Origin of the sequence: Microtetraspora fusca, assembly GCF_001570365.1 — a bacterium.
Lineage (GTDB): Bacteria > Actinomycetota > Actinomycetes > Streptosporangiales > Streptosporangiaceae > Microtetraspora > Microtetraspora fusca.
In genome coordinates this window covers 212780-268196 of record NZ_BBYK01000043.1, presented here as the reverse complement: position 1 = coordinate 268196, position 55417 = coordinate 212780, and the positions used below count along the sequence as shown (strand labels likewise).

Annotated in this window: 54 protein-coding genes, 1 pseudogene and 1 riboswitch (2 of these 56 cut by a window edge); of the genes and pseudogenes, 24 read left to right on the top strand and 31 right to left on the bottom strand. The window is 72.0% G+C overall.

The genetic code is table 11. The features are described from left to right. Both AWQ68_RS12190 and AWQ68_RS12185 read right to left on the bottom strand, forming a co-directional pair. Window positions 1–531: the 5' portion of a neutral zinc metallopeptidase gene (locus tag AWQ68_RS12190; protein ID WP_157545177.1), read on the bottom strand. Its footprint begins 264 nt before the window's first position; 531 of the gene's 795 nt are visible here — the first part of the coding sequence; its start codon is at window positions 529–531; its stop codon lies beyond the left edge, outside the window. A gap of 118 nt (window positions 532–649) precedes the next feature. Continuing rightward, complete coding sequence (locus AWQ68_RS12185; protein ID WP_084463899.1) at window positions 650–1426, bottom strand: neutral zinc metallopeptidase; 777 nt, start codon at window positions 1424–1426, stop codon at window positions 650–652. A 156-nt stretch (window positions 1427–1582) separates the two neighbouring features. Here AWQ68_RS12185 and dxs point away from each other — a divergent pair, with 156 nt between their 5' ends. Continuing rightward, window positions 1583–3484: a 1-deoxy-D-xylulose-5-phosphate synthase gene (dxs, locus tag AWQ68_RS12180; RefSeq protein ID WP_066939269.1), complete on the top strand. Its 1902-nt coding sequence runs from the start codon at window positions 1583–1585 to the stop codon at window positions 3482–3484. A gap of 78 nt (window positions 3485–3562) precedes the next feature. Continuing rightward, window positions 3563–4996, top strand: a pseudogene (locus AWQ68_RS12175) (amino acid permease); the annotation flags it as partial. A gap of 21 nt (window positions 4997–5017) precedes the next feature. On the opposite strand, the gene AWQ68_RS46135 reads toward AWQ68_RS12175, so the two are convergent. From AWQ68_RS46135 to AWQ68_RS12145, 7 genes are all read right to left on the bottom strand, one after another. Beyond that, complete coding sequence (locus AWQ68_RS46135; RefSeq protein WP_373281518.1) at window positions 5018–5557, bottom strand: LysE family translocator; 540 nt, start codon at window positions 5555–5557, stop codon at window positions 5018–5020. 170 nt (window positions 5558–5727) lie between these two features. Beyond that, the gene (locus tag AWQ68_RS12170) at window positions 5728–7830 is read right to left on the bottom strand and encodes a 3-hydroxyacyl-CoA dehydrogenase NAD-binding domain-containing protein (RefSeq protein WP_066939266.1); all 2103 of its coding nucleotides are present in this window, start codon (window positions 7828–7830) and stop codon (window positions 5728–5730) included. After that, on the bottom strand, window positions 7827–9011 hold the full coding sequence (locus AWQ68_RS12165) for a thiolase family protein (RefSeq protein WP_066939263.1): 1185 nt from the start codon (window positions 9009–9011) through the stop codon (window positions 7827–7829). Before AWQ68_RS12165 ends, AWQ68_RS12170 begins: the two co-directional genes overlap by 4 nt. A 54-nt stretch (window positions 9012–9065) precedes the next feature. After that, the gene (locus AWQ68_RS12160) at window positions 9066–9848 is read right to left on the bottom strand and encodes a hypothetical protein (RefSeq protein ID WP_066939260.1); all 783 of its coding nucleotides are present in this window, start codon (window positions 9846–9848) and stop codon (window positions 9066–9068) included. A 94-nt stretch (window positions 9849–9942) separates the two neighbouring features. Further along, window positions 9943–10755, bottom strand: a complete 813-nt coding sequence (locus AWQ68_RS12155; protein ID WP_066939256.1) for a hypothetical protein — start codon at window positions 10753–10755, stop codon at window positions 9943–9945. Beyond that, complete coding sequence (locus AWQ68_RS12150; protein WP_066939253.1) at window positions 10752–11669, bottom strand: ABC transporter ATP-binding protein; 918 nt, start codon at window positions 11667–11669, stop codon at window positions 10752–10754. Before AWQ68_RS12150 ends, AWQ68_RS12155 begins: the two co-directional genes overlap by 4 nt. Next, window positions 11666–12022, bottom strand: coding sequence for a hypothetical protein (locus AWQ68_RS12145; protein WP_066939250.1), 357 nt, complete (start codon window positions 12020–12022; stop codon window positions 11666–11668). Before AWQ68_RS12145 ends, AWQ68_RS12150 begins: the two co-directional genes overlap by 4 nt. 64 nt (window positions 12023–12086) lie before the next feature. Between AWQ68_RS12145 and AWQ68_RS12140 the strand changes: the two genes are divergently transcribed. Both AWQ68_RS12140 and AWQ68_RS12135 read left to right on the top strand, forming a co-directional pair. Then, window positions 12087–12488: a GntR family transcriptional regulator gene (locus AWQ68_RS12140; protein WP_066939247.1), complete on the top strand. Its 402-nt coding sequence runs from the start codon at window positions 12087–12089 to the stop codon at window positions 12486–12488. Beyond that, entirely contained in the window at window positions 12485–13615 is a 1131-nt protein-coding gene (locus AWQ68_RS12135) for a DUF1648 domain-containing protein (RefSeq protein ID WP_066939244.1), read from the top strand. Before AWQ68_RS12140 ends, AWQ68_RS12135 begins: the two co-directional genes overlap by 4 nt. A gap of 71 nt (window positions 13616–13686) precedes the next feature. Here AWQ68_RS12135 and AWQ68_RS12130 read toward each other — a convergent pair whose 3' ends face one another. Both AWQ68_RS12130 and AWQ68_RS12125 read right to left on the bottom strand, forming a co-directional pair. After that, window positions 13687–14910 (bottom strand): ribonuclease D, encoded by a 1224-nt coding sequence (locus tag AWQ68_RS12130; RefSeq protein ID WP_066939241.1) that lies wholly within the window; start codon window positions 14908–14910, stop codon window positions 13687–13689. Between the two features lie 3 nt (window positions 14911–14913). Then, window positions 14914–15510 carry a DUF3000 domain-containing protein gene (locus AWQ68_RS12125; protein WP_066939238.1) on the bottom strand — a complete coding sequence of 199 codons (597 nt, stop codon included), beginning with the start codon at window positions 15508–15510 and terminating at the stop codon, window positions 14914–14916. Between the two features lie 652 nt (window positions 15511–16162). On the opposite strand from AWQ68_RS12125, the gene hemE reads away from it, so the two are divergent. Further along, window positions 16163–17200 (top strand): uroporphyrinogen decarboxylase, encoded by a 1038-nt coding sequence (gene hemE, locus AWQ68_RS12120; RefSeq protein ID WP_066939235.1) that lies wholly within the window; start codon window positions 16163–16165, stop codon window positions 17198–17200. A gap of 81 nt (window positions 17201–17281) precedes the next feature. Here the strand turns inward: hemE and AWQ68_RS12115 are convergent, their stop codons facing one another. After that, window positions 17282–18346, bottom strand: coding sequence for a DUF4349 domain-containing protein (locus AWQ68_RS12115; protein WP_066939234.1), 1065 nt, complete (start codon window positions 18344–18346; stop codon window positions 17282–17284). Between the two features lie 185 nt (window positions 18347–18531). On the opposite strand from AWQ68_RS12115, the gene hemG reads away from it, so the two are divergent. The 3 genes from hemG (at window position 18532) to AWQ68_RS12100 (ending at window position 21555) form a co-directional block, all read left to right on the top strand. Next, window positions 18532–19986 (top strand): protoporphyrinogen oxidase, encoded by a 1455-nt coding sequence (gene hemG, locus AWQ68_RS12110; RefSeq protein ID WP_066939229.1) that lies wholly within the window; start codon window positions 18532–18534, stop codon window positions 19984–19986. 18 nt (window positions 19987–20004) lie between these two features. Next, window positions 20005–20706 (top strand): hydrogen peroxide-dependent heme synthase, encoded by a 702-nt coding sequence (gene hemQ / locus AWQ68_RS12105; RefSeq protein WP_066939226.1) that lies wholly within the window; start codon window positions 20005–20007, stop codon window positions 20704–20706. Window positions 20707–21012: 306 nt separating this feature from the next. Continuing rightward, window positions 21013–21555, top strand: coding sequence for a hypothetical protein (locus AWQ68_RS12100; RefSeq protein WP_066939223.1), 543 nt, complete (start codon window positions 21013–21015; stop codon window positions 21553–21555). Between the two features lie 16 nt (window positions 21556–21571). On the opposite strand, the gene msrB is transcribed toward AWQ68_RS12100, so the two are convergent. Next, window positions 21572–21976 carry a peptide-methionine (R)-S-oxide reductase MsrB gene (gene msrB / locus AWQ68_RS12095; RefSeq protein WP_066939220.1) on the bottom strand — a complete coding sequence of 135 codons (405 nt, stop codon included), beginning with the start codon at window positions 21974–21976 and terminating at the stop codon, window positions 21572–21574. Between the two features lie 364 nt (window positions 21977–22340). Here msrB and ligD point away from each other — a divergent pair, with 364 nt between their 5' ends. Then, entirely contained in the window at window positions 22341–23339 is a 999-nt protein-coding gene (gene ligD / locus AWQ68_RS12090) for a non-homologous end-joining DNA ligase (protein WP_066939217.1), read from the top strand. Window positions 23340–23348: 9 nt separating this feature from the next. On the opposite strand, the gene AWQ68_RS12085 is transcribed toward ligD, so the two are convergent. Continuing rightward, window positions 23349–23753 carry a hypothetical protein gene (locus AWQ68_RS12085; protein WP_066939215.1) on the bottom strand — a complete coding sequence of 135 codons (405 nt, stop codon included), beginning with the start codon at window positions 23751–23753 and terminating at the stop codon, window positions 23349–23351. 138 nt (window positions 23754–23891) lie between these two features. On the opposite strand from AWQ68_RS12085, the gene AWQ68_RS12080 reads away from it, so the two are divergent. Beyond that, a complete protein-coding gene (locus AWQ68_RS12080) occupies window positions 23892–24629 on the top strand; it encodes a pyrimidine reductase family protein (RefSeq protein ID WP_066939212.1) in 738 nt (245 codons plus the stop codon). Further along, window positions 24613–25692, top strand: a complete 1080-nt coding sequence (locus tag AWQ68_RS12075) for an ATP-dependent DNA ligase (RefSeq protein WP_066939209.1) — start codon at window positions 24613–24615, stop codon at window positions 25690–25692. The genes AWQ68_RS12080 and AWQ68_RS12075 overlap by 17 nt, the downstream gene beginning before the upstream one ends. Before the next feature lie 21 nt (window positions 25693–25713). On the opposite strand, the gene AWQ68_RS12070 is transcribed toward AWQ68_RS12075, so the two are convergent. Genes AWQ68_RS12070 through AWQ68_RS12060 form a run of 3 tightly spaced genes read right to left on the bottom strand, consistent with a single transcriptional unit; the run spans window position 25714 to window position 27599 of the window. After that, window positions 25714–26022, bottom strand: coding sequence for an AzlD domain-containing protein (locus AWQ68_RS12070; protein WP_066939206.1), 309 nt, complete (start codon window positions 26020–26022; stop codon window positions 25714–25716). Then, entirely contained in the window at window positions 26019–26735 is a 717-nt protein-coding gene (locus AWQ68_RS12065) for an AzlC family ABC transporter permease (RefSeq protein WP_066939204.1), read from the bottom strand. Before AWQ68_RS12065 ends, AWQ68_RS12070 begins: the two co-directional genes overlap by 4 nt. Window positions 26736–26744: 9 nt before the next feature. Continuing rightward, window positions 26745–27599, bottom strand: a complete 855-nt coding sequence (locus AWQ68_RS12060; protein WP_066939201.1) for an AraC family transcriptional regulator — start codon at window positions 27597–27599, stop codon at window positions 26745–26747. Window positions 27600–27759: 160 nt separating this feature from the next. On the opposite strand from AWQ68_RS12060, the gene AWQ68_RS12055 reads away from it, so the two are divergent. Further along, complete coding sequence (locus AWQ68_RS12055; protein ID WP_066939198.1) at window positions 27760–28554, top strand: Clp protease N-terminal domain-containing protein; 795 nt, start codon at window positions 27760–27762, stop codon at window positions 28552–28554. A 37-nt stretch (window positions 28555–28591) separates the two neighbouring features. Here AWQ68_RS12055 and glgX read toward each other — a convergent pair whose 3' ends face one another. From glgX to AWQ68_RS12040, 3 genes are all read right to left on the bottom strand, one after another. Further along, the gene (gene glgX, locus AWQ68_RS12050; protein WP_066939195.1) at window positions 28592–30721 is read right to left on the bottom strand and encodes a glycogen debranching protein GlgX; all 2130 of its coding nucleotides are present in this window, start codon (window positions 30719–30721) and stop codon (window positions 28592–28594) included. Between the two features lie 216 nt (window positions 30722–30937). Next, window positions 30938–31366: an OsmC family protein gene (locus AWQ68_RS12045; RefSeq protein WP_066939192.1), complete on the bottom strand. Its 429-nt coding sequence runs from the start codon at window positions 31364–31366 to the stop codon at window positions 30938–30940. 119 nt (window positions 31367–31485) lie between these two features. Beyond that, a complete protein-coding gene (locus AWQ68_RS12040; RefSeq protein ID WP_245655880.1) occupies window positions 31486–32961 on the bottom strand; it encodes an ankyrin repeat domain-containing protein in 1476 nt (491 codons plus the stop codon). An 81-nt stretch (window positions 32962–33042) separates the two neighbouring features. Between AWQ68_RS12040 and AWQ68_RS12035 the strand changes: the two genes are divergently transcribed. The 3 genes from AWQ68_RS12035 to AWQ68_RS42295 all read left to right on the top strand — a co-directional run bounded on the left by AWQ68_RS12035 (window position 33043) and on the right by AWQ68_RS42295 (window position 35314). Next, on the top strand, window positions 33043–33924 hold the full coding sequence (locus AWQ68_RS12035; protein ID WP_084463896.1) for a DUF1707 SHOCT-like domain-containing protein: 882 nt from the start codon (window positions 33043–33045) through the stop codon (window positions 33922–33924). Between the two features lie 160 nt (window positions 33925–34084). Continuing rightward, window positions 34085–34585, top strand: coding sequence for a SigE family RNA polymerase sigma factor (locus AWQ68_RS12030; protein ID WP_066939190.1), 501 nt, complete (start codon window positions 34085–34087; stop codon window positions 34583–34585). Beyond that, window positions 34586–35314: a hypothetical protein gene (locus AWQ68_RS42295; protein ID WP_066939187.1), complete on the top strand. Its 729-nt coding sequence runs from the start codon at window positions 34586–34588 to the stop codon at window positions 35312–35314. A 91-nt stretch (window positions 35315–35405) separates the two neighbouring features. Here the strand turns inward: AWQ68_RS42295 and AWQ68_RS12020 are convergent, their stop codons facing one another. After that, window positions 35406–36053: an FMN-binding negative transcriptional regulator gene (locus AWQ68_RS12020; RefSeq protein ID WP_066939184.1), complete on the bottom strand. Its 648-nt coding sequence runs from the start codon at window positions 36051–36053 to the stop codon at window positions 35406–35408. Between the two features lie 123 nt (window positions 36054–36176). Beyond that, window positions 36177–36821 carry a helix-turn-helix domain-containing protein gene (locus AWQ68_RS12015; protein WP_066939181.1) on the bottom strand — a complete coding sequence of 215 codons (645 nt, stop codon included), beginning with the start codon at window positions 36819–36821 and terminating at the stop codon, window positions 36177–36179. Between the two features lie 41 nt (window positions 36822–36862). On the opposite strand from AWQ68_RS12015, the gene AWQ68_RS12010 reads away from it, so the two are divergent. Further along, window positions 36863–37699 (top strand): EamA family transporter, encoded by an 837-nt coding sequence (locus tag AWQ68_RS12010; protein WP_066939178.1) that lies wholly within the window; start codon window positions 36863–36865, stop codon window positions 37697–37699. A 152-nt stretch (window positions 37700–37851) separates the two neighbouring features. Here AWQ68_RS12010 and AWQ68_RS12005 read toward each other — a convergent pair whose 3' ends face one another. The 5 genes from AWQ68_RS12005 to AWQ68_RS45695 form a co-directional block, all read right to left on the bottom strand. Continuing rightward, window positions 37852–38601 carry a sirohydrochlorin chelatase gene (locus AWQ68_RS12005; protein ID WP_245655879.1) on the bottom strand — a complete coding sequence of 250 codons (750 nt, stop codon included), beginning with the start codon at window positions 38599–38601 and terminating at the stop codon, window positions 37852–37854. 52 nt (window positions 38602–38653) lie between these two features. Beyond that, on the bottom strand, window positions 38654–39382 hold the full coding sequence (locus AWQ68_RS12000) for a phosphoadenylyl-sulfate reductase (protein WP_066939176.1): 729 nt from the start codon (window positions 39380–39382) through the stop codon (window positions 38654–38656). A 31-nt stretch (window positions 39383–39413) separates the two neighbouring features. Beyond that, complete coding sequence (locus tag AWQ68_RS11995; protein ID WP_066939173.1) at window positions 39414–39569, bottom strand: Insertion element protein; 156 nt, start codon at window positions 39567–39569, stop codon at window positions 39414–39416. 25 nt (window positions 39570–39594) lie between these two features. Next, window positions 39595–41274 carry a nitrite/sulfite reductase gene (locus tag AWQ68_RS11990; RefSeq protein WP_066939170.1) on the bottom strand — a complete coding sequence of 560 codons (1680 nt, stop codon included), beginning with the start codon at window positions 41272–41274 and terminating at the stop codon, window positions 39595–39597. A gap of 400 nt (window positions 41275–41674) precedes the next feature. Further along, on the bottom strand, window positions 41675–41809 hold the full coding sequence (locus AWQ68_RS45695) for a hypothetical protein (protein ID WP_281217620.1): 135 nt from the start codon (window positions 41807–41809) through the stop codon (window positions 41675–41677). Between the two features lie 58 nt (window positions 41810–41867). Between AWQ68_RS45695 and AWQ68_RS11985 the strand changes: the two genes are divergently transcribed. From AWQ68_RS11985 to rsgA, 5 genes are all read left to right on the top strand, one after another. After that, entirely contained in the window at window positions 41868–42680 is an 813-nt protein-coding gene (locus AWQ68_RS11985; RefSeq protein WP_245655878.1) for a TIGR03084 family metal-binding protein, read from the top strand. 81 nt (window positions 42681–42761) lie between these two features. After that, window positions 42762–43157: a YccF domain-containing protein gene (locus AWQ68_RS11980; protein ID WP_066939167.1), complete on the top strand. Its 396-nt coding sequence runs from the start codon at window positions 42762–42764 to the stop codon at window positions 43155–43157. A gap of 65 nt (window positions 43158–43222) precedes the next feature. Beyond that, a complete protein-coding gene (locus tag AWQ68_RS11975; protein ID WP_084463893.1) occupies window positions 43223–44170 on the top strand; it encodes a YihY/virulence factor BrkB family protein in 948 nt (315 codons plus the stop codon). Window positions 44171–44262: 92 nt separating this feature from the next. Further along, window positions 44263–44359: riboswitch (ZMP/ZTP riboswitch) on the top strand. A gap of 29 nt (window positions 44360–44388) precedes the next feature. Beyond that, complete coding sequence (gene glyA / locus AWQ68_RS11970) at window positions 44389–45648, top strand: serine hydroxymethyltransferase (protein WP_066939160.1); 1260 nt, start codon at window positions 44389–44391, stop codon at window positions 45646–45648. Window positions 45649–45882: 234 nt separating this feature from the next. Continuing rightward, the gene (gene rsgA, locus AWQ68_RS11965; protein WP_245655877.1) at window positions 45883–47028 is read left to right on the top strand and encodes a ribosome small subunit-dependent GTPase A; all 1146 of its coding nucleotides are present in this window, start codon (window positions 45883–45885) and stop codon (window positions 47026–47028) included. Between the two features lie 136 nt (window positions 47029–47164). On the opposite strand, the gene AWQ68_RS11960 is transcribed toward rsgA, so the two are convergent. The 3 genes from AWQ68_RS11960 to AWQ68_RS11950 all read right to left on the bottom strand — a co-directional run bounded on the left by AWQ68_RS11960 (window position 47165) and on the right by AWQ68_RS11950 (window position 50285). Further along, on the bottom strand, window positions 47165–47479 hold the full coding sequence (locus AWQ68_RS11960) for a WhiB family transcriptional regulator (protein WP_076434697.1): 315 nt from the start codon (window positions 47477–47479) through the stop codon (window positions 47165–47167). Between the two features lie 113 nt (window positions 47480–47592). Next, on the bottom strand, window positions 47593–48522 hold the full coding sequence (locus AWQ68_RS11955; RefSeq protein ID WP_245655876.1) for a ferredoxin family protein: 930 nt from the start codon (window positions 48520–48522) through the stop codon (window positions 47593–47595). Window positions 48523–48740: 218 nt separating this feature from the next. Then, a complete protein-coding gene (locus tag AWQ68_RS11950) occupies window positions 48741–50285 on the bottom strand; it encodes a glycerol-3-phosphate dehydrogenase/oxidase (protein ID WP_066939153.1) in 1545 nt (514 codons plus the stop codon). An 85-nt stretch (window positions 50286–50370) separates the two neighbouring features. Here AWQ68_RS11950 and AWQ68_RS11945 point away from each other — a divergent pair, with 85 nt between their 5' ends. The 3 genes from AWQ68_RS11945 to AWQ68_RS11935 are packed head-to-tail and all read left to right on the top strand — an operon-like array spanning window position 50371 to window position 55239. After that, window positions 50371–51939, top strand: coding sequence for an FAD-binding oxidoreductase (locus AWQ68_RS11945; RefSeq protein WP_066939150.1), 1569 nt, complete (start codon window positions 50371–50373; stop codon window positions 51937–51939). A gap of 33 nt (window positions 51940–51972) precedes the next feature. Then, on the top strand, window positions 51973–53550 hold the full coding sequence (locus tag AWQ68_RS11940; protein WP_066939148.1) for a metallophosphoesterase family protein: 1578 nt from the start codon (window positions 51973–51975) through the stop codon (window positions 53548–53550). Window positions 53551–53607: 57 nt separating this feature from the next. After that, complete coding sequence (locus AWQ68_RS11935; protein WP_084463892.1) at window positions 53608–55239, top strand: bifunctional 3'-5' exonuclease/DNA polymerase; 1632 nt, start codon at window positions 53608–53610, stop codon at window positions 55237–55239. A gap of 28 nt (window positions 55240–55267) precedes the next feature. Here AWQ68_RS11935 and AWQ68_RS11930 read toward each other — a convergent pair whose 3' ends face one another. Beyond that, window positions 55268–55417, bottom strand: partial view of an MFS transporter gene (locus AWQ68_RS11930; protein WP_084463891.1) — the end only. Its footprint extends 1191 nt past the window's final position; the window shows 150 of its 1341 coding nt (coding positions 1192–1341); its start codon lies off the right edge, out of view; it ends in the stop codon at window positions 55268–55270.

The following is a 55417-nucleotide window of genomic DNA, read 5'->3' as shown; positions in this document are numbered from 1 at the left end:
CCGCGTCCGGTTGTAGTCGCTCCAGTAGGTGGTGATGATCCCGCTGCGCTGCTGCACGTGGTGGCCGTACTCGTGCGCCATGGTCTTGGCCAGGACGAGCGGGAACGGGTCCTTGATCTGCGACTTGAGCAGGCGGAAGTAGATCGTCCGGGAGTCGGGGCAGTAGTGCGCGGGGGACCAGCTCGTGAGCGTGCCGCACGGCGACTTCGTCCCGGTGGTCATGATCACGACGCGGGGCCGGCTGAACTGCCAGCCGACCGCCTTGAACTGGCGGGTCCACAGAATGTCGTTGCACTTCGCGACGTACTGCAGGTAGCGCTTGATCGAGGCGGCGCTGCCCTTACGGGGTTCCGTGGGGGCGCAGGCCACTGCCTTCGCCATGCCGGAGCGGTAGAGCTTGTTGCTGGTCATGACCGAGGGCGCCGATGTCGCGCTCTTGGTCGTATCGGTCGTGGCCGAGGCGGGTGCCGCGCCGATGACCATCGAACCGGCGAGCAGTCCTGGGACCACTGCGATAAGGGGGATTCGCATGGTCACGTGAGCCTATTGCACCAGACTGCCGCTACATGACCATAATCATGATTCTTTCGGCGTTTTGTGACGCGACCGGTACGGCCGGCCGGAGCGGTCGGCCGTACGTCGCCCCAGGTCAGGCGACCTTCGACGCGGGCGCGGAGAAGGTGTTGCACACGCCCGGCCCGTTACCGTTCCAGCCGCGCTTGAGCCAGTAGCGGATGTTCTTGGCCTTCCCGTGCAGCGCGTCGCCGAGCGTGCGCTCCAGCAGGTCGTCCCAGTCGAACTGGTCCCGGCCCAGCGAGTGCCACACGCTGCCGATGAATGCGCCGGAGAAGCACGCCGCCTGCAGTTCGATGCGCCGGCTCATGGCGTAGGCCGCGGCCTTGCTCGCCCTGCGCGTCGCCCGGTCCGCCGCGGGCAGGATGCCGGCCCGGTCCTGGATGTAATGCCCGTACTCGTGCGCGATCACTGTGAACAGCTCGAACTCGGACGGGTCCTTGAGCTGGTGCTTGTCGATGAGGACCCACATCGTCTTGTCCACCTGGCAGTACATGCCGGCCGCGTAACCCGCCGGGTACCGGCCGCAGCCCGTACGCGCGGCCCCGGTGATGAACCGGACCTTGGGCTTGCTGAACGGCAGCTTCGCCTGCGCGAACTCCTCACCCCAGGAGAGGTTCAGGCAGTCCATCAGGTGGTCGAGATAGATCTTGTACGAGTCGACGTCGTCGGGCTGGCGGTTCAGCTCCTTGCACTCGGTGAAGTCGAACTCGCCCGTCGTATAGATCGGGTTCTTGGTCAGCGCGGCCTTGCCGGTGGGTACAGGTCGTGCAGAAGTGGAGGCGACGGCCGTACCGGAAAGGAGAAGGCTTACGATCAGCCCCATGAGCAGCGCGATAAGGGATTTCCGCATGGAGTCAGGAGCGTAGGGTAAAGGTCAAGTCCTGGTAAAGCGGAAATATATCGATCCTGCTTCAAATAGTGTGACGCCTCGGTGCTGCCCAGGGAAGCGTCACGATGTTCTCGAACTAGACTCAGCCTGTTCGACGGCGAGCGGGAAGGATGTTTCGTGGGGATTCTGGACACGGTGAAGGGTCCGCAGGACGTCAGGCGGATGGACGCCGGCGACCTTCCGCGGCTCGCCGCGGAGATCCGCGAACTGCTGGTCTCGTCCGTCGCCAAGACGGGCGGCCACCTCGGCCCCAACCTCGGCGTCGTCGAGCTCACCATCGCCCTGCACCGGGTCTTCGAGTCGCCGCGCGACCCCATCCTCTTCGACACCGGACACCAGTCGTACGTGCACAAGATGCTCACCGGCCGGGCCGGCGACTTCGGCACGCTGCGCCAGGAGGGCGGCCTGTCGGGATATCCGAGCCAGGCCGAGTCCGAGCACGACGTGATCGAGAACTCGCACGCCTCCACCGCCCTGTCCTACGCCGACGGCCTCGCCAAGGCGTTCACGCTGCGCGGCGAGACCGGCCGCACGGCCGTCGCGGTCATCGGCGACGGCGCGCTGACGGGCGGCATGGCCTGGGAGGCGCTCAACAACATCGCGGCCCGCAAGGACCTCCCGCTGATCATGGTGGTCAACGACAACGGCCGCTCCTACTCGCCGACCATCGGCGGTCTCGCCAGCCACCTGTCGTCGCTGCGGATGACGCAGAAGTACGAGGACGCGCTGGGGTTCGTCAAGGAGAACCTGGCCAAGGTCCCGGTGGTGGGCGCGCCCTTCTACGACGCCCTGCACGGCATGAAGAAGGGCATCAAGGACATCCTCGCGCCGCAGGTGATGTTCGAGGACCTCGGCCTCAAGTACGTCGGCCCGATCGACGGCCACGACCTGGAGGCGCTGGAGGCCGCCCTGCGCAAGGCCAAGGGCTTCGGCGGGCCGGTCATCGTCCACGTCCTCACCCGCAAGGGCCAGGGCTACTCGCCCGCGGAGAACCACGACGAGGACAACTTCCACGGGCCCGGCCCGTTCGACCCCGTCACGGGCGAGGAGCCCCCCAAGCCGCACAGCTGGACGAACGTGTTCAGCGAGGAGATCGTCCGGCTCGGCGCCGAGCGCCCGGACATCGTCGCGATCACCGCGGCGATGCTGTACCCGGTCGGGCTCGCCCCCTTCGCCGAGGCCTACCCCGACCGCATCTACGACGTCGGCATCGCCGAGCAGCACGCCCTCACGTCCGCCGCCGGGCTGGCGATGGGCGGGCTGCGTCCCGTGGTCGCGCTCTACGCCACCTTCCTCAACCGGGCCTTCGACCAGCTTCTGATGGACGTCGCCCTGCACCGGCTGCCCGTCGTGGTCACGCTGGACCGCTCGGGAGTCACCGGCGACGACGGCGCCAGCCACAACGGCATGTGGGACATGTCGATCCTCCAGATCGTCCCCGGCCTGTCGATGGCCGCGCCCCGCGACGCCGTACGGCTGCGTGAGCTGCTCCGCGAGGCGGTCGCGATCGAGGGCGGCCCGTCCGTGGTCCGCTACCCCAAGGGCGCGGTCGCCGCCGAAATCGCGGCCGTCGGCAAGATCGGCACGATGGACGTGCTGCGCTCCGGAGAGCCCGACGTGCTCCTGGTGGCGGTCGGCTCGATGGCCGAGGTGTGCCTGGACGCGGCGGCGTTGCTGGACGCTCAGGGCATCTCCGCCACCGTGGTGGACCCGCGCTGGGTCAAGCCGCTCGACGATGCGCTGGTCCCGCTCGCCGCCGAGCACAAGCTCGTGGTGGTCGTCGAGGACAACGGCCGGGTCGGCGGCGTGGGCGACGCGGTCGCCCGGATGCTGCGCGACGCCGACGTGGACGTGCCGGTGCGGACCTACGGCATCCCGCAGCGCTTCCTCGACCACGCGAAGCGGCCGAAGATCCTCGCCGAGATCGGCCTCACCGGGCAGGACCTCGCCCGGGAGATCACCGAGGCGGTGGCGCGGCGCTCGTCCGTCCTCGAGGACGACCCGGCCGGCCAGGTCTGACACCCCCGTCCCGGAAACGCGCGTGAACCGCGCGTTTCCGGGAACCTTGCAGGTCATCGCCAGTTGGGGGGCCTGCGTATGAGCCGGATGGCCATTTTTCGGACAAAGTCGGTCGAGCAATCGCTCCAAGACACCCAAGGTGGAAAATACCGGCTCGTCCGCACCCTGAACGCCCTCGACCTGACCGTTTTCGGGGTCGGTGTCATCATCGGCACCGGCATCTTCGTGCTGACCGGCGTCGCGGCCAAGACCACCGCGGGCCCCGCCGTCGCGATCTCCTTCGTCGCCGCGGCGATCGCCTGCGGCCTCGCCGCCCTCTGCTACGCCGAGTTCGCCGCCACCGTCCCGGTCGCCGGCTCCGCCTACACGTTCGCGTACGCGACGATCGGCGAGTTCCCCGCCTGGATCATCGGCTGGGACCTGACGCTCGAACTCACCCTCGCCGCCGCCGTGGTCGCCTCCGGCTGGTCGGGCTACTTCACCTCGCTGCTGCGGAGCGTCGGCGTCAACCTGCCCCCCTCCATCGCGGGGGACACCGCCGTGGTGAACGTCCCCGCGGCGGCCATCGTGCTGCTGCTCACCGCCATCCTGATCGCGGGCATCAAGACGTCCGCCCGGTTCAACGCCGCCATGGTAGCGATCAAGATCAGCGTCGTGCTGCTCGTCATCGTGGCCGGCCTGTTCTTCCTCAAGGCGGAGAACTATCAGCCGTTCATCCCCCCGTCCCAGGAGATCGCGACCAGGGGCGGGCTCGCCGCGCCGCTCATCCAGGTGCTGTTCGGGGTGACACCGGTCGCGTTCGGCGTCTCCGGCATCTTCACCGCCGCCGCGCTGGTCTTCTTCGCCTACATCGGGTTCGACGTGGTCGCCACCGCCGCCGAGGAGACCCGCGACCCGCAGCGCAACCTGCCGATCGGCATCCTCGCCTCTCTGGGGATCTGCACGTTCCTGTACGTCGCGGTCTCCCTGGTGGTCGTCGGCATGCAGCCGTACACGGAGCTGAGCGAGTCGGCGCCGCTCGCCGACGCGTTCCTCTCGGTCGGGCAGGCGTGGCTGGCCACGGTGATCAGCCTCGGGGGCATCGCCGGGCTCACCACCGTGGTGATGATCCTCATGCTCGGCCAGAGCCGGGTCCTGTTCGCCATGTGCCGCGACAGCCTGCTGCCGCACGGGCTCGCCCGCGTCCACCAGCGGTTCCACACGCCGTACGTGATCACGGTGATCATCGGGGTGGCCACCGCGACGCTCGCCGCGCTGATCCCGCTGGCCGCGATCGCCCAACTGGTCAACATCGGGACGCTCTTCGCGTTCGTGGTCGTGTCCATCGGGGTGGTCATCCTGCGGCGGACGCGGCCCGACCTGCCCCGGGCGTTCCGCGCGCCGTGGGTCCCGGTGCTGCCGATCCTGTCCGTGCTGGCCTGCCTGTACCTGATGCTCAACCTGCCGGTGGAGACCTGGCTGCGGTTCGTCGTGTGGATGATCGCCGGGGTCGTCATCTACTTCGCGTACGGTGTTCGCCACAGCAGGGCGCGGCTAGCCGGTGACGCCCCGGACGAGGAGCAGCAGCCCGGTGGCGGCCAGCAGCAGGGCGCTCCCTACGAGCAGGACGCGATAGCCGCGCGCCCCGAGGCGATGCCGTCCCACGCCGATCAGCGCCGCCAGCGCCGCCTTGGAGCCGACCAGCACGAGGTAGAAGCCGCCGGTGAACGCCAGCGCGGAGGCCGGGGAGCGGTCCCAGGCGGTGGCGAAGATCGGAGCGCCGACGGCGATCCAGAAGAGCCATGGGTGCGGATTAAGCATGTTGACCGCGACGCCGCGCAGCAGCTCCCGGGCGGAGGAGGGCGCGGTGACGCCGGGCTCGGGCGGCAGGGCGGTACGGGCCTCACGGGCCGAGGAGACCGCCAGGTAGACGACGTAGAGGCCGCCCAGGACGGACAGCGCGCGCAGGAGCGCCCCGGGCAGCGCGCCGACGGCGGTGACCGAGAGCAGCACGACGGGCAGGTCGGAGAGAAGGGGGACGCAGGCCAGCCCGAGCCCGGCCCGGAAGCCGCCCCGCAGGCTGGCAGTGATCACCAGGCCGAGCAGCGCCCCCGGCGCGACCCCGGCACCCAGCCCGAGGCTCAGCCCCAATAACAACTCCGGCACCCGGAACCTCCCGCTTCGGGCGAGAAGGCTATCGAGTCGTCCCTGCGCGGGAGTCCCCGGAGCCGCCGATCCGCGACTCCGGGGACGGGTGTACCTTCCTAGGCCGGTACGGACGCCACGCCGGGGGCGAGGAACCGGGACCCGGTCACCGCCTCCGAGACGCCCTCACGGTCCAGGTACGGCGTGATGCCGCCGGTGTGGAACGGCCATCCGGCGCCGAGGATCATGCACAGGTCGATGTCCTGCGGTGCCGCGACGACACCCTCGTCGAGCATCAGGCGGATCTCCTGGGCCAGCGCCTTGAGCGCGCGCAGCCGCACCTCCTCGCCCGTGGACGGCGACGAGCCGCCCTCGAAGAAGGCCCGCGCCTCCGGGTCGATCTGGAGGTCGGCGCCGTACACGCCGGGCTTGCCCGCGGCGACCAGCGCGGCCAGGTTGGCCGACACGCCGAACCGGTCCGGGAAGGCGGCGTGCATGGTCTCGGCGACGTGCAGCGCCACGGCCGGGCCGACGAGCTGGAGCAGCGTGAACGGCGTCATGGGCAGGCCGAGGCCGTCCAGCGCGTGGTCGGCGACCTCCAGCGGCGTGCCCTCGTCCACGGACGCGATGACCTCGCCCATGAACCGGGTCAGCAGCCGGTTCACCACGAACGCCGGGGCGTCCTTGACGAGCACGGACGACTTCTTCAGCGTCTTGGCCACCGAGAAGGCCGTGGCCAGCGTGGCGTCGTCGGTGGCGTCGCCCCGGACGATCTCCAGGAGCGGCATCACCGCCACGGGGTTGAAGAAGTGGAAGCCCACCACCCGCTCCGGACGCCGCAGGCCCGAGGCCATCGCGGTGATCGAGAGCGAGGAGGTGTTGGTGGCCAGCAGGCACTCGTCCGAGACGACCGCCTCGACCTCGGCCAGCACCTTGCGCTTCACGTCGAGGTCCTCGAAGACCGCCTCGATCACGAAGTCGGCGTCCGCGAACGCGTCCTTGGACAGCGACCCGGTCACCAGAGCCTTGATCCGGCCGGCCTGGTCGGCGGAGACGCGGCCCTTGGCGAGCAGCTTGTCCACCTCGGTGTGGACGTAGCCCACGCCCTTGTCCAGGCGTGCCTGGTCGAGGTCGGTCAGCACGACCGGCACCTCCAGCCGCCGCGCGAACAGCAGCGCGAGCTGGGAGGCCATCAGCCCGGCGCCCACCACGCCGACCTTGGTGACCTTGCGGGCCAGCGCCTTGTCCGGCGCGCCGGCCGGCTTCTTCGCCCGGCGCTGCACCAGGTCGAACGCGTACAGCCCGGCGCGCAGCTCGTCGCTCATCAGCAGGTCGGCGAGCGCCTCGTCCTCGGCGGCGAAGCCCTCGTCCCTGGACGCGGTCTTCGCCAGCGCGATCAGGTCGAGCGCGCGGTAGGGCGCGGGGGAGGCGCCGCGCAGCTTCATGTCCACCAGGAAGCGCGCGTCGGCGACCGCCTTGTCCCAGTCCCCCTCGTACGGCGCGCGGGTCACGGTCTCCTCGCCGCGCAGCACCCGGGCCGCCCAGCGCAGCGACTCCTCCAGGAAGTCGGCCGGCTCGAACATGGCGTCGGCGACGCCCAGCCCGTACGCGTCCCGCCCCTTGATCATGCGGTTCTGCGAGAGCGGGTTCTCGATGATGAGCTTGATCGCCTTCTCCGGGCCGATCAGCCGGGGCAGGAGCTGCGTGCCGCCCCAGCCGGGCACCAGGCCGAGGAAGCACTCTGGCAGCGCGATGGCCGGCACCCCGGACGACACCGTCCGGTACGCGCAGTGCAGCGCGATCTCCAGCCCGCCGCCCATGGCCGCGCCGTTCACGAACGCGAACGTCGGCACGCCCAGCTCGCCGAGACGGCGGAAGACGTGGTGGCCGAGCGCGCCGATGGCCGCGGCCTCCTCACGCGTCGCCACCGCGGCGGCGCCCTTGAGGTCGGCGCCGACGGCGAAGATGAACGGCTTCCCGGTGACGCCGACCGCCGCCACGTCGCCGCGCGCCTCGATCGCGTCCAGGGCGTCGTTCAGCGAGAGCAGCCCCTGGGGCCCGAACGTGTTGGGCTTGGTGTGGTCGAACCCGTTGTCCAGGGTGATCAGGGCCATGGTGCCCGCGCCGTACGGCAGGTCCACGTCGCGGACCAGGGCCCGGGTGACGACCTCGCCGGTGTCCTTGCCCGCGAGCAGGCTCTTGTACGTCTCGATGTCGCTCATGCGAGGTTCTCCCAGATGACCGTGCCGCCCATGCCCATGCCCACGCACATGGTGGTGATGCCGTACCGGACGTCCGGCTGCTCGGCGAACCCGCGGGCGAGCTGGATCATGAGCCGTACGCCGGAGGAGGCGAGGGGGTGGCCGAACGCGATCGCGCCGCCGTACGGGTTCACCCGGGGGTCGTCGTCGGCGATGCCGAAGTGCTCGAGGAACGCGAGCACCTGAACGGCGAACGCCTCGTTGATCTCGAAGAGGCCGATGTCGTCGATGGACAGCCCGGCCAGGCGCAGCGCCCGCTCGGTCGAGGGGATCGGACCGATGCCCATGACCTCGGGGTCCACGCCCGCGAACGCGTAGGAGACCAGCCGCATCCGCGCGGGCAGCCCCAGCTCTTCGGCGACCTCCCGGGCGGCGACCAGGCACCCGGTCGCGCCGTCGTTGATGCCGGAGGCGTTCCCGGCGGTGACCCGGCCGTGCGGCCGGAACGGCGTCTTCAGGCCGCTCAGCGCCTCCAGGGTCGTCCCGGGGCGCGGGGCCTCGTCGGCGGTGGCCAGGCCCCAGCCCTCGGCCGCCTTGCGCGCCGCCATCGGGACCAGGTCCGGCTGGATCTTGCCGTCGGCGTACGCCTTGGCCGCCTTCTCCTGGGACGCCACGGCGAACGCGTCGGCCCGCTCCTTGGTGATGGACGGGTAGCGGTCGTGCAGGTTCTCCGCCGTCATCCCCATGATCAGGGCGGAGCCGTCGACCAGCCGCTCGGACAGGAACCTGGGATTGGGGTCGACGCCCTCGCCCATCGGGTGGCGGCCCATGTGCTCGACGCCGCCGGCGATGGCGACGTCGTACGCGCCGAAGGAGATGCCGCCCGCCACCGTGGTGACGGCGGTCATCGCGCCGGCGCACATCCGGTCGATGGCGTAGCCGGGCACCGACTTGGGCAGGCCGGCCAGCACGGCGGCAGAGCGGCCGATGGTCAGGCCCTGGTCGCCGATCTGGGTGGTGGCCGCGATCGCGACCTCGTCCACCCGCTCGGGCGGGAGGCCGGGATTGCGGCGCATGAGCTCGCGGATGACGCGGACAACCATGTCGTCGGCACGCGTCTCGGCGTACAGGCCCTTGGGGCCCGACCTGCCGAAAGGCGTGCGCACGCCGTCGACGAAGACGACTTCACGGGACGCAGGCACGAGGTTCGCTCCTACTGATCGGTAGCTTCTCGGACCAATGCTACTTATCGGTAACTACTCGTGGGAGCGGGGTGCCCGGCTCGGCGCGCCGAGCACGGCCACGACGCAGGCCGCCAGCGCCGCCGCGGCCAGGGCGAGGACCGTCAGCGTGTCCGGGGCCCACAGGTGCGCGCGGGCGCCGATCAGGGCGAGGACCGGCAGGACCACCCCCACCCCCGGCAGTCGCCGCGGCAGCGGCCGGGACGGCGCGGGGACATCGTCCCACGGGTCGGGCGGCGGCTGCCGTCTCGCCGCTGCCATGATCACATCCCTGCCCCACCACAGCAGGAACGCCATGCCGCTCATGTAACAGGTCATCGCCAGCGTCTCGGCGGCGTCCGCCAGCCGGTCGGCCGCGCCGTACAGGCCGGCGTCGGTGAACAGGCGCGGCACGGTGAGGCCGAGCAGCACCAGCACCGCCCAGCAGACCGCGACCGACAGCCGTGTGAGCAGGCGCCGGGCGTCGGGGCGGCTCCTGGTGGCGAAGACCTCGCGCTCGCCGACCCGCGCCTCCTGCTCCCGCAGGCCCCAGAGCACCTGGCTGGCGGTCATGGCGGGCAGCGCCACGGCGAAGACCACGAGCGCCGCCACCGCGTACGGCGCGGCGGCCCGGCCGGTCTCGGTCCGCTCCGCCAGGAGCTGGACGGTCACGAGGAGGGTGGTGGAGATCCCGAGAACGAGGAGCGCGGCGCGCCGCGCTCCGGCCGCCCGCTCGCGCAGGTAGGCGAGCCGTACGGCTCCGGGGGACGCGGGCATCCCGTCGGGGGTGGGACGACGCCGCGGTGTGAGGGCGGACACCTCGTAATCATGCCGTCACCGCACGCGTTCGGGGGTCAAAACGCGGATATCTCCCGGAGATCCGGCGTCGTCCCCGGCCGTCTCCGTACGGTGCTCAGGTGATGTCGCGCCGCAGGGGGACGACGACGGCGATCACGGCCGCGACCACCGCGTACCCGAGGAGCACGGTGGCGCCCAGCGGTGCGGACAGGAGCGAGGCGGCGCCTCCGCCCGTCTGCTCGGCCAGCGCGTCGGCCAGGTAGGTGAACCCCGTGAGCGCAGCCGTCGCGCCGCCGGGCAGGTAGGGGTAGAGCTCCTTGACGCCGGGGATGAGCAGCAGCGCCGTCTCGATCATGTAGAAATAGGCGCCCAGAATCGCGGCCGCGGCCACCTGGTTGGGGATCAGGGCGCCGACCGCCACGCCGACCAGGGTGTAGACGGCCATCGTCACCGCGATCCTGGCGAGCAGGGCCAGCACCGTGGCCGTCGGCAGGCCGAGCGCGACACCCTTGACCGCCGCCGTCCCGGCGAGGGCCGCCCCCGCCACGGTGACGGCGATCAGCCCGTAGGCGAGCCCGGCGATCGCGTACGCCGCGAGCTTGGCGGCCAGCATGGTCCATCGCCGGGGTGCGAACAGCGCCGTCGTCGTGAGCGTCCGGTGGCGGTACTCCGAGGCCACGGCGGTCGTGCCGAGCAGGGCGGGGACGAACGCGCACAGGCCGAGCAGGCCGAGCACCACGCGCACGCCCGGCGCCGTCTCCAGCCCGGGCAGCGGCGGATCGAAGTTCTCTGGGCCGATGAGGGCGAGCACGCCGACGAAACCGCCGCTGCCGATCGCGGCGAGCGATCCCCATAGACGGAGCCGGGTGGCCGCCAGTCGGCGCAATTCCGCCGAGACGAGGGCACGCGGCGAGATCGGCACGGTCATGAGACATCCCCCTGGTCGTGTCCGGTGAGGTGGAGGAAGGCCTGTTCGAGCGTGGGCCGCTCGGGGGTGATCTCGTGCAGCGGAATGCCGTGCGCCGCGGCGTCCGCCGCGATGGCGGCGGTGGTCAGGCCGTGGACGCGCACGGTGTCCGGCCCGAGGTCCGTCACGCGGACCGCGCCGCCGTGGGCGGTGAGGAGGACGGCGATCAGCGATCCGGCCTGCGGTGAGCGGACCCGAACGGCGGCCTCGCCGTACAGGTCGGCGACCGCGCCGGCCGCGATCAGCCGCCCGCGGTCGATCACCACGACCCGCTCGGCCGACTGCTCCACCTCGCTGAGGACGTGGCTGGAGATCAGAACCGTGCGGTCCTCGGCGGCGAACCGGCGCAGGAAGCCGCGCAGCCACGCGATGCCCTCGGGGTCCAGCCCGTTGCCGGGCTCGTCCAGCAGCAGCACGCGGGGATCGCCGAGCAGCGCCGTCGCCAGGTGCAGCCGCCGCCGCATCCCGGTGGACAGGGTGCGGGTCGTCCGCCCGGCGAACGGCGTCACCCCCGTCAGGTCCATGACCTCGTCCACCCGTGACCGGGCGAAGCCGCCCAGGCGGGCGTACACGCCGAGATGATCGCGGGCGGTGTGGTCGGGGTGGAACCCCGACGTGTCGAGTACGGCTCCGACCGTCGCGGCCGGACGGGGCAGCTCCGCGTAGCGCAGGCCGCCGATGGTGGCTCGGCCGGAGGTGGGCGTGACCAGGCCGAGCAGCATCCGCATGGTGGTCGTCTTGCCCGCCCCGTTCGGGCCGAGGAAGGCGGTCACCGTGCCCGGGGAGACGGTGAAGTCGAGGTCGGTGACGGCCGCCACGGAGTCGAAGACCTTGGTCAGGCCGTGCACCTCGATGGTCCAGGAGCCCCTGTTCACGCGTTCGCCCCCATGACCCGGGCCTGGAGCCCGGCCGCGTCCGGAACGCTGAGGACCAGCTCATCGACGTTGTCGATCCTTTCGGCCAGGACGATGCGCACGCCGGGGGAGTCCCGGCGGGCGCAGACCAGCCGCCGGACGCCGTCCAGGCCGGTCCACGTGCCGACCTTGATGAACCCGCTGACGAGCAGGCCCGCGTGCATCCCGGTGGCGAGGGCCTGCGGATCCGACTCAAGACGCATCTCGCGGATCGCCGCCGCCGGCACTCTCATCTCGGCTCGCCGTACGAACGGCCGTGTCCACGGCGCGAAGGCCGCCACCAGCACTCCGTCGCGGATCTGTGCCCGGATCATGTCGCACTCCTGTCATGCCAGGTGTATCTGTTCTATAAGTTGTATAGCAGCTACACTGCTGGGTGTGAACTTGACGCTGGATCTCGACAGCGAGGTCCCGATCTACCAGCAGATCAGGGACCGGATCGTGGAGGCGGTCGCCCGAGGAGAGGCCGTGGAGGGCGACCCGCTGCCGTCCACGCGCCAGCTCGCCGCCGATTTCGGGATCAACTTCCACACGGTGAACAAGGCCTACGACCTGCTGCGACAGGAGGGGGTCATCCGGATCAACCGGAAGAGCGGCGCGGTGATCCGGCGCGACCCGCGCTCCGGCCCGCCCGAGCCCGGGTTCGCCGACGGCTGGGAGGACAGGATGCGCGTCCTCCTCGCGGAGGCCACCGTCCACGGACTCGACCGCGAGGACGTCGTACGGCGGTGCGCGGCGATGCTGTCGGGATTCCGGACCGAGGAGAGGGCAACACCATGACACCGTTGATCGCCGCCGACCTGACCGCCGTCGTGCTGGTCACCGGCATGATGCTGGCCCTGCCCGCGATGACCGCGCCGACGACGCCGTTCGGGGTGCGCGTGTCCCACGCCAGGGCCGCCGACCCGGCCGTGATCGCCCAGCGGCGCGGCTACGCCAGGCTGGCGGCGGCCGCCGGCGCGTGCGCCGCGGTCGTCTCCGCGCCGCTCCTCGCGACGGGAGGGGGCGCGACCGTCGTCGGTGCGACCGCGACGGCCCTGATCGTGGTGGACCTGCTGCTCTACTGGCGCTCCGCGCGCCGGCTGCGGGCGGCCAAGGTGGCCGGAGGGTGGCGGGACGAGCAGCGCCAGGGCGTCACGGTCGACACCGGCTTCCGTACCGATCCGGTGCGGCTGCCCTGGTCCTGGGCGCTCCCGGCGGCGGTGATCCTCCTCCTCACCGCGGGCCTCGGCTGGTGGCGGTACGGCGACCTGCCCGCCACGTTGCCGCGCTTCACCGGCTACGGCGTCGACGCCACCGGGCGGGAGCCCCTCACCGCGCCGGCCGCGTTCGCCCCTGTGCTGTACCAGCTCGTGATCACGCTGCTGTTCCCCGCCCTGACGCTGCTTCTGCTGCGCTCCCGCCCCGACCTCGACGCCGCCCGCCCCGTCGGCTCGGCGCGCAGATACCGCGTGTACCTCCGCGGCGTCGCCCGCCTCTCGCTGCTCGGCGGGACCTGCCTCAACCTCGGCCTGCTTGTCTCGGCGCTCCAACTCTGGGCGGTCGTCGAACCCTCGGCGCTCTGGACCGTGGTCATGTACCTGCCCCTGGCCGTCCCGGTGGTCGCCTGGCTGGCGTGGGAGAGCCGCGTCGGCCACGCGGGGCATCGCCTGCCGGCTCTCCCCGGGGAGGAGGACGAGGATTCCGGCGTCACCCAGCGCGACGACGACCGGCACTGGTTCCTGGCCGGAACGGTCTACGTGAACCGCCGCGACCCGGCGATCCTGCTCCACGCCCGGATCGGGGCGTCCTGGACGCTCAACCTCGGGCACCCCGTCGCGTGGGTTCTCCTCGCCGCCCTGGTCGTGGCAGGGCTGCTCGCCGCCTTCGGCGTCATCGACCTGCCGCAGCGGGAGAACGTCTTCTGACGTGGGGCGGCGCCGGGCGCCACCGGCGGCCCGGTGGGCGCCCCGCGCCGGCGGGGGTCAGTCGGCGGGGGTCAGTCGGTGCTCTTGACGTCCAGCCGCTGGAGCGCCTTCGCCATCGGGACCGCCGTCAGGCTGATCTGCCACTGCCGGGCCCCCAGCTCGGCGAGCCGCGCCGTGATCGACTCCAGCGACAGGTCGGCGGGCGGCTCCCAGGTGAGCCGTCGTACCGCGTCGGGTTGCAGGAGGTTCTCCGTCGGCATCCGGTGCTCGTCGGCGAGAGCGGCGATCACCGCCCGGGCGGCCGCCAGCCGCCGCGCCGCCGCGGGGTCGCGGTCGGCCCAGCGGTTGGTCGGAGGCGGGGCGTCGCCCGGCCCCATCGGCTGGGGCAGCTCCCCGTCCGGCAACGTCCGGCCCCGGGTCACCGCGGTGAGCCAGGCGCGCAGATGACGGCGCGCGCTCCGGCCGGTGAACGGGGCGATCTCGGTCAGCGCCTTGGTGGTGCGCGGCAGGTCCAGCGCGGCCTGCACGATCGCGGAGTCCGGGAGCACCCGGCCGGGGGCGAGGTCGATCTCCCTGGCGAGCTCGTCGCGCAGCGTCCACAGCTCGCGGACCACGGCCAGCCCGCGCAGCGACCGCACCCGATGGATGCCCGAGGTGCGCCGCCAGGGATCGCTGCGCGGAGGGGCGGCCGGAGCCGCGAGGATCGAGGAGAACTCCTCCATCGCCCACTCCAGCTTGCCGCTGGAGCCCAGCTCGGCGGACAGCGCGTCCCTGAGCTCGATCAGCACCTCGACGTCGAGCGCGGCGTAGCGCAGCCAGTCCATGGGGAGGGGACGGTTCGACCAGTCGGCGGCCGAGTGGCCCTTCTCCAGCCGCAGCCCCAGCACGACCTCGACCATCGTGCCCAGCCCGACCCGCTCGTAGCCGAGCAGCCGGCCCGCGAGCTCGGTGTCGAACAGCTTGCGCGGCCGGAAGCCGAGCTCTGTCAGGCACGGAAGGTCCTGCGTGGCGGCGTGCAGGACGATCTCGTCGTCGGCGAGCACCTCGTCCAGGGCGGTCAGATCGGGGCAGGCGACCGGGTCGATCAGCGCGGTGCCGGACCCGTCACGGCGTAGTTGCACGAGATAGGCGCGGCCGCTGTAGCGGTAGCCGGAGGCGCGCTCGGCGTCCACCGCGATCGGGCCGCTGCCGGCGGCGAAGGCGCGCACGACCGCCGCGAGCGTGGCGTCGTCCTCGATGACGGGCGGGATTCCCTCACGCGGCTCCAACAAGAGCTGAACTTCAGGTTCGGTCACGAGTTACGGGGCTTTCGGATCTTCACGACGCGCCGGGCGGAGCCGCAGCGCCGCGACATCGGGTGGAAGGGGTGGGATGCCGGCGGCGAGACACATCAGATCGCACCAGGCGGCGGCGTGGGCGGACAGGTCCTCTTCGAGAGGGGACCAGGAGGCCCGCAGCTCCAGCTCGGTGGTGACCGGATCGTCGGCTTTGTTCCCGAAACCCTCGGAGACCGCCCGTGTCACCGTGCCGCCGGCCGCCGCGTAGGCCGCGCCGTGCGCGTCGAGCGACTCGGTGAGCCAGCTCCAGGCCACCGGCCCGAGCAGCGGATCGGTGGTGATCTCCGGCTCCATGGCGGCGCGGACGTACGCGACCAGGCGGAAGCGCCCCTCCCAGCCGCGCTGGCCGTCCGGGTCGAACAGCATGATCAGCCGACCGACCGCCAGCTCGTCGTCGTCGCGGTAGACCGAGGCCCCGACCGCTCCCGAATAGGGCGCGAGGCGCTGCGGCGCGGGGATGTCCTCCAGCTCGATCTCCGGCCTGACCTTGGCGGGCCGCAACGTCTCCAGCGCCCGCCGGAAGGCGGCCGGAGGCACGGGTGCGTCACCGAGGGTCATAGCCGAAGCGTAGGCCGGATTCGGGAGTGCGCGAAGCAGGGGGATGGTTGTGGGGGGCATACGTACCGATCAAACCGAGGCCGTCGCAAGCAACAGGGCGAATCCGCAGGTCGTGCACACCCGTTCGGGACAGTCGTCGTGAGCGTCGGGGCAGGGCGGCTGTTCGAACGCGCGCTCGGCGTCGCAAGCGGCACAGTGCTCAGTGCGGTGTTCGGAGGAACTCCACATCGACGTCATCGTTCCGGGGCCTCTCGTCGGATCCACGGTTGTGTCCCAAGTGATCGGGACTGCTCTGACGTTGACATGTCCCGCCGACATTTCCCCGCAACGCGCTCGGCGTGTCTCGAAAGTGGCATTGGAATCGATGCTGGAACCCCGATTGCGAACACTTTGCCGAGCAAGGAGACGAATCTCACGAAGCGGAGAACCTCACCTTACCGATGCTTGGCGCGGAGTGTACCCTCGGCGGCCGCGACACGCGCGTGAGGGACCGCGCGGCGGGACCGGTGCCCGCGCACGGCCATCCGGGGCGAGCCGGTCCGGGGGAGCGCCGAGGGGCGGGCGCCGAGGGGCGGGCGCCCCCGGCGGCGGTGTGGGGCCGTGTGCCGCGACCGGTGCGTGGACCGGGCCCCCGACATGGGACGCTGGTGGCGTGACTGCCCACCTTGCCGACTCAGCCTTCCTCCGTGCCTGCCGCCGCGAGCCCGTCCCGCACACGCCCGTCTGGTTCATGCGCCAGGCCGGCCGGTCGCTCCCGGAGTACCGCCGGGTGCGCGAGGGCACCTCGATGCTCGCCGCCTGCGCGACGCCGGACCTCGTCGTCGAGATCACGATGCAGCCGGTCCGTCGGTACTCGACGGACGCCGCGATCTTCTTCAGCGACATCGTGGTCCCGCTCAAGGCGATCGGCGTCGATCTCGACATCACACCCGGCGTCGGGCCCGTGGTGGGCAGCCCCGTCCGGGACGCCTCCGGCATCGCCGCGCTGCGGCCCCTCGAACCGAGCGATGTGCCGTACGTCACCGAGTCCGTGCAGGCCCTGGTGAAGGAGCTCGACCGGGTCCCGCTCATCGGCTTCGCGGGCGGCCCGTTCACGCTTGCGTCGTACCTCATCGAGGGCGGGCCGTCGAAGAACCACGACCGGACCAAGGCGATGATGTACGGCGCGCCGGAGCTGTGGCACGAGCTGATGGACCGGCTCACCGCGATCACGCTGGCGTTCCTGCGCATCCAGGTGGCCGCGGGCGCCTCCGCGATCCAGCTCTTCGACTCGTGGGTGGGCGCGGTCGCCCCGGTGGACTACCGCGCGTACGTGCTGCCGCACACGAGCAGGATCTTCGCCGGGCTGGCGGACCTCGGCGTGCCGCGCATCCACTTCGGGGTGGGCACCGGCGAGCTGCTCGGCGTGATGGGGGAGGCCGGGGCCGACGTCGTGGGCGTCGACTGGCGGGTGCCGCTCGACGAGGCGGCGCTCCGGGTGGGCCCGGGCAAGGCGCTCCAGGGCAACCTCGACCCCGCCGTCCTGCTCGCTCCCTGGGACGTCGTGGAGCCCCGCGCCCGCGACGTGCTGGAGCGCGGACGGGTGGCCGAGGGGCACGTCTTCAACCTCGGCCACGGCGTCCTGCCCTCCACGGACCCCGACCAGCTCGCGCGGCTGACCGACTTCGTCCACGAGGCGTCCGCCCGCTGACCCTCATCAGGGGGATCAGGGAAATGGTCTGACGGCTCACCGGTCGCGGAAGGGGGCGCGGGCCCCCTTCCGGAGCGGTTTCTACGGCGCGCCGGTTTCCGGCTCCTGCCCAGTGGGTCCCTGCGGCGCGCCGGGTTCCCCCTCCGGGCGGACGCGTTCGGCCTGTGGCGCGCCGGCTTCGGCCCGCTGCCACTCACCCGGCGGCGTCACCCGGAGCGGCCGCGCCGACGCCGCACGGCGCGCCGCGCGGCGCCGGGCGATCACGATGAAGGGCAGACCGATGACGGCGCCCACGACGAGCCAGGGCAGCAGCACCCCCAGCACGATGAGGCCGACCTCGACCGACCCCACCAGCGCCTTCCAGCCGGCGTGGAGGCCGGCGAGGAAGCCGGACTCCTTCGGCTTGGGCTTGGCCTTGGGGGCGGCGGGACCGGCCAGGCTGAGGGTGACGGTCGCCATGCCGGTCTGGGCGGCGAGTGCCTTCTGCCGCGCCTGGAGCGACTCCAGCTCGGCCTCGCGGTTGGAGATCTCCCGCTCGATCTCCAGGATCTCGCCGATCTTGTTCGCCTTGCGCAGCAGCGTCCGGAACTGGTCGAGCGTGGACTCGGCGGACTTCACCCGGCTGGCCACGTCGGCGACCTCCTCGGTGACGTCCTGCGCCCCCTGGTGCAGCGACTCGCGCTTGCCGAGGTCGCGGCCGAGCTGGGTCAGCACGTCGGGGTACCGGGCGGGAGGGAGCTTGAATGTGACGACGGCCTCGTCCCGGCTGGAGAAGGAGTTGCTCCGTTCCTCGGAGACGTAGCCTCCGGCGATGGTCACGATCTGCTTGGCCTGGTCGGTGGCGGCGGGGACGTCCTTCACCCGGACGGTGAGCTCGGCCGTGTAGATCACCGCCCGGGCGTCGGGCGCGATCGTCGTCTTCTGGGTGGAGCCGGAGGAGCTGGAGGAGTCGGAGGAGTCGGAGGAGTCCGCCCCGCCGGCATAGGTGTCGCCCGCCCTGGCGCTTGCGGCGGGACGGGCGAACTCGGGAGCGGAGGCGGAGTCGTCGCGGGCCACCGTCGAGGTGGAGCCGCCCTCGGCGCCACAACCGGAGATCAGGAAAGCGGTCGCGACGATTACCGCCGTTCCGTACCGGAATCTGGTCATGTTGGGGAAGACGGGTCGGGGAGGGCGCGGGTTCGGCGACCGGAGTCACGGTCCCGTCACAGGTCCCGCACCACACGGTCACGCCCGCCCGCCGCGCTGTCACGAGGATAACCCCGGTTCCGACGCGCGCCGGGCGGTCACGCCGCTTCGGGGACCGCGCCGTCTGAGCGGTAGCTTTGGTGCTTATGGAAGGAACCCCAGCTCCACGCCATGTCGTGGTCGTCGGCGGCGGCATCGCCGGCCTGACCGCCGCCCTCTACTTGCGGCGCGGCGCCGCGCACGAGATCCGGATCACCGTCCTGGAAGGGGCGTCGCGGATCGGCGGCAAGCTGCACGCCTCGGAGGTCGCCGGGCTGGAGGTGGACGCCGGGGCCGAGGCGATGCTGGCCCGCCGTCCGGAGGGCAGGGAGCTGGCCCGGCTGGCCGGACTCGACGACATGATGGTGTATCCCGGCACGGCGCACGCGTCCGTCCTGTCCCGGGGGGCGCTCCGCCCGCTGCCCGCGGGCCAGGTGATGGGAGTGCCGTCCGACCTGGCCGCGCTCGCCTCCTCGCGCATCCTGTCCCCTGCGGGGCTGGCCCGCGCCGCCCTCGACCGGGTCCTCCCGCCGAGCCCGGCCACCACGGACGTCTCCGTCGCCGCCTACATCCGCGCCCGCGTCGGCTCCGAGGTCGTGGACCGCCTCGTCGAGCCGCTGCTCGGCGGCGTCTACGCCGGCCGCTCCGAGATGCTCTCCCTCCAGGCGACCATGCCGCAGATCGCGAAGGTCGCGCGTACGGAACGGTCCCTGACGAGGGCCGTCGCCGACATGGTCGCGGCGGCGCCCAAGGACGCCGGGCCGGTCTTCACCACGCTCAAGAACGGCATGGGCAGCCTCCCCGAGGCGGTCGCGAAGGCCTCCGGCGCCGACGTCAGGACCGGTGTGACGGTGCGCGAGCTGATCCGCATCCCGGGCGGCTGGCGGCTCGTCACCGGCCCCAACGGTGACGAGGAGGTCGTCGAGGCCGACGCCGTCGTGCTCGCCGTGCCCGCCACCGCGGCCTCCCGGCTGCTGCGGCGCGAGGTGCCCGGCGCGGCGGCCGAGCTGGCCGGGATCGAGTACGCCAGCATGGCGATCGTCACCCTGGCCTACGCGAGGGACGCCTTCCCCGCGCCGCCGTACGGCAGCGGCTACCTGGTCCCGCCGGTCGAGCGCCGGCCGGTCAAGGCCGCGACCTTCAGCACGATCAAGTGGCCGCACCTGGCCGAGGCCGACCCCGGCGTGATCGTGGTCCGCTGCTCCATCGGACGCCTGGGGGAGGAGCACGTCCTCCAGCGGGACGACGCCGACCTGGTGGCGACGGCGGTGACCGAGATGGCCGAGGTCACGGGGGCGACGGCGTTCCCGCTCGACACGCGGGTCACCCGCTGGGGCGGCTCCCTGCCGCAGTACAACGTGGGTCATCTCGACCGGGTCGCCCGCATCCGCGCGGCGACGGCCATCCAGCCCGGTCTCGCGCTCTGCGGCGCGGCCTACGACGGCGTGGGCGTGCCGGCGATCGCCGCCAACGCCCGTACGGCGGCGGCCGAGATCCTGGCCCATCTGGCCGCGGCCGACGCCCGGTACGCCGCCGGGGCGGCCGAAGACCCGGAGGGGTGAGAAGGAAGAATGGAACATATGACGGAGGGCACTACGCGTCCCAAGGCGCGTGATCTCAACCAGGTGATTCGGTACACGATGTGGTCGGTCTTCCGGCTGCGTGATCAGCTTCCCCAGAGCCGCGACGGCGTCGCCGACGAGGTCGAGGAGCTGCTGGCGCAGGCGGGCGGCAAGGACGTCGTGACCCGGGGCTGCTACGACGTGTCCGGGTTCCGCGCCGACGCCGACTTCATGTTCTGGTGGCACGCTCCCACGGCCGAGGACCTGCAGGAGGTCTACTCCCGCTTCCGCCGTACCGCGCTGGGCCGGGCCAGCGAGCCGGTGTGGTCCGCGATGGCGCTGCACCGGCCGGCCGAGTTCAACAAGTCGCACATCCCGGCCTTCCTCGCGGAGGAGGAGCCGAGAGGGTTCGTCTCGGTCTACCCGTTCGTCCGCTCGCTGGAGTGGTACCTGATGGAGGACGTCGAGCGCCGGACGATGCTCGCCGAGCACGGCAGGATGGCCCGCGACTTCCCGGACGTGCGGGCGAACACGGTGGCCTGCTTCGCGCTGAACGACTTCGAGTGGATGCTCGCCTTCGAGGCGGACGAGCTGCACCGCATCGTCGACCTCATGCGCCACCTGCGGGGGGCCGAGGCGCGGCGGCACACCCGGGTGGAGATCCCGTTCTTCACCGGGCGCAGGAAGCCCGTCAGCGAGCTGGTCGCGACGCTGCCCTGACCGCTGTGCCGTGTTCCACCCGGACGCCCGCCGGCCTCATCCGGCGGGCGTCGCGCGTTTCCGGCCGCTCTGTGCCGGCCCCGGAGATTCCGCGCGTACCGCGCCCGCCGCGGGGGTAGGACTCGGAAAGATCTAGCGCGTCATACGGAAAGATCTACCTCCCTGTACCAAATGCCGGGAACCACCGATATGATCTCGTTACCTTTGTCATACTCGGGCAAAGCCCCTATGTCGTTGTGAGGCGAGGTGTCGAGCGTTCTGGCACGGTCCAAGGGACGTCGGAGGAAGCGGCGGACCAAGGCGCGCGTGATCAAGGCGTCCATCGGCCTGGCGGTGGTCGCCGCCGGCATGGCCGTGTCGCGGCCGCTGCTCGCCGGGTCGCCGGGGACGCCCGCGCCGGTGCGCGCGGCCGCCGCCGTGGCGGCGAACCCCGGCGCCGCTCCCGGCGGTGAGCTCACCGTGGCCAGCGCGGGCGGCGCGACGCGCTCCGGCCGGGTCGCCGGGTCCAAGGGCGAGGTGACCGCCTCCGGCCGGTCGAAGTACACGGACGAGCAGGCGGTGGAGTATTTCACCAGCCGGTGGAACGACAAGACGACCAAGCGGGTGCGCGACATCCGCACGACCGGCCGGTACCTGCGGATCTACACCAACCTGTCGGAGAACGCGAGCAACTCCAAGTCCGCGATCACGCTGTGCAAGAGAGGTCTGAAGTACCTCAAGGAGATCGGCGAGTCCAACCCGATCGTCTTCGTCCAGGCGAAGTACGGCCAGAACGGGAACCCCGTGCTGGCCAACATCCTCGGCCCGGACGACGACACCTGCCGCGTCACCCACCCCAAGCCCAAGTGACCGGTGCCGCCGGGGATCACCCGGCGGCCGGCTCCAGGGTCAGGCAGACCGAGTTGATGCAAAAACGGTCGTCGGTGGGCGTCGGGTACCCCTCGCCGTGGAAGACGTGCCCGAGATGCGAGTCGCACCGGGCGCAGCGGACCTCCACCCGGGACATGCCCAGCGAGTCGTCCCGGTGCAGGGTGACCGCGTCGGACTCCGACGGCTCGTAGAACGACGGCCAGCCGCAGTGCGACTCGAACTTGGCCTCGGAGCGGAACAGCTCGGCTCCGCAGGCGCGGCAGGAGTAGACGCCCACGGTCTTGGTGTCGACGTACTCCCCGGTGAAGGGGCGCTCGGTGCCGGCCTGGCGGAGCACCCGGTACTCCTCGGCCGACAGCTCGGCGCGCCACTCGTCGTCGTTCTTGATGACCTTGTCCATGTGTTCGCCTGCCTGTGCGTGATCGCGTGATTCATATGGTCATCGCGTAGAACCACGCGGAGCGCGGAGACCTTCCCGGCGGAGTTCTTTCCGGGCGAAGCATCCTTCGGAGGTCGTTTCGGCGTCTTCACTGGTGAGAGGGCCGAACCTCCCGCCAGGGAGGCCCGGCCGTCCCGCCGTCGAGGCGGCGAAGCGCCCTACCCGTGCTGGACGCCGCCCGTGCGGCAGGAGAGGTGCCGCCCTGAAGGGCGGCACGTCGGGTCCGTCCCGTCCGACCTCCCGGACCGGCGCCAGGTGTCGCGCGCCGGTCGCCGAGAGCAGAGGTCCGGGACGGACCCGTCTCCACCCGGGTAGGGTCGCAGACATGGCTTCGCCGTACATCGAGATCGAGGCGGGCGGCCGGACCGTCAAAGTGACCAACCCCGACAAGATTTACTTTCCGGGCATCGGGGCCACCAAGCGCGAGCTGGTGGAGTACTACGTCAGCGTGGGCGACGGCGTCATGCGCGCTCTGCGCGACCGCCCGACGCACCTCAAGCGGCACCCCGACGGTGTCGAGACCGAGGCGATCTACCAGAAGCGGATGCCCCGGCATCCCGACTGGATCGAGACCGTGGGGGTGCGCTTCCCCAGCGGGCGCACGGCGGACGCGTTCCGCCCGACCGAGATCGCCGCCGTCGCCTGGTGCGCCAACCTCGGGACGATCGACTTCCACCCCTGGGCGGTCCGGGCGGCGGACGTGGAGCACCCCGACGAGCTGCGCGTCGACGTCGACCCGCAGCCGGGCACCGGCTTCGACGAGGCGCGCAAGGTCGCCTTCGTCGTCCGCGAGATCCTCGCCGAGCTCGGCGTGCGCGCCTTCCCCAAGACCTCGGGCAGCCGCGGCATCCACATCGCCGCGCGCATCCGTCCCGAGTGGACCTTCACCGAGGTGCGGCACGCGGGCATCGCGCTGGCGCGGGAGGTGGAGCGGCGCGCTCCGGGCCTCGCCACCACCGCCTGGTGGAAGGAGGAGCGCGGCGAGCGGGTCTTCATCGACTACAACCAGAACGCCAGGGACCGCACCGTGGTCGCCGCGTACTCGGTGCGCGCCCGTCCGGAGGCGCCGGTGTCCGCGCCGGTCACCTGGGACGAGCTGGCCGGCTGCGATCCGCGCGACTTCGACATCAGGACGATGCCCGAGCGCTTCGCCCGGCTCGGCGACGTCCACCGGGCCATCGACGACGAGGCGTTCGGCATCGACACGCTGCTGGAGTGGTACGCCTCCGACGGGCGCGGCGACCTGCCCTACCCGCCGAACTATCCGAAGATGCCCGGCGAGCCCAAGCGCGTCCAGCCGTCCAAGGCCCGGAACGACGACTGATCCCGGGGGTCAGAGGCGGTCCGCCATCGTGGCGGCCAGCAGCACCAGGACGAACGTGGCGACCCCGGCGATGCCGTGCAGGGCGACCGCGACCACCGGGAAGCGGCGCTCGGCGCCCCGGGCGTGACGACCGCCGCCGAGCCAGCGGGTGAACAGCGTGAAGCCGAGCAGCGCGACGGCGGTCAGCACGCCGAAGGCCGCCCAGGCGTACGAGCTGTCGCCGGTGCCCAGGAAGGCGACCCACAGGCCGAGGCCCGCGACCGCGAGCGCGGGGTGGGCGAGGACCAGCGCGGAGGGGAACGCGGTGACCTTCGTCTCCTGCTGCCGCAGGCCGCCGCCCGCCAGCCACAGCACCAGCAGGTGGAGCCCCGCCAGCGAGGTGACGATCCAGACCGCGAGAACGGCGTGTTCCACGCGCCTCCTCCGGAGCGGACGGGAGACAGGCGTCCCGGCCTGTCGCGCCGCTGTGGCTCGATCCAACACCGTCCGATCAGAGGCGGGAACAGGGGACATCGAAACGTTATGTCGGGGACATGTGCCACTGTAGAGAGCGTGCGCCGCATACACCCCGACATCGAAGACGATCCGGATCTCGTCGCCGCCTACGCCCAGCCCCCGGGCGAGTGGCTGCGGATCAACATGGTGGCCAGCGCGGACGGCGGCGCCTGGCTCAAGGGCCTGTCCGGGGGCCTGTCCAGCGAGGGCGACCGCCGGATCTTCGGCATCCTGCGCGGCCTCTCCGACGTGATCCTCGCCGGCGCCGCCACCGTGCGCACCGAGGGGTACGGCCCGGCCCGGCCGCGCCAGTCGTGGCGGGCCCTGCGGGTGGGCCGCCCGGCCGCCCCTCCGGTCGCGGTGGTCACCCGGCGGCTCGACCTGGACCTCGGCAGCCCGCTGTTCACCGAGACCGAGCCGTACGCGCGGACGATCGTGATCACGACCGAGTCGGCGCCCGCCGACCGGCGCGCGGAGGCGGCCAAGAACGCCGACGTCATCGTGGCGGGGGAGCACCGCGTCGATCTGACGCTGGCGGCGCGTGAGCTGCGCGACCGCGGCCTGGCCACGATCCTGTGCGAGGGCGGGCCGCGGCTGAACGCCCAGCTCGCCGCCGCGGGCCTGGTGGACGAGCTGTGCCTCACCGTCAGCCCGCTGCTGATCGCCGGCGACGCGGCCCGCATCCTGAACGGCACCGCCTCACAGACCCGGCTGGCGCTCACCCAGGTCCTCCAGGAGGAGGGGTTCCTCTTCTGCCGATACGTGAGGGAGGTGTCGGATGAACTTGCCGGTTGAGCCGCCCGTGGCCCCCATGCTGGCCAAGGCGGTGAAGCGGCTGCCGCCGCAGGACGGCTCGCTCTTCTACGAGCCGAAGTGGGACGGCTTCCGCTGCATCGTGTTCCGGGACGGTGACGAGGTCCATCTCGGCAGCAGGAACGAGCGCCCGTTCACCAGGTACTTCCCCGAGTTGGTCCGGGCGGTGCGCGAGGAGCTGCCCGAGCGGTGCGTCGTCGACGGGGAGATCGTGGTCATGAGCGGCCAGACGCTCGACTTCGACGCGCTCCAGCAGCGCATCCACCCGGCGGAGTCCCGGGTGCGGCTGCTCGCGGAGCGGACGCCCGCGTCGTTCGTCGCGTTCGACCTGCTCGCGCTCGGCGACGAGAACCTGATGGCCACGCCGTTCGCCGAGCGGCGGGCCCGGCTGGAGAAGGCGCTGGCCGACGCCGGCCGGTCGGTACGGCTCACGCCGGTCACCCAGGACGAGGGCCGGGCCGCCGAGTGGTTCGACGCGTTCGAGGGCGCCGGGCTCGACGGCATCGTGGTCAAGCCGGGCACGCTGCCGTACGAGCCGGACCGGCGGGTGATGTTCAAGGTCAAGCACGAGCGGACCGCCGACTGCGTCGTGGCCGGATACCGCGAGCACAAGACCGGCGGCGTGGTCGGCTCGCTCCTGCTGGGTCTGTACGACGCCGGGGGGCGGCTGCACCACGTGGGCGTGGTGGCGGCGTTCCCGATGAAGCGCCGCGCCGAGCTGGTGGGGGAGCTCGCGCCGTACCGGATCGAGGAACTGAGCGAGCACCCGTGGGGAGCGTGGGCGGAGCAGTCCGGTGAGACGGCCGCCGACGGCCAGCGGATGCCCGGGGCGGTCTCCCGGTGGAACGCCAAGAAGGACCTGTCGTTCATCCCGCTGCGCCCCGAGCTGGTGATCGAGGTCGCCTACGACCACATGGAGGGCGACCGGTTCCGGCACACCGCCCAGTTCCGCCGCTGGCGTCCCGACCGCGAGCCGTCCTCGTGCACGTACGAGCAGCTCGAACGGCCCGTCGCCTACGACCTGGACGACATCCTGCCGCGCTGATCGGGCCGCCGCACAGAAGCCTCAGCCGGTGAGCGCGCGTACGGCGGCGGTCACGACGATGGCGGCGCCGACGACCACGAGGAACGGCGCCCGCAGCAGCAGGGCGACGGCCGCCGCCGCGAGCCCGGCGGCGCGCGCGTCCACGACCAGCTCCCGGCCGCTGCCGAAGGTCTGGATGGCGGTGAGCGCGGCCAGCATCGCGACCGGCACGAGGGCCGCGAGCCGGCGCACCAGGGGCCGCTCCAGCAGCCCGGCGGGCACCGACAGGCCGAGCAGCTTGATGGCGTAGCAGCCGAGCGCCGTGACGGCGACGGCGATCCAGACGGTCATGGGCGTGCCTCCTCGCGGCGGGCGACGGTCAGGACGATCGGCGCGGCCAGCGCGGCGACCAGGACGGGGACGCCGGCCGGCAGCAGCGGCAGGCAGGCCAGCGCGAGCACGACCGCGAGGACCGCGACCAGCGTCTCCTGCCGCCCCTTGAGCATGGACCCGAGCAGCGCCAGGAAGACGGCCGGCCCGGCGGCGTCCAGCCCCCAGGCCGACGGATCGCCGAGCGCCTCCGCTCCGAGCGCGCCGAGGAGCGTGGTCAGGTTCCACAGCGCGTACAGGGTGACCCCGGTGACGGTGAAGCCGAGCCGCGCGGAAGCCCGGTCCGGCTGCGCCATGGCGACGGCCGACGTCTCGTCGATGATCCAGTGCGCGGCGAGCGGGCGCACCGGGCCGGGCAGGCGCAGCAGGTGCGACAGCCGCAGGCCGTAGAAGGCGTTGCGTACCCCGAGGAACAGGGCTCCGGCCACCGCGGCGGCGGGGTTGCCGCCCGCCCCGAGCGTGCCCACGAGCGCGAACTGCGACGCGCCGGTGAACACGAAGAGGGAGAGAACGCACGTCTGGGCCAGGCTCAGCCCCGACCCGGCGGACGTCACGCCGAAGGCGAACCCGGACAGGCCGACGGCGACGCCCACGCCCAGGGCGTCGCGTACCACCGCCGCCCTGGGGCGGCCGGCCGTCCGTTCTCGCGGGATTTGTGCAGGTTCCGTCGTCACGGCCCGAGGTTACGCGGCCCCGCCAAAGCGGTCTTGTACGTTCTTGCGCTCCCGCTGGTACGCCCCGGGCGGTACCCCGAGGACCCGGCTGAAGTGCCGGTTCAGGTGCGGCTGGTCGGTGAAACCCACGGCGACGGCCGCGTCGGCGGGGCTGACCCCGGCGTCCAGCAGGTGGCGGGCCCGGCGGACCCGCGCGTCGGTGAGCCAGCTGTGCGGCGGCATGCCGTACGCGGCGCGGAACGCCCGCAGCAGCGCGAACGGGCCGGTGCCCACCTCGGCCGCGAGCCCCTCAAGGGAGGGAGGGTCGGCCATCCGGGCCTCCAGGATGGCCCGGGCCGTCGCGGCCTTCCGTGCGCCGGCCCCGTGTGGCCGTGACGCGGGGAGCGCGGAACCGTGAAGGCGGAGCAGGCGGGCCACGGTGAGCCGCAGGAGCGTGTCGGCGGCGAGGCTGTTGCGCTCGTCCACGGCCCGCAGGACCTCGGTGACGAGGCGCACGGCGGACGGGTCGTGGGCCACGGGGACGGCGAACCCGGCGTTCCCCCTGATCGAGGTCGTCTCGGCGGCGATCGCCGTGACCAGCGCGGCCTCGGGGTAGACGGCGCTGTAGGTCCACCCCTCCGGCACGCCCGGGCGGCCGGTGTGCGGCGTGTCAGGGTTGATCAGCGCGAGGCCGCCGGGCCCGGCGCGTTCGATGCTGTCGCGCACGTGGAACTCCTCGACGCCCCTCGTGATCGCGGCGATGACGAAGTTCTCGTGGGTGTGCCGGATGAAGGTCTTGCTGATGTAGCGGGCCCGGAGCAGGTCCACCCCCGGGAGTCCGGGGTGCCGCCAGTGCCGTGCCTCCTCTTCCTCGTCCGGGTTCATGTACCGATTGTCCGGGAAGCGCCCGGGGAATCCGGCAGCAGGTCCGGAACCCACCGGGAACGGGGGAGACGATCGCCGCCCTGTCCCTGGCGGGGGCGGCCCGATGTGCATCGTCAACCAGTGGTTGACGATGGCATACCGTCAACCTACCGTTGACGGTATGGAGGATCCCGTTCCCCTGACGAGTCCCGTACGCCTCGACGACCTGATCGAGGCGATCAAGAGGGCGCACTCCGACGCCCTTGACCAGCTCTCCGACGCGGTCATCGTCGCCGACCACCTCGGTGAGGTCGCCGACCACCTGATCGGCCACTTCGTGGACCAGGCGCGGCGTTCCGGCGCCTCGTGGACCGAGATCGGCCGGAGCATGGGGGTCACCAAGCAGGCCGCTCAGAAGCGGTTCGTGCCGAAGGCCTCCGCCGATCTCGCCGATCTCGACCTGAACCAGGGGTTCCAGCGGTTCACCCCGCGGGCGAGGAACGTCGTGGTGGCGGCGCACAACGAGGCTCGCGCGGCCGGCAGCGAGGAGGTCCGTCCCGCGCACCTGGTGCTGGGCCTGCTGAGCGAGCCGGAGGCCCTGGCCGCCAACGCGATCGTCGCCCAGGGCGTGACGCTGGACGCCGTACGGCAGGCCGTGGCCGCGACGCTCCCGCCGCCGGCCGAGCGGGCGCCCGAGGTGGTCCCGTACGACGCGCGGGCGCGTAAGGCGCTGGAGCTGACGTTCCGGGAGGCCCTGCTGATGGGCCACAACTACATCGGGACCGAGCACATCCTGCTGGCGCTGCTGGAACTGGAGGACGGGTCGGGCCCGCTCTCCGGCCTCGGCCTCGCCAAGCCGGCCGCCGAGGCGAACATCGAGGCCGCCCTCGCCGCCGTCATGGCGTCCCGCCGCGCCCAGGAGGCCCAGCAGGAGACTCAGGCGGACCGGGCGGGCGGGGAGAGCCAGGAGGGCTGACCTCCGCGGCTCACGCGCTTGTGGCCGTACGACTCCGTCACGCGGGCTCGTCCTCGGCGGACCGCAGGATCTGGATGGAGCGGGCGGCGACGGAGACGTCCACGCCCGCCGGCCAGACCTCGCCGGGGAGGGCGTCCCGCGCCGGAGCGTCGTCCGCCGTGTCGAGCACGGGGCGCCACCGGTCGCCGAACTCCGTGCCCGGCAGGGTGAACGTGAGGCTCTCGTGGTGGGCGTTGATCAGCAGAAGGAACGAGTCGTCCGTGATCCGCTCGCCCCGGGGGCCGGGCTCGGAGATGGCGTCGCCGTTGACGAAGACCGCCAGCGACTTGGCGTAACTCGCGTGCCAGTCGGCCGAGCCCATCTCCTTGCCCGACGGCGTGAGCCAGACGATGTCGCGCAGGTCGTCGTCGGCCCTGCGGCCGTAGAAGAACCGGCGGCGGCGGAACACCGGATGGTCGCGCCGGAGCGCGGCGAGCCGCCGGACGAACTCCAGGAGGCCGGCCTCGCCGCGCGCCAGCGACCAGTCGACCCAGGAGATCTCGTTGTCCTGGCAGTAGGCGTTGTTGTTGCCCCGCTGGGTGCGTCCGAACTCGTCGCCGGCGAGCAGCATCGGGACGCCCTGGGAGACGAAGAGCGTGGCCAGGAAGTTGCGCCGCTGCCGCCGGCGCAGCGCCGCGATGCCGGGGTCCTCGACCGGCCCCTCGGCGCCGCAGTTCCACGAGCGGTTGTCGTCGGTGCCGTCCCGGTTGTCCTCGCCGTTGGCCTCGTTGTGCTTGCGGTTGTAGGAGACCAGGTCGGTGAGCGTGAACCCGTCGTGGCAGGTGACGAAGTTGATGGACGCCACCGGGCGGCGGCCGCTCTGCGCGTAGAGGTCGCTCGACCCGGTGAGCCGCGAGGCGAACTCGGGCATCGTGCGCGAGCCGCCGCGCCAGAAGTCGCGCACGGAGTCGCGGTACTTCCCGTTCCACTCGGTCCACAGCGGCGGGAAGTTGCCCACCTGGTATCCGCCCGGCCCGACGTCCCACGGCTCGGCGATCAGCTTGACCTGCGAGATCACCGGGTCCTGCTGGATCAGGTCGAAGAACGCCGACAGCCGGTCCACGTCGTGCAGCTCGCGGGCGAGCGCGGCGGCGAGGTCGAACCGGAAGCCGTCCACGTGCATCTCCAGCACCCAGTACCGCAGCGAGTCCATGATGAGCTGCAGCGCGTGCGGCGAGCGGACGTTCAGCGAGTTCCCGCAGCCGGTGTAGTCGAGGTAGTAGCGCCGGTCGGAGTCGTGCAGCCGGTAGTAGGCGGCGTTGTCGATGCCGCGGAACCCGAGCGTGGGGCCCATGTGGTCGCCCTCGGCCGTGTGGTTGTAGACCACGTCGAGGATGACCTCGATGCCCGCCTCGTGCAGGGCGCGGACCATGGCCTTGAACTCCTGGACCTGCTCGCCCCGCTGCCCGGCGCTGGAGTACGCGTTGTGCGGCGCGAGGTAGGCGATCGTGTTGTAGCCCCAGTAGTTCGTCATGCCGCGCGCCACCATCGCGTGCTCGGGGACGAACTGGTGGACCGGCATCAGCTCCACCGCCGTCACGCCGATCGACAGCAGGTGCTCGATCACCGCCGGATGGGCCAGTCCGGCGTACGTGCCGCGCTGCTCCGGCGGCACGTCCGGGTGCCGCATGGTCAGGCCGCGCACGTGCGCCTCGTAGATGATCGTCTCGTGGTACGGCGTGCGCGGCGGCCGGTCGTTGCCCCAGTCGAAGAACGGGTTGATCACCACGTTCTTCGGCATGTACGGCGCCGAGTCGACGGTGTTCAGCCGTCCGGGATCGGTGAAGTGGTAGGAGAACAGCGCCTCGTTCCAGCGCACGCCGTCCTCGATGGCCTTGCCGTACGGGTCGAGGAGCAGCTTGGCGGGGTTGCACCGGTGGCCCAGCTCCGGCTCGTACGGCCCGTGCACGCGGAAGCCGTACCGCTGGCCGGGCATCACGCCGGGCAGGTAGCCGTGCCAGACAAAGCCGTCCATCTCGGGCAGATCGATGCGGGTCTCGGCGCCGTCGTCGTCGAACAGGCACAGCTCGATCCGCTCGGCGACCTCGGAGAACACCGAGAAACTGGTGCCCACGCCATCCCAGGTGCCGCCGAGTGGGTACGGCTCTCCAGGCCAGACTTCGCGCATGTGCCCCCATTCTCCTCTCGGCAGGGGCCTTCGTGTACCCCAAAAGATCCGCGAGATTCGGCCCAGTTTTATCCGTTTTTGTGCGGATTCATCACCTTATGTGAGGTTTGCTGTGCCGGTTCCCTCCCGAGCCGGAGGTGACAGCGGAGGCGGGGGGAACACACGAGCGGGCCCCCGCCGGGCCGGGACGGCCGAGGCGAGGGCCCGCGCAGCGGTTCAGCCGACGAGCTCGGCGTTCAGCGTGATGGTGGTGCCGGCGAGCGCCTTGCTCACCGGGCAGTTGGCCTTCGCGTTCTCGGCCGCCTGCTGGAAGTCCTCGGCGGAGATGCCGGGGACCTGGCCGCGGACCGAGATCACGATGCCGGTGATGCCCTCACCCGGCTGGAAGGTGACGTCCGCCCGGGTCTCCAGCGACTGCGGCGGCGTCCCGGCCTTGGCCAGGCCGTTGGACAGCGCCATCGAGAAGCAGGAGGAGTGGGCGGCCGCGATCAGCTCCTCGGGGCTCGTCTTGCCGTTCGCCTGCTCCGCCCTGGACGGCCAGGAGACGTCGAACGTGCCGACGCCGGAGGAGTCGAGCGAGACCGTGCCGGAGCCGTCGAGGAGCGCGCCCTTCCACTGGGTGGTCGCGGTACGGGTGGTCGCCATGGCGATATCCCTTCAGTCGTTTAGGTGCCCATCTTCAGTGCCATGAGCGACCCTAACGCCGCCGGGTCCACCGACGGAGAACCGGCCCGCGATCAGCGCGGGGCCAAGCGGCACCCGCGTCAGCGGATGACGGTCTCGATCTCCAGACCGAGCCGCGTCGCGCCCTCCAGAGCCAGGTCGCGCGCGTAGTCGTCGTCCGTCTCCGACAGCACTCGGTGGATCCCGCCGATCGCCCGCCGGTCGCCCCGTTCCGCCAGCCCGCGCGCGGCCTCAGCCACCGTCGTGATGTCGCGGTCGGCCAGCCGGGCGGCCAGGGCCTCCCGGATGCGCGGGGTGTCGGCGTCCAGGCCGGCCAGGCCCATGGTCGCCCAGTCGCGGACCTCGGCGTCGTCCTCCTCGGTGAGCCGTACGAGCCGGGCCAGGCCCTCCTCGTCGTCCGGCGGCAGCACCGCGGCGAGCGCCATGGCGTCCTTGCAGGACGGCCTGCGTCCCGGCCGGTCCAGGATCTCCAGCACCTCGGGCAGCGCCTCCGCGTCGGCGTGGTGCGCGATCGCGCTGAGGAGCGCGTCGACGACCTTGGCCTCGGTCTCGGCGTGGGCCATCCGCCGCAGGATCGCCAGGCTGCGCTCGCGGAAGGGCCGCACGTCCGCGTCGTAGCCGAACTGCGCGAGCACGTCCACGGCGAACTCGCGGTCCAGGGGGTCGCCGCTGTCGCACAGCTCCGCCGCGGCCTCGAACGTCTCCTCGTCGTGGCGTTTCTGCAGCGCGTGCACCGCCGCCCACCAGGTCTCGCCGTCCTCGTCGAGGTCCAGGTACGGCGCGGCGCGGGCCACCAGCTCCTCGGCCGGTGTGTGCAGGCCGAGCGCCTCCTCCAGCAGGATCGTGATCGCGGCGTGGCCGCGCTGGCGGGCGGTCCGGAACCCGTCGCCCTTCGCGTCCCTGGCCTCGGCGGTGATCAGCTCGGTGCCGTCGGCGGCGTGGTCCTTGGCCACCATGATCGCCCATCCGGGCTCGGCGTGCCGGGTGACCTCGTCGCGCAGCTCCGCCTCCAGCTCGACGGCCGACCAGCGGCGCGCGATGTCCAGGGCGGTGTCGCCCGCGCCGTCCGGCAGCGCCGGATCCGCCCCGTGTTCCAGGAGCGACCAGACGACGCCGTACGCGCCGAAACGGGCGGCCGCGGTGAGCGGCGTGGTGCCCGCCTCGTCCGCGGCGTCGGGGTCCGCGCCTACGTCGAGCAGGATGTCCGCGGATCTGAGGTGGCCCTGCGCGGCGGCCCACAGCAGGGCGGTCCAGCCGCCGGCCTCCGCGGCGTTCGGGTCGGCGCCCCCGTCCACCAGGGCCTGGACGGTCTCCCAGTGGTTCCAGGAGGCGGCCGCGCAGAGGGGAAGTCCCTCGTCCTTCCCGCCGCTCGCCTGGTCGGGGTCGGCCCCGTATTCCAGGAGCAGCCGTACCATCTCGTGGTCGCCGTGGAGTGCGGCTCGGTACAGCGGGGTGGTCCCGGGGGCGCGGTTCAGATCCGTGTCGGGATGGAGCATCCGCCGCACGCCGTCGACATCGCCCTCCGAGACCGCGTGCAGAAGCTCACGGTACGTCACCCTTCCATGGTCACACAGGTGGACAAATGCTTCCTTCCCAGGGAGGATGGGCGGCCGCTTTCACCGGGATAAGGTTGCCCCGTGAGTGATCTGGGTGGAATGCGGGCCTCCGACGCCGAGCGGGAGGCCGTGGTCGAGCGGCTGCGCGAGGCGTCGGTGGACGGGCGGCTGACCCTCGCCGAGCTGACCGAGCGCACGGAGGCGGCCTACCTGGCCCGGACCCATGCGGAGCTCGCCCAGCTCACCGCGGACCTGCCCGGGGGCGCGCCCGCGCCCGCTCACCAGCCGGCCGCGCCCGCCCCCAGCGGCGGCGGGAAGCTGCGCAAGTGGATCGTCGCGGTCATGGGCGACGCCAAGCGGCAGGGCACCTGGCGCATCGACCAGGAGATCGGCGCGGTCTGCGTCATGGGCGACGTCACGCTCGACCTGCGCGAGGCCGAGGTCCGCTCCAACACGATCGACATCGTGGCGACCTGCGTGATGGGCGACGTGAAGATCATCGTGCCCGACGGCGTGGACGTGGAGCTGTCCGGCATGACGATCATGGGGGACAAGAAGGTCCAGGTGATCGAGGCCCCGCCCAACCGGAACGCCCCCGTGGTCCGGGTCAGGGCGTACGTCGTGATGGGCGACGTGAAGATCATTGGGGACTCGCGGGCCAAGCCGATCAAGCGCGGCTGGTCCGCGTGGAGCGAATGGTGGCAGGAGCGCCGCGTCGAAGCGGGCCACGGCCCCCGGCTGGAGCTCCCGCACGACATGCGCCACGACATGCGGCAGGTGCACCACGACGTCCGCCAGGCGCTCGGCGAGGCGCGTGGGGCGTTCCGAGAGATGCGCCGCGATGCCCGGGAGACCCACCGGGAGATGCGCAGGGAGGAGCGCGAGGCGCGGAGGGAGGCCCGGGACGCCTGGCGCGGCTCCCCGCCGGAGCCTCCGGAGCCGCCGCGCGCGCCCCGCTGGTGATCTCCGCGTCCTCGCCAGCGTGCGACGCCGGGCCGCCCCGCTTTCGGCGTGGGCCCCGCCCGCCGCGGCAGCGCCGGTGATCTTCGCGCTCGCGTGCAACGCCCCGCCCCGGTTCGGGAGTAGTGATCGGTGACGGTCTCACCGAACGAATGAGGGCTCCATGCGGAACCGGGCGGATTTCGAACGCTACGTCGAGCAGCGCTCGGCTCGCCTGCTCCGCACGGCGTACCTGCTGTGCCGCGACTGGGCGACGGCCGAGGACCTGCTGCAGACCGCGCTCGCCCGGGCATGGCTGGCCTGGAGGAGGGTCGGGGACAATCCCGACCCGTACGTCTACCGCATCCTGACGAACACGCATGCCTCCTGGTGGCGGCGCAGATCGCGGGCCGAGGTCCCGGCCGCCGACCTGCCCGACGCCGCGGTCGCCGACGAGGCCGACCTGGTCGGCGCGCGCGACGCCGTACGGCGGGCGGTCGACGGCCTTCCGCCCCGGCAGCGCGCCGTGATCGTGCTGCGGTACTTCGCCGACCTGCCGGACACGGAGATCGGCGAGATCCTCGGATGTTCGGTCGCGACCGTACGGAGCCAGGCCAGCAGGGCGCTGGCCAAGCTGCGCGTCGATCCCGCGGCACGCTCCGCGACCAACCTGGGGAGCCGATAGATGGCCATCACCGAATCCGACCTTCGCGACCTCCTCGACGGCGACAGCGGAGGCCCGGGCGACGCCGCGTCGAACGCCGCCGGTCGCCGCGCCGGAGCGCCCGACGGCTTCACCAGGGGAGTGACCCTCGCCGACGTGGACCGCCGGGTCCGGCGGATCAGACGCCGCCGCCTCGCCGCCGCGGCGACTGGCGTTCTCGCCGCCGGTCTTGCCGTCACGGGCGTCCTGACGGTTCCGCGCACCGTCACCGCCGGGGGGCTCGATGATGTCACGACCGCCGTCATGGCCCAGCCGTCGCCGTCGAACAGCCGTCTGTATTCACAGGAGGACGTAGTGCTGGCGCAGCAGTCGTACCACCGGGCCGGGGTGAAGCGGCGGCTGACCGTTCAGGTCACGAAGCGGACCGGCCGGGTGGGCGTGTTCGTCACATGTCCCAATTCGCCGTCATACGCCATCATCCTCCAAAACGGGAGGTGGCTCTGGGACGAGCCGTGCGGGAAGTTCGAGGAGGGGCAGCTCAAAGCCACATGGGTCATCGAGGAAGGCATCGACAAGAAGCGTGGCCGGAACATCGTCGAGGTGCTGCTGGTGCCGTTCAACGTCCCGGCCAGCTGGCCCTCCTGGCAGAGGCTGAGCCCCGACGAGCGGAAGAAGGTCCTCGAGTCGGCGAAGCCGTACCCGGCCGAGTGGAGCGTGACCGTGCGGGAGATGGCCCCCCGATTTTCCTAGAGCGCAGCGTGGGCCGCCGGTCCTGTCGGCACGGCCCCGCCAAAAAGGCGCCCGGCTCAGGCGGACGCGGCGCGTCTGACGGAAACGGGGATCAGGGCTTCCAGGGGCCGATGCGGTCCAGGCGGCGGCGCTGTTGGCGCGCGGTGGGGACGTCGAGGCTCTGGCCGCGTGCGGTGAGGTGGTCGGCGACGGCGGTGCGGTGCTTGACGGGCTTGTGGTCGTCGTATTTGAACTTGGCCCGTACTTCGGTGACCGCCAGGCGCAGGCCGCGGATGCCGGACAGCATCCGGCCGTAGGGGGGCTGGTCGACGGCGACGGCGGCATGGTCGCCGTCGGGCTGGAAATGGGCGAGCTGGCGCCGCAGCAGCTCGGCCTTGGCCTCGGGGTCGTCCACAATGTCGGAGCGGCAGGTGAACTGGACGGCCGCGTAGTAGCTGGTGGGGACGCCTTCATGCGGCGGGGTGCCGGCCTTGGCGCGCCAGGGGCCGGGGATGAAGGCATAGTCGCCGATGACGGTGAAGACGACGTTCGGGTCGTGCTCGATCGCCTTCCACACCGGGTTGGGCCGGGCGAGGTGGACGAGGAGGTCGCGTCCGTCGCAGCTGAAGTGGGTGGGGACGACGATGGGCGGGTGGCCGGGCAGGCCGTTGACGCTCAGCTGTCCGAAGTCGTGGCCTTCGGCGATCCAGGTCTGCCATTCGGCTTCGTCCAGGCCGGCGTCCCAGGGCTGGATGAACATGCTGGTCTCCTTGTGTGGTCGGCGGTGTGGCCGGTCGTGGGGGTGCCCTGGGCAGGGCGAGGAAGCTGCCGGCGACGAAGGCGGTGCGGACCCCGACGGCGCCATGACCGTCGTGATGTTCGGTCACCGATCAGCGGTGCCGTCCGATCGAAGGCCGCTATCCGCGCTGGTTGCTCGCGGCGGCAGGTGCACGGTCATGAGGAGTTCGCAAGGCTCGGTGCCGCCGCCGCGGTAGGTGTGGGGGACGTCGCCGTCGAAGGTGGCGGTGGCTCCGGCGGGGACCTCGTGTTCGGTGCCGTCGAGGACGAGGGTCAGGCAGCCGCGGGTGACGCTGACGGTCTCCACGATCCCGGCCGGGTGCGGGTGGCTGGGGTACGCCTCGCCGGGGTGCAGGCGCCAGCGCCACACCTCCACCGGCGCCGGGCCGCTGGTGGTGAGCATGAGGCGGGCCTCGCCGCCGAGCTCTCCGGTCCACAGGGGTTCGGCGTCGGCCGCCTCGACGATCTGGATGTCGCGGCGCTGAGCACCTTCGGTGAGGGCCGACACCGACATGCCCAGGGCGTCGGCGAGGCGCACCAGCGTGGCCAGGTTCGGGTTGCCCTGAGCGTTCTCCAGACTGACCAGCGCTCCCTTGCTCACCTGCGCCCGGGTGCTGAGCTGCTCCACGGACAGGCCCGCTCGCTGCCTGGCCTCCTTCACGTTGGACGCCACCGCCTGCAGAGCCGTCGCCGTCCGCCCCACTGCTGCCCACCTCTCCTCGTTGGTCACTTCATTGTACTCTACGGTCGTTCCGTTGAAAGGTTTGTGTTGTGACCGCTCTTCTGCTGGCCCTGGCCAGCTCCCTCGCCTACGGCTGTGCCGACTTCCTCGGCGGACTCAGCGCCCGCGGCGCGCATGTCCTGCGCACCGTCGTGATCGCGGCTCCCGCCAGCCTCGCCGTCGAACTGGCCCTGTGGCCCTTTCTCGGCGCCCATTGGAGCCCGGCCACCCTGGCCTGGGGCGCCGCCTCCGGAGTCGCATCCGCCGCGGCCTTCGCGCTTCTCTACCGCACCCTGGCCATCGGCCCCATGAGCGTGCTCTCGCCCATCACCGCACTGGTCTCGGCCGTTCTGCCGGTCGGCCTCGGCCTGGCCCAAGGCGAACACCTCACCACGTACGCCCTGCTCGGCCTCCCGCTCGCGCTGACAGCCGTCGTCCTGGTCAGCGCCGGCCCCGGCGCGGGCGCCTCCCGCCCCAGCCGCGCCGCCCTGTTGCTGGCTCTGGGCGCGGGCACCGCCATCGCCGCCCAGCTCATCTGCCTCCACCAGAGCCCCGCCGACAGCGGCCTCGCCCCCATCATCACCGGCCGGGCCGTCTCCTCCGCCCTCGTCCTGACCGCAGCCGCGCTGCTCCGCAAGCGCCTGGGCGCCCAACGGCCCGCACCCGCCCTGTGCGCCGCCGCGGGAATACTGGACTCCCTGGCCAACCTCGCCTTCCTCCTGGCCGCCCGCAGCGGAGACCTCGCCGTCGTGGCCGTCATCACCGCCCTCTACCCGGCCGGCACCGTCCTGCTGGCCCGCATCGTCCTGGCCGAACGCATCCACCGCAGCCAGCTCGCCGGACTCAGCGTCGCCGCCGTCGCCGTCAGCCTCCTCGCCCTCAACTGACCGTCGCCGCCCGGACGTGGTGTGCTTCGGCCGACGTGGGCAAGAACGTAAGAGGCACTCGTCCCTGCCCACGGCGGGCGTCGGCCGGCTGACGGCCCCGGAGCGGCGGCTGATCCGGCGGCCCTGGCGATGAGGCGGTCGTGCCGGTACGTCTAGGCGGTCGCGGCGGGTTCCGGCCGGCGGACGGCCTGCTCGTAGCGTTCGAGCAGGAGCGTGACGAGCTCGGGGGCCGGGCCGAGGACGTCGCCCACCCGGTCCGCCCCGGCCTCCAGCGTGTCGCGGCGGACCTTGTCCGCGAAGTGGCCGGGGGCCAGCAGGTAGGGGGCGACGACCACCCGGGGCGCTCCGGCGCGCGACAGCCGTACGACCTCGTCCCCGGGGGTGGGAGCGGCCGCCGAGGCGTAGGCGGCGGTCACCGACCACCAGGAGCGGCGCCGCGCCCAGGAGCGCGCCACGCGGGCCACCGCGGCGTTGGCGCGGGGGTCGCTCGAACCGGCGGAGACCAGCACGACCGCCGTCTCGGGGTCGCCGATCTCGACCCCGGCCTCCGCCAGGCGGCGCTCCAGGGCGGCGACCAGCAGCGGGTGGGGGCCGAGCGTCGGCCCGAGCCGGGTCCGCAGGAGGGGGCGGCGGGCGGACGCCTCCCGCAGCGCGGCCGGGATGTCCACCCGGCTGTGGTAGGCCGCCGTGAGCAGCAGCGGCAGCACGACGGCCTCGTCCAGCCCCGAAAGGGCCCGGACGAGCGTCGGCGGCGCGTGGTCCAGGTAGGCCGTCCGCACGTCCAGGTCGGGCCGCGCGAGCCGTACGCCGTCGAGCAGCGCCTCGACCGCCGTGGCGGCGCGCGGGTCGCGGGACCCGTGCGCCACGGCGATCAGCGGCGGTGCGGTCGGATGGATGTTCACGGACGGCTCTTCCAGGTCGTCGGGACGTCTGGTGCGGGACGGCGACGGGCGGTCAGAGGTGGATGCCGCACTCGATCTTGCCGAGCCCGGCCCACCGGCCGCTGCGCGGGTCCTCGCCGGGCGCGACCCGACGGGTGCAGGGCGCGCACCCGATCGAGGGATAGTCGTCGTAGTGCAGCGGGTTGATCAGCACCCCGTTGTCCGCGATGTAGTTGTCGACCTCCTCCTGGGTCCACCGCGCGATCGGGTTGATCTTGACCATCTGGCGCTTGGCGTCCCACTCGACGACCTTGGTGTTCGCCCGGGTCGGCGACTCGTCACGCCGGATGCCCGAAACCCAGGCGAGGTACGGTTCGAGCGCCCGGTTGAGCGGCTCCACCTTGCGCAGGTAGCAGCACAGGTCGGGGTTGCGGCCGTGCAGCCGGGGCCCGAGGTCGCGGTCCTGCTCCGCGACCGTGCGGGACGGCGTCACGTTGATCACGTTGACCTTGTAGACCGCCTCGACCGCGTCACGGGTGCCGATCGTCTCGGCGAAGTGGTAGCCGGTGTCGATGAACAGCACGTCGACGCCGGGCTTGACCCGGCTCACCAGGTCGATCAGCAACGCGTCGCTCATCGAGGAGGTGAGACAGAGGCGGTCGCCGAACGTGGCCGCCGCCCACCGGATGATCTCGCGGGTGGGCGCGTCCTCCAGGAACCGCGCGGCGGACTCGACGATGCTCTGCAGGTCGAGCACGCCGCGCTGGCGTTCAAGACCTTCCTCTATCTCCACCAGTGTCATGACTACTCCTCAAACGTCGTACTCGAGGGGACTAGCTGTGCCGTACGCCGATGCCGAGGAACCTCACCCGGAAGGCGCGGGCGCACGAGCGGCAGTACCAGCCGTGGCTCTCCTCTTCGGAGGCGTACGGCTCAAGGTCCTCGTCGCCGCAGTAGGGGCAGTAGTAGGGAGCCGCGCGCTCGCTCATGACCGGCTCCGCCCCTGGGTGGCCGTCACTTGAGGTCCGCCTCGTCGGCCCGGTGGACCCACTCGGAGAACGTCTCGTCGTCGTTCTTCTGCTTCTCGAAGTTGCGCACCACGCGCTCCACGTAGTCGGGGAGATCCTCCGCGGTGGTCTTCAGCCCGCGGACCTTGCGGCCGAAGTTGGGGTTCAGGCCGATCGAGCCGCCCAGGTGGACCTGGAAGCCCTCGACCTGCTCGCCCTTGTCGTTCACCACGAGCTGGCCCTTGAGGCCGATGTCGGCCACCTGGATGCGGGCGCAGGAGTTCGGGCAGCCGTTCATGTTGATGGTGAGCGGTTCGGCGAAGTCCGGCAGCCGGGTCTCCAGGTCGTCGATCAGCCGGGACGCGGTCGCCTTGGTCTCGACGATCGCGAGCTTGCAGTACTCGATGCCGGTGCAGGCCATCGTCTGGCGGCGGAACGTGGACGGGTTGACCTGCAGGCCGGCCGCCTCCAGCTCGGTGACGATCGACTCGACCCGCTCGGGCGCGACGTCGAGGATGACCATCTTCTGCTCGACGGTGGCGCGGACCCGGCGGGAGCCGTGCCGCTCGGCGATGTCGGCGATCCGGTGCAGCGTGTCGCCGTCCACCCGGCCCACCTTGGGCGCGAAGCCGACGTAGAAGTTGCCGTCCTTCTGCGGGAAGACGCCGACGTGGTCGCGGCGGCCGCCCCGCGGCTCCTCGGGGGCGGGCCCGTCGGGCAGCCGGTAGCCGAGGTACTCGGTCTCCAGGACCTCGCGGAACCGCTCCGCGCCCCAGTCGTTGATCAGGAACTTGATCCGGGCGCGGTGGCGGAGCCGGCGGTAGCCGTAGTCGCGGAAGATCCCGCAGACGCCGGCCCACACCTCGTGCACCTGCTCGGGCCGGACGAACGCGCCGAGCCGCTTGGCGAACATCGGGTTGGTGGACAGCCCTCCGCCGACCCAGACGTCGAAGCCGGCCTCGCCGTCGCGGACCACGCCGACGAACGCGACGTCGTTGATCTCGTGGACCGTGCAGTGCGCGGTGCACCCGCTGATCGCGGTCTTGAACTTGCGCGGCAGGTTGGAGAACGCCTTGTCGCCGATGTACCGGGTGGCGATCTCGTCGATCTGGGCGGTGCCGTCGATCACCTCGTCGATGTCGATCCCGGCGAGCGGGCAGCCCATGATCACGCGCGGGGTGTCGCCACACGCCTCGGTCGTGGACAGGCCGACGGCCTCCAGGCGCTTCCAGATGTCGGGGACCGACTCGATCTCGATCCAGTGGAGCTGGATGTTCTGCCGGTCCGTGATGTCGGCCGTGCCCCTGGCGTACTCGTTGGAGATGTCGGCGATCGTCCGGAGCTGGTCCAGGTCGAGCCGGCCGCCGTCGAGGCGCACGCGGAGCATGAAGTAGCGGTCGTCGAGCTCCTCCGGGGGCAGGACCGCGGTCTTGCCGCCGTCGATCCCGGGCCTGCGCTGCGTGTAGAGGCCGTACCAGCGCATCCGGCCGCGCAGGTCGGCGGGGTCGATCGAGTCGAACCCGTTCTTGGAGTAGATGTCGATGATCCGCTGACGGACGTTGAGCCCGTCGTCGGCCTTCTTGTTCTCCTCGTTCTTGTTCAGCGGCTCACGGTAACCGAGAGCCCACTGGCCTTCGCCGCGCGGGCGCTTGTGGTGGCGGTTCGCCGGGCGGGCCGGGGTGCTCATGAGGGCGTCCTTAATCCGAGGGATGCGAAACGGTCCGGGGAGAGAACCGGGCGAGGGTCACGCATGGCGCGACCCCGGACGCGTGCCTCAGGCGGCCTCCCGCCTCATCGTCGAGTGCGGGGGCGAACACGAAAAAGGACGCCTGCTCACGCGCCCACTGTCAGAAGAGATGGGCGACGATCAACGGGCGTCGATACAGATGGCGCTGCGGACACGCAGAAGGTCGACGTGGCGTCGCACGACGAGCAACGGGTCCGCTGGCATGCCGCAAACGATACCCGGGGCGTCCGTGATGTCCAAGTTATGTTTCACCATGTGGACGAAACGCGCACGACATCTGGACGACATGTGCCCACGTGGGCGGGCCGCGGGACGCCGGGCGACGCCCGGCCCGAGCGGGTCAGCCCTGGCTGACCCAGTTCTGCGCGGGCTCGTTCCCGCCGGGCAGGGCGGGTGGTTCGTGGTGCTGGCAGTCGCACCACGAACCGCCGCGGCAGTTCTCGTGCCGCCGGTCCTTGCAGGCGTCGCAGATCATGATTTGCCCCGTTTTCAGCAGAAGAAGATTCGGTTACGCTCGCCGTCCAGGAGGTGTCATGGCCGGTCCCACGTCCGAGCTGATGTCCGAACTGATCATCGACCTGAGCGCCGAGACGGCCGAGCTGCGCGAGATGGTCCGCGCTCTCGACCTTCCCGGTTGGGAGCTCCCCACTCCCTCCGAGGGCTGGGTCGTACGCGACCAGATCAGCCATCTGGCCTGGTTCGACGACGCCGCCACCTCGGCGCTGACCGACCCGGACGGGTTCCGCGCCGCCCGCGCGGAGCTGATGGCGCGCGGGGAGGCCGCCATGGACGACCAGGTCGCCGCCGCGCGCGGGCTCGCCCCGGCGGCGCTCCTCGACTGGTTCGACACCGCCAGGGCCCGGATGGGCCGCGCGCTCCGCGCGGCCGATCCCGCCACCCGGCTCCCGTGGTACGGCCCCGACATGTCGCCCGCCTCGTTCGCGACCGCCCGCCTGATGGAGACCTGGGCGCACGGCCAGGACGTCGCCGACGCGCTCGGGATCGACCGCGCCCCCACCATGCGGCTGCGCCACGTGGCCCTGCTGGGCGTGCGCGCCATGCCGTACGGCTTCGCGGTGCGAGGGCGGCAGGCGCCCGCGCGGCCGGTCCGGGTGGAGCTCGCCCTGCCGGACGGCACCCTGTGGGTCGCCGGGCCGGAGGGGGCCGCGGACGCGGTGCGCGGGCCGGTCGAGGACTTCTGCCTCGTCGTCACGCAGCGCTCCCACATCGCCGACACCTCGCTGTCCGTGACCGGCGACACCGCCCACGAGTGGATGTCCATCGCGCAGGCGTACGCCGGGCCGCCGGGACCGGGACGGGAGCCCGGAGCGCGGCAGACCGCCTGAGACCGAAAAACACCCAAAATCAGGGAGAAGTCCGGGAAGATCGCCAAATCGGCGGAAGGTGACGTGCGTCATGATTGAGATATGCGGACACTGCTGAACGTCATCTGGCTGATCTTCGCGGGCGTGTGGCTCGCCCTGGGCTACGTGGTCGCCGGGATCATCTGCTGCATCCTGATCATCACGATCCCGTTCGGCATCGCGTCCTTCCGGATCGCCGCGTACGCGCTGTGGCCGTTCGGGCGCACCGTGGTCCGGGATCCGGAGGCGGGCGTCATGTCCGCGATCGGGAACGTCATCTGGCTGATCTTCGCCGGGATCTGGCTGGCGATCGGTCACATCATCACGGCGGTTCCGCTGTTCGTGTCGATCATCGGCATCCCGCTGGGCATCGCCAACCTCAAGATGATCCCGGTATCGCTCCTGCCGCTCGGGGCACGTATCGTGGATGCAGACAATCCGTACTATTCCACTCGGTGACGGGTAGTCGCCGGTTCATTCATCGGTGTCATGACACCGCGCCTGTGCGAATACGGTTAGATGCCATGACGTCCGCGGACGCGCCCACACGTCGGCCGAGACACGACTCGCGCCGGGGCATGTCGCGTGCCCGGGCCCGGCTGGACTGGGTGCGCGGATCCAACGCGTGGGCGCTCGCCAAGGCCACCACCATGGCGGGGGTCAACTACCGCGTCACCGGCCTCGCGGGGGAGGCGGCCTTCTTCGCGCTCCTGTCCCTGCCGCCGTTCGTGCTCGGGCTGCTCGGCGTGATGGGCCACCTGAGCGGACTCCTCGGCTCCGAGACCGTCCTGCGGATCAAGCAGTGGGTGATCGACCAGTCCGAGCTGCTCTTCACGGACAACACCGTGGACCGGGTCGTCCTGCCCCTGCTCAACGACGTGCTCGCCGGGGGACAGGTCTCGCTCATCTCGGTGGGCTTCCTGCTGTCGCTGTGGTCGGGCTCGCGGGCCCTCTTCGTGTATGTGGACCTCATCTCCATCGCGTACGGCCTGGGCGAGACCCGGGGGATCATCCGCACCCGGGTCCTGTCCTTCGGGCTGTACCTGGCGGCCCTGCTCATCGGGCTGGTCGTCATGCCGGTGCTGGTCATCGGTCCCACGCTGCTCGCGGGGGCGCTGCCGGGCTACAGCGTGCTCATCGCGATCCTCTACTGGCCCGTGGTGATCATCGGCTCGGTGGTCATGCTGACCCTGCTCTACCACGTCAGCGTCCCGATGCGGACCCGCTGGTGGCGCGAGCTTCCGGGGGCCGTGCTCGCGCTCATCATCTGGATCGTCTGCGGCGCCGTCCTGCGCGAGGTGCTCGCCGCCTGGTTCACGCCGCTGTCGATCTACGGCTCGCTCGCGGCGCCGATCGCCGTGTTGCTCTGGCTGTACATCACGGCGCTCGCCGTGTTCATCGGCGCCACGCTCAACGCCGAGGTGGACCGCATGTGGCCCCTGGCCGGCACCGTGCGCCGTCAGGCGGAGTGAGGCCGCCTCGCCCGGAGGCCGGGGAATCGCTCCAGGCCGCGGCGTTCCGGTTCGGGCGGCGTGAGCCGGACGCGAGGCTCGGATAGGGTGGGAGACGTCGCGACTGGCGCTGACGTGCCCTCAGGCATGTGCTAGGTGGGGCACCACCGGGGAGCGAACGTGCGGAGGCCGTGCGCCTGGGTCGCCGCGGCAGTCGATGTTGACAAGGAAAGGCGCCAATGGCTGAGAACTCGCTGAACGTCGTCGACCCTGAGATCGCCGAGCTCATCAGGGCCGAGGAGCGGCGGCAGGCCGACACGGTCAAGCTCATCGCCTCGGAGAACTACGTCTCCCGGGCCGTGCTTGAGGCCACCGGGACCGTCCTGACGAACAAGTACTCCGAGGGCTACCCCGGCAAGCGGTACTACGAGGGCCAGCAGGTCATCGACCAGATCGAGACGATCGCCATCGACCGGGCCAAGACGCTGTTCGGCGTGAACCACGCCAACGTGCAGCCGTACTCCGGCTCGCCGGCCAACCTCGCGATCTACATGGCGTTCCTGAAGCCCGGCGACACCGTGCTCGGCATGGGCCTGCCGTTCGGCGGCCACCTCACGCACGGCTGGTCGGTCTCCGCGACCGGCAAGTGGTTCAACCCCGTCCGGTACGGCGTGCGCAAGGACACCGGCCGCATCGACATGGACGAGGTGCGCGCCCTGGCGCTGGAGCACCGCCCCAAGCTGATCTTCTGCGGCGGCACCGCGATCCCGCGCACCATCGACTTCCCGGCGTTCGCCGAGATCGCCCGCGAGGTGGACGCGGTCCTCGCCGCCGACATCGCGCACATAGCCGGCCTCATCGCGGGCGGCGCGCACCCCTCGCCGGTCGGGTACGCCGACGTGATCTCCACGACCACGCACAAGACGCTGCGCGGCCCGCGCGGCGCCATGCTGATGGCCACCTCCGACGAGCACGCCACCGCGCTCAACAAGGCGGTCTTCCCCGGCCTGCAGGGCGGCCCGCACAACCACACGACCGCCGCCATCGCGGTCGCGCTGCGCGAGGCGTCCCAGCCGGAGTTCAAGGCGTACGCGGCGCAGGTCGTGAAGAACGCCAAGGCGCTCGCCGAGGAGCTGGCCTCCCGCGGCTTCGACCTGGTCTCCGGCGGCACCGACAACCACCTGATCCTGATGGACCTGACCCCCAAGGGCGTCGGCGGCAAGCCCGCCGCCCAGGCGCTCGACCGGGCGGGCCTGGAGACCAACTACAACGCCGTCCCGTTCGACACGCGCAAGCCGTTCGACCCGTCGGGCATCCGCATCGGCACCCCCTCGGTCACCTCGCGCGGCATGGGCGAGGCGGAGATGCGCCAGATCGGCGCCTGGATCGACGAGGTCGTCACCGCGGTCGCCAAGGGCGACGCGGAGGACGTCATCGCCCGGGTCCACAACGAGGTCAGCGAGCTGACCGCCAAGTTCCCGGCCCCCGGCCTGTCCTGACCCGACGCCGGACCATCGCGTAATCATCGCGTACGCGTGACCACGCCCTCGGCAGGGGGCGTGGTCACGCCGCTTTCTGGGGAAAAATCGGTTGCGGTGACGCGCGGCGGGTGCGCTAGTGTTCTTCCGACGCCGCCATCCGGACGCGGCCTGCACTCAAGGGAGGTGACGACCATGCGGGTCTTTCTGACGACCATGCCGTCCGTCAACCTCCGGGTGCCCAACTAGACGATCGTGGGGCACCCGTTCCCGAAGGGTGTCACCGAGTTGTTCTCCGATTCGTTCTCCGGTTCCATCGATCTTTCTCTTCTCGGCTGGAACGACGCGCTGCCGCTTCCCGCCGACACCGTCCCCGCCCGGGTCGCCCGCGTCGACCGGGGCGCCGCCGAGGTCATCGCGGCCGAGGGCCAGTTCCAGGTCCGCTACAGCGCCCGGATCCGCCGCGCCGCCGCCGAGGACCCCGTCAGCCTGCCCTGCGTCGGCGACTGGGTCGCCCTCGCACCGCTGCCCGAGGGGCGCTACGAGCTGGACACGGTGCTCCCCAGGTCGTCGGCCTTCGTACGCGGCGGCGTCAGCAGGGACTCGCGGGGCGGGCTCTCCGGCGACGGGCAGGGCCAGGTCCTCGCCGCCAACGTGGACGTCGTGTTCGTGGCCGAGCCGTCCATGCATTCGACCGACTTCGCGGACCTCGGGCGCATCGAGCGGCTGGTGGCCCTCGCCTGGGAGAGCGGGGGCCTGCCCGTGGTGCTCATCACCAAGGCCGACCTGTTCGAGCTCGGGCTCGACGAGCTGCTCGCCGACGTACGAGCCGCCGCCCCCGGCGTGGACGTGCACGCGGTGTGCGCGCAGACGGGGGAGGGGATCGACGTGGTGCGGGCCTACCTGTACGGCGCGAAGACCGCCGTCGTCCTCGGCCCCTCGGGCGCCGGCAAGTCCACCCTGGTGAACGCGCTCGCCGGAGAGGACGTCATGGAGACCCAGCAGGTACGCGCCGCCGACGGCCGGGGACGGCACACCACCGTCCACCGCGAGCTGATCCCGCTGTCCGGCGGCGGGCTGATCATCGACACCCCGGGCATCCGCCGGGTCGGCCTGTACGGCATGAGCGACGGCGTGGACCTCGTCTTCTCCGACATCGACGAGCTCGCGGAGGGCTGCCGGTTCGGCGACTGCGCCCATGACGGCGAGCCCGGCTGCGCCGTACAGGCGGCGGTGGAGGCGGGCGAGCTGCCGGAGCGGCGGCTGGAGAGCTGGTTCAAGCTCCAGCGCGAGGCGGCGTGGATGGCCCGGCGCAGCGACGCGCGGCTCCGCAGCGAGGAGACGCGCAAGTGGAAGATCATCCATAAGGAGATGCGCAAGCCGGGCCGGTCCCGCCCGTAGCCGCGCCGGAGCATCGCGGAACGTCCGGCGGACAGACGAAACCGCCGGGCGCTCCGCCCGCCGTGTTGGGGTATCGGCGGGTGGAACGGCCCGGCGGCCTCGTGTGACGCGTGTCGGGGGGAGACGTTCAGTCGGCTCAGGCGACCGCGCTGATGCCGGCGCTCGCGGCGCGCCGCATACGGCGGCGACGCTCGGAAGCGCGCTCGTCCTCGTTCAGCCCGCCCCAGGTGCCGTACTTCTCAGGACGGGAAAGGGCGTAGTCGAGGCACTCGGCACGCACGGGGCACTGAGCGCAGATGGCCTTGGCCTTGCGCTCGCGGATGTCGCGCTCCGGCTGACGCTCGCCGTCAGGACCGAAGAACAGCACAAGGTCCTCTCCCCGGCACGCGGCATCATCCTGCCAACCCCAACTGGGGCGCGGGCGGGCGAGCTGCCGACGTACCTGAGACATGAGAAACCACCTTTGGTGAGAGGTATTTCGTGTTTGTGCCGCATCGGGCGCTTGTGGCGTCCCTGGGTCCAACGCCGGGATCAGCCGTGGTGTTCCCAGCTCTTCGCAGAGCCTCAGGCCAATGCCGGACTGAGCTCGCTCAGCTCCGTCAGCCTGTAGGTCGAGATCTGTTCGGTGCAGGCCGTGCCGCACGGTGCCGCGAACACCGCAGGCTCGACCACTACCCGAAACCGCGACAGACCACCAGGCTTCGTGCGGTGCACGATGCACACGGTGGCGTCGCCTTCCGATTCCGACCGGGAGGATTCCACGGCCACCCCGCTGACCGAGAGTTCGCCCGTATGTGCACGGACGAAATGCTCGGCGGCTTGCAGTGGCTCAGGGATACCCGCGCGCCCCCGGTAACGGTCAAGGACGACCTCGCCGTTCCGGTACGCGTTTGCCGCCGCGATCGCAGCAGCCTGAGACATGCTGCCGTAGTAAAGCCCGTGTGGCAAGCATACGAGGTTAGCGGCGTATCGATCGCCGCCTACATGGGTGGTTTCCCACACATTGCCCGGGAGGTTCTCGTCGAGGAACCGCGCGAGCGGGAGCCCGAGACGCGCGCAACAAGCGTTGCGCTTGGCGTGGGTGCACACGAGGAACACCGGCTCGTCCACCAGTATGCAGGACTCCGGAACCACTCCGTGCACGAGTGAGCCCAGGTCAAGATCGTTGGACCGTTCGAAAGTCCCCTCCGCGATCCACGGCCGGGGGCCCGCGGACGACGCGACGAACACGTGCAGCGGGCCGCCCGCGGCGGCGCGCCGACCGGGTCGGCGGATGAGCTGCGGCCGGATGCCGAGCGCGGTGGCCCGCTCGATCAGTGCGTGCGTGTCGTCGGGGAGCCGGCACTCGTCGAGGTACGCCGCCCAGGGGCCGGAATGCTCGATGAGCAGCCAGAACCGGGCGCCGACCGTCGCGCTGGCGAGGATCGGCGCCTCGCCCGTGTGCAGCGCGGCGGGATGTCCGCACCCTCTCGCCATGCCGGTCTGTCCTCCCACTCGTCCGTCCTCGTCGCGGTCCGCGCGCCGGGATCTCTCGATCCCGGCCGGTGGAATTAGGCAAGACTAACCTTATCGATACCCCGCCGAGCGGGGACGCGTGGGGGTCACAACTGCCCCCTCCGCATCACGTCAACCGCCCCGTATGGAGATCTCCGTCACACTTGTCCCGGTGGTCGCGCTCCGTCACTTCATGTACGCGTTCCGGCGTGGCGAGATCACTCTTTCAGCGGACCGAGGGCGAGCGCCGCCTCGGCGGCGGGCAGCGCCGCCGAGCGGTCCTCGGGGACCAGGCCGATCCTGGTCCGCCGGTCGAGCAGGTCGTCCACGTCGAGCGCGCCCTCGTGCCGCACCGCCCACACCAGCTCGGCACGGGTGATCCCGGCGACGACCGTCTCGCCCAGCGCCGGATCGCGCCGCACCAGCTCGTGTACGGCCCCGGCCTCCCAGCCGTACCGCGCGACCAGATGGGCGGGCGACACGCCGGGGTGCCGCGCCTCCGCCCCGGGAGCGGGCCGCGCGCCCACCAGCGGCAGCCGCGCGGTCCGGCTGCGCGGCGCGGTGGGACAGGCCGCGTCGACCGCGTCCTCGGCCATCCGCCGGTAGGTGGTGAGCTTGCCGCCGACCACGGTCACGACGCCGTCGCGCGAGGTGATCACGGCATGCCGCCGGGACAGGTCGGCCGTGCGCCCGCCGTCCGGCGCGTCCGGCGCGTCCCCGGCGGAGAGGAGGGGGCGCAGTCCGGCGAAGGCGCCGGCCACGTCGGCCCGCCGTACCGGCTCGCGCAGGACCGAGCCCAGGACGTCCAGGAGGAACGCCACGTCGCTCTCGGGGGCTTCCGGGACGTCGGGTACCGGGCCGTCCACCGGCTCGTCCGTGAGGCCCACGTAGATCCGCCCGTCGGCCTGGGGGAGGACGAGCGCGAACCGGTTCCGCTCGCCCGGGATCGGGACGTGCAGCCCGGCCCCGAGGCCGCCGAGGGCACCGGGACGCAGTACGAGGTGGGTCCCGCGCGACGGGCGCAGTTCCACCGTGGGGGACAGGCCCCCGGCCCACACCCCGGTCGCGTTGATCACCGCCCGCGCCCTGACGCCGAACTCGGCGCCGGTCAGCTCGTCCCGCACCTGGGCGCCGTCGCCGCACAGCGTGAGCGCGCGGCAACGGGTGAGGACGCGGGCGCCGTGGGCGGCGGCCGTACGGGCGATCGCGACCACCAGCCGGGCGTCGTCCACGACCCGGCCGTCCCAGGACAGGAGCGCCCCGCGCAGGCCGTCCGCGCGCAGGGCGGGCGCCAGGCGGAGCGCCCGCTCCGCGGTCAGCCGCGACGGCCCCGGAAGCAGGGGGCGCGGGGTCCCGGCGGTGGCGCGCAGCCCGTCGCCCAGGCGGTAGCCGGCCATCACGATCCGGGCCTGCGCCGACCGCACCGCGGGAGTGAGCGGGAGCAGGTACGGATGCGCCCGCACCAGGTGGGGCGCGGTGTGGCGGAGCAGCACGCCCCGCTCGACCGCGCTCTCCCGGGCCACCCCGACCTGTCCGCCGGCCAGGTAGCGCAACCCGCCGTGGATCAGCTTGGAACTCCATCGTGAGGTGCCGAAGGCGAGGTCGTGGGCGTCGATCGCGGCGACCGACAGCCCGCGCGCGGCCGCGTCGAGCGCCGCTCCGGCGCCGGTGGCCCCGAGGCCCACGACGAGCACGTCCACCACGCCGTCCCGGATCTCCGCGAGCTCGCGGGCGCGCCGCGTCGCGTTCAGGGAGGAGTCCAACGCACCTCCTAAATCCTCATCTATTACTCTTTAGTAACCTAACCTCAGAGGTGACGTCGTGGAAGCACCGCAGCCCCCCGCGCAGATGCTCTGGTCCGGATGGGGAGACCCCGCCAAGGCCGCCGAACTGCCCCCGCCCGTACGCCGACTGCTCGCCGATCTGCTGGGCGTCCGCACGCCCGAGACCCCGGCCGCGACCCTCGACGAGGTGCGGCCGCCCGCGCCGGCGCTGCCCCCGGCCGCGCTGAAGGCGCTGTCGGCGATCGTCGGCGAGGAGCACGTGCGCGTCGACGACGAGACGCGGATCCGGCACACGCGCGGCAAGTCCACCCCGGACCTGCTGCGGATGCGCGCGGGCGACGCCTCGGACGCGCCGGACGCGGTCGTGCTGCCCGGCTCGCACGACGAGGTCGCCGAGGTGCTGCGGGTGTGCGCGGAACTTCGCGTCGCGGTCGTGCCGTTCGGTGGAGGGACGTCGGTCGTCGGCGGCCTGGTCGCCGCCCGCGACGGCTTCGCCGGCGTCGTCGCACTCGACGTGGCGCGGCTCGACCGGCTGGTCTCCGTCGACGCCGAGTCCATGGTCGCGGAGTTCGAGCCCGGCGTGCGCGCCCCGGAGGCCGAGCGGCTGCTGGCGGAGCACGGCTTCACGCTCGGCCACTTCCCGCAGTCCTTCGAGTACGCGACCCTCGGCGGTTTCGCGGCGGCCCGCTCCAGCGGCCAGGCGTCGGCGGGGTACGGCCGCTTCGACGACATGGTGGTCGGCCTGACCGTGGCCACGCCCCGTGGCACGCTCGATCTCGGCCGCGCGCCCAAGTCCGCCGCCGGGCCGGACCTGCGCCAGGTGATCCTCGGCTCCGAGGGCGCGTTCGGCGTGATCACCTCGCTCCGCCTCCGTATACGGCCCGTGCCGGAGATCCGGGCGTACGAGGGGTGGCGGTTCGCGTCGTTCCCGGCGGGGGTCGCCGCACTGCGCCGGCTGGCGCAGGAGGGGGCCACGCCGACCGTGCTGCGGCTGTCGGACGAGACCGAGACCATGGTCGGCCTGGCCCGCCCGGACGAGCTCGGCACGTTCGCCTCCGAGCCCGGCTGCCTGGTGATCGCCGGGTATGAGGGCGCGCCCGGCGACGTGGCCTACCGCCGGGAGCAGGCCGCGGCGACGCTGGCCGAGGCGGGCGGCGACCCCCTCGGGCCCGAGCCGGGGGAGAAGTGGGCGCACGGCCGCTACTCCGCGCCCTATCTGCGCGACTCCCTGCTGGCCGCGGGAGCCACCGTGGAGACGCTGGAGACCGCCTGCTTCTGGTCCGGCCTCCCGCGCCTCTACGAGGCCGTACGGGAGGCGCTGACGGCCTCCCTGGGGTCACCGCTGATCATGTGCCACGTCTCCCACGTGTACGCCACGGGGGCCTCGCTGTACTTCACCGTGGTGACCGCGCAGACGGACGACCCGGTCGCGCAGTGGGAGTCGGCCAAGCGGGCGGTCAACGACGCGATCGGCCAGGCGGGTGGCACCGTCTCACACCACCACGGCGTCGGCCGCGACCACCTCGGCGCGTACGCGCTGGAGATCGGGGAACTGGGCGTCGCCGTCCTGCGGGGCGTCAAGGAGCGCCTCGACCCGGACGGGATTCTCAACCCAGGCATCCTGATCATGTAGCGGCGCCGGTCATGATCGGGCAAAGTTTGGGTCATGGCCGATGTGGATGTCGACGCCGACTCGCGCACGTCTCGGAGCGCGCGGCAGTCCTCACGCGTCTCGGAGATGGGGGCGGGCTGGAACTGCCAGCGGATCGGCGCGTTCCAGAGCCTGCGGCCGAACCGGACGACCTTCACCTGGCTGCGGCCGGGCACGCTCTGGAGGTCGCGTAACGAGATCCTCTCCCAGCTGTTCGGCGACCCCTCCGGTGAGGTGCGGCAGCGCTGGGTCGAGGCGCAGCGTGCGCGCGGCGTGGACCCCGATTTCCGGATAGTTCAGGATGTGGGGGAGGACTTCTCGTTCCTGGTGCTCGGCGACACGGGAGAGGGCGACGCCTCCCAGTACGCCGTCGTGCCCGGCCTGCTCAAGGAGGGCGCCGGCACCGCGTTCGCGGTCATCGCCAGCGACGTGATCTACCCGACCGGCTCCGGCAACGAGTACCGCGACAAGTTCTTCCGGCCGTACAAGGACTATCGGGCGCCGATCTACGCCGTGCCGGGGAACCACGACTGGTACGACGGGCTGGGCGGCTTCATGCGGGTCTTCTGCGACGCCCCGCCGCTGCCCGAGCGGCGGCAGGGCTCCGGGCTGCGCGGGCTGCTGTGGAAGAAACCCGAGAAGATCGACGAGGCGGCGCTGGCCGAGGCGCGCGAGATGCGCTCGGCGCCGGAGCAGCGGGCGGCCCTGCCCGCGCCGTACTGGGTGCTGGACCTCGGACGGCTCCTCCTGGTGGGGATCGACACCGGCATCCGCGGCGACATCGACCGCGAGCAGGGGGAGTGGCTGCGCCGGGTCTCCGCCGACCCCCGCCCGAAGATCCTGATCACCGGCAAGCCGATCTACGTGCGCAACGAGTACCACCCGTGCGAGATCCAGGGCGGGGGGACCGTGGACGAGATCGTCCGCGACCCGGCGCACAACTACGTGGCGGCGATCGGCGGCGACGTCCACAACTACCAGCGCTTCCCGGTGCGGGTCGGCGACCGCGTCATCCAGTACGTCGTCTCGGGCGGCGGCGGCGCGTTCATGCACGCCACCCACACCATCCCGCGCGTCGACGTCGGCGGCGTCCACGAGGACGACTTCAAGTGCTATCCGCTGCGCGGCGACTCGCTGTCGTTCTACAGCCTGCTGTACAGCAGGCGGTTGCGTATGCGCTGGCTGTACCTCACCCCTGACGAGGGGCTCGCCTTGATGTCGCTGCAGGTCGGCAACGTTCCGCCGCGCTCGATCGCCGCCGCCCCGGACGGCACGCCGCCGGCCGGGGACGCCACCGGAGGTGACATCGGGGCGGCGCCGGTGCGGATCACCGCGCGGATGAGGTGGGCGGCCCGGATCCTCGGCGGCTGGCCGATGCCGTTCCACCTGCCCGTGGGCCGGGTCTTCCACCGGTGGATCTCCGAGCTCTCCGACTGGGACACGCCCCCGTTCTTCAAGAGCTTCCTGCACCTGTCGGTCAGCGGGGACGTGCTGCGCATCCGCTGCCTGGCCGCCACCGGGTGCCTCGCCCAGGAGATCGACCCTCCGCTGGAGGACGAGTTCGAGATCAGCCTGGCCGCGAACCCCTCCTGAGCCCGCCGGGCAGGGGTGGCGCGGCGAAATGTCGGTGGCGCCTGGCAGGCTGGGCGGGTGCAGGTGCTGGTCGCGGTGGATCCGGATGGCGGGGGGACGATCCGTCCCCTCGGCGGTCCACCTGAACGGGTCGGCGACCTGGCGGAGGCGGTGCGCGAGCTGGAGACGGCCGTCCGCCCCCGGTGGGTCTGGGCGGACGCGCGGCGGATCTACCCCGGCCTGCTCGCCCGGGGCGTACGGCTTTCGCGCTGCCACGACATCGCGCTCACCGAGGGGCTGCTGCTCGGCGCCGACGGCCGGTACGGCGAGCCGCGGTCTGCCGAGGCGGCGTACGCGCGGCTGCACGGGCTCCCGGTGCCGCCGGACCGGAGTGAGACGGCGGAGACGGGCCAGGCGACGCAGGGAAGCCTGTTCGAGCCGGCGCTCCCCGGGCGGGCGACGGCGCCGGAGGTCGCGGAGATCGACCTCGTCGGCGAGGTGTATGAGGACCAGCTCGCCCGGATCGCGCGCACCGGCCACCCGGGGCGGTTCCGGCTGCTGGTGGCGGCGGAGTCGGCGGGCGCGCTGATCGCGGCCGAGATGGGCCACGACGGCATGCCGTGGCGTGAGGACGTGCACGACGCGCTGCTGACCGAGCTGCTCGGCCCGCGTCCCGTCCACGGGATGCGCCCGTCCCGGCTCCAGGCGCTCGCCGACGAGATCTCCGCCGCCTTCGGCCATCCCGTCAACCCCGACTCCCCGCAGCAGATCGTCAAGGCGTTCAAGGGCGCGGGCATCCAGATCCCGTCGACCAGGTCGCGCGTCCTCGCGGGCGTCGACCATCCGGGCGTGGCCCCGCTGCTCGCGTACAAGGAGCTGGCCCGGCTGTACAGCTTCCACGGCTGGGCCTGGGCCGACCAGTGGGTGCGCGGCGACCGCTTCCGCGGCGAGTACGTCGTGGCCGGCGTCGTGTCCGGGCGGTGGGCGACGAGCGGCGGCGGCGCGCTGCAGATCCCCAAGGTCATGCGCCGGGTCGTGGCGGCCGACCCCGGGTGGACGCTGGTGGTCGCCGACGCCGCCCAGCTCGAACCCCGGGTGCTCGCCGCCATGGCCGGCGACCGGGGGCTGGCCCGCGCGGCGGGCGAGATCGACCTGTACGCCGCGCTGGCCCAGGCGTTCGGCGGCGAGCGCGACTCCGCCAAGATCGCCATGCTGTCCGCGATGTACGGCGGCACCAGCGGTGACGCGCCCAAGCTGCTCGCCGTGATGCGGCAGCGCTTCCCGAAGGCGTACGCGTTCGTGGAGGACGCGGCGCGCGCGGGTGAGGAGGGGCGGCTGGTCAGGTCGTGGCTCGGCCGTACCTGCCCGCAGCCGTCCGCCCGATGGCGGGAGCTGGTCTCCGGGCCGGACGGCGCGCGGGCCGCCCGCGATCGCGGCCGGTTCACCCGCAACTTCGTGGTTCAGGCCACCGCCGCCGAGTGGGCCATAACGCTCATGGCGGTGCTGCGCGGCCGGCTGCCCGAGCCGGCCCGGCTGGTGTTCTTCCAGCACGACGAGGTCATGGTGCACTGCCCGCTCGACGTGGCCGACGAGGTCCGGGTGGCGGTGGCGGGGGCGGTGGAGGAGGCGACCCGGCTGCTGTTCGGCGAGACGCCGGTCCGCTTCCCGATGGAGGCGGTCGCGGTCGCCCGCTACGCCGACGCCAAATAACGGATGCCCTCCGGCTCCAGGTGGCGGCTCATGTGGCGGCCGGGCCCTCGGCGGCCGGGGTGAGGCGGCGGGCGGCGACGATGATCCAGACGGCGAACACGCCGATGAGCACGGCGACGGCGGCTCCCAGGACGCCGTATCCGGCGAAGCCGACGACGGCTCCGGCCAGGATCGTTCC

Excerpts from the sequence above, each read along its gene's own strand:
- AWQ68_RS42295 (WP_066939187.1), top strand. The coding sequence starts at position 34,586 with ATGGCCATCACCGAATCCGACCTTCGCGACCTCCTCGACGGCGACAGC.
- AWQ68_RS12115 (WP_066939234.1), bottom strand. The coding sequence starts at position 18,346 with ATGACCAGATTCCGGTACGGAACGGCGGTAATCGTCGCGACCGCTTTC.
- AWQ68_RS12055 (WP_066939198.1), top strand. The coding sequence starts at position 27,760 with ATGGAGGATCCCGTTCCCCTGACGAGTCCCGTACGCCTCGACGACCTG.
- AWQ68_RS11945 (WP_066939150.1), top strand. The coding sequence starts at position 50,371 with ATGCTCTGGTCCGGATGGGGAGACCCCGCCAAGGCCGCCGAACTGCCC.
- AWQ68_RS11980 (WP_066939167.1), top strand. The coding sequence starts at position 42,762 with ATGCGGACACTGCTGAACGTCATCTGGCTGATCTTCGCGGGCGTGTGG.
- msrB (WP_066939220.1), bottom strand. The coding sequence starts at position 21,976 with ATGGACAAGGTCATCAAGAACGACGACGAGTGGCGCGCCGAGCTGTCG.
- AWQ68_RS12135 (WP_066939244.1), top strand. The coding sequence starts at position 12,485 with ATGACACCGTTGATCGCCGCCGACCTGACCGCCGTCGTGCTGGTCACC.
- AWQ68_RS12125 (WP_066939238.1), bottom strand. The coding sequence starts at position 15,510 with ATGACCCTCGGTGACGCACCCGTGCCTCCGGCCGCCTTCCGGCGGGCG.
- AWQ68_RS12020 (WP_066939184.1), bottom strand. The coding sequence starts at position 36,053 with ATGTTCATCCAGCCCTGGGACGCCGGCCTGGACGAAGCCGAATGGCAG.
- AWQ68_RS11960 (WP_076434697.1), bottom strand. The coding sequence starts at position 47,479 with ATGTCTCAGGTACGTCGGCAGCTCGCCCGCCCGCGCCCCAGTTGGGGT.
- AWQ68_RS12075 (WP_066939209.1), top strand. The coding sequence starts at position 24,613 with ATGAACTTGCCGGTTGAGCCGCCCGTGGCCCCCATGCTGGCCAAGGCG.
- AWQ68_RS12155 (WP_066939256.1), bottom strand. The coding sequence starts at position 10,755 with ATGACCGTGCCGATCTCGCCGCGTGCCCTCGTCTCGGCGGAATTGCGC.
- AWQ68_RS12000 (WP_066939176.1), bottom strand. The coding sequence starts at position 39,382 with ATGACACTGGTGGAGATAGAGGAAGGTCTTGAACGCCAGCGCGGCGTG.
- hemQ (WP_066939226.1), top strand. The coding sequence starts at position 20,005 with ATGACGGAGGGCACTACGCGTCCCAAGGCGCGTGATCTCAACCAGGTG.
- AWQ68_RS12185 (WP_084463899.1), bottom strand. The coding sequence starts at position 1,426 with ATGCGGAAATCCCTTATCGCGCTGCTCATGGGGCTGATCGTAAGCCTT.
- ligD (WP_066939217.1), top strand. The coding sequence starts at position 22,341 with ATGGCTTCGCCGTACATCGAGATCGAGGCGGGCGGCCGGACCGTCAAA.
- glyA (WP_066939160.1), top strand. The coding sequence starts at position 44,389 with ATGGCTGAGAACTCGCTGAACGTCGTCGACCCTGAGATCGCCGAGCTC.
- hemG (WP_066939229.1), top strand. The coding sequence starts at position 18,532 with ATGGAAGGAACCCCAGCTCCACGCCATGTCGTGGTCGTCGGCGGCGGC.
- AWQ68_RS12070 (WP_066939206.1), bottom strand. The coding sequence starts at position 26,022 with ATGACCGTCTGGATCGCCGTCGCCGTCACGGCGCTCGGCTGCTACGCC.
- AWQ68_RS12060 (WP_066939201.1), bottom strand. The coding sequence starts at position 27,599 with ATGAACCCGGACGAGGAAGAGGAGGCACGGCACTGGCGGCACCCCGGA.
- AWQ68_RS45695 (WP_281217620.1), bottom strand. The coding sequence starts at position 41,809 with ATGATCTGCGACGCCTGCAAGGACCGGCGGCACGAGAACTGCCGCGGC.
- AWQ68_RS12045 (WP_066939192.1), bottom strand. The coding sequence starts at position 31,366 with ATGGCGACCACCCGTACCGCGACCACCCAGTGGAAGGGCGCGCTCCTC.
- glgX (WP_066939195.1), bottom strand. The coding sequence starts at position 30,721 with ATGCGCGAAGTCTGGCCTGGAGAGCCGTACCCACTCGGCGGCACCTGG.
- AWQ68_RS11940 (WP_066939148.1), top strand. The coding sequence starts at position 51,973 with ATGGCCGATGTGGATGTCGACGCCGACTCGCGCACGTCTCGGAGCGCG.
- AWQ68_RS11975 (WP_084463893.1), top strand. The coding sequence starts at position 43,223 with ATGACGTCCGCGGACGCGCCCACACGTCGGCCGAGACACGACTCGCGC.
- AWQ68_RS11995 (WP_066939173.1), bottom strand. The coding sequence starts at position 39,569 with ATGAGCGAGCGCGCGGCTCCCTACTACTGCCCCTACTGCGGCGACGAG.
- AWQ68_RS11990 (WP_066939170.1), bottom strand. The coding sequence starts at position 41,274 with ATGAGCACCCCGGCCCGCCCGGCGAACCGCCACCACAAGCGCCCGCGC.
- AWQ68_RS11985 (WP_245655878.1), top strand. The coding sequence starts at position 41,868 with ATGGCCGGTCCCACGTCCGAGCTGATGTCCGAACTGATCATCGACCTG.
- AWQ68_RS12145 (WP_066939250.1), bottom strand. The coding sequence starts at position 12,022 with ATGATCCGGGCACAGATCCGCGACGGAGTGCTGGTGGCGGCCTTCGCG.
- AWQ68_RS12030 (WP_066939190.1), top strand. The coding sequence starts at position 34,085 with ATGCGGAACCGGGCGGATTTCGAACGCTACGTCGAGCAGCGCTCGGCT.
- AWQ68_RS12170 (WP_066939266.1), bottom strand. The coding sequence starts at position 7,830 with ATGAGCGACATCGAGACGTACAAGAGCCTGCTCGCGGGCAAGGACACC.